This is a genomic window from Niabella pedocola (assembly GCF_021044425.1).
Taxonomy (GTDB): domain Bacteria; phylum Bacteroidota; class Bacteroidia; order Chitinophagales; family Chitinophagaceae; genus Niabella; species Niabella pedocola.
Genome location: NZ_JAJNEC010000007.1, coordinates 807,226 through 864,896, shown reverse-complemented (window position 1 = coordinate 864,896; position 57,671 = coordinate 807,226). Strand labels below are relative to the sequence as shown.

At 45.8% G+C, this 57,671-nt stretch carries 50 protein-coding genes (2 of these 50 only partly in view); 39 read left to right on the top strand and 11 right to left on the bottom strand.

From position 1 onward, the window contains the following. The 3 genes in view from LQ567_RS24455 to LQ567_RS24445 are tightly spaced (at most 25 nt apart) and all read left to right on the top strand, a layout consistent with a single transcriptional unit that may run on beyond the window. Positions 1-505 carry the end of a RagB/SusD family nutrient uptake outer membrane protein gene (locus tag LQ567_RS24455; RefSeq protein ID WP_231008545.1) on the top strand. The gene continues 1,148 nt to the left of window position 1, outside the view, so 505 of the gene's 1,653 nt are visible here — the last part of the coding sequence; the start codon falls outside the window, past its left edge; the stop codon is at positions 503-505. A 25-nt stretch (positions 506-530) separates the two neighbouring features. Further along, positions 531-1,808, top strand: coding sequence for an IPT/TIG domain-containing protein (locus tag LQ567_RS24450; protein WP_231008544.1), 1,278 nt, complete (start codon positions 531-533; stop codon positions 1,806-1,808). 8 nt (positions 1,809-1,816) lie between these two features. After that, the gene (locus tag LQ567_RS24445; protein ID WP_231008543.1) at positions 1,817-2,959 is read left to right on the top strand and encodes a family 20 glycosylhydrolase; all 1,143 of its coding nucleotides are present in this window, start codon (positions 1,817-1,819) and stop codon (positions 2,957-2,959) included. A 61-nt stretch (positions 2,960-3,020) separates the two neighbouring features. Here the strand turns inward: LQ567_RS24445 and LQ567_RS24440 are convergent, their stop codons facing one another. From LQ567_RS24440 to LQ567_RS24425, 4 genes are all read right to left on the bottom strand, one after another. Beyond that, entirely contained in the window at positions 3,021-5,111 is a 2,091-nt protein-coding gene (locus LQ567_RS24440; protein ID WP_231008542.1) for a CehA/McbA family metallohydrolase domain-containing protein, read from the bottom strand. 509 nt (positions 5,112-5,620) lie between these two features. Further along, positions 5,621-6,940 (bottom strand): hypothetical protein, encoded by a 1,320-nt coding sequence (locus LQ567_RS24435; RefSeq protein WP_231008541.1) that lies wholly within the window; start codon positions 6,938-6,940, stop codon positions 5,621-5,623. A 168-nt stretch (positions 6,941-7,108) separates the two neighbouring features. Next, positions 7,109-7,657: a hypothetical protein gene (locus LQ567_RS24430; RefSeq protein ID WP_231008540.1), complete on the bottom strand. Its 549-nt coding sequence runs from the start codon at positions 7,655-7,657 to the stop codon at positions 7,109-7,111. 172 nt (positions 7,658-7,829) lie between these two features. Next, positions 7,830-8,249 carry a nucleoside 2-deoxyribosyltransferase gene (locus LQ567_RS24425; RefSeq protein ID WP_231008539.1) on the bottom strand — a complete coding sequence of 140 codons (420 nt, stop codon included), beginning with the start codon at positions 8,247-8,249 and terminating at the stop codon, positions 7,830-7,832. A gap of 130 nt (positions 8,250-8,379) precedes the next feature. Here LQ567_RS24425 and LQ567_RS24420 point away from each other — a divergent pair, with 130 nt between their 5' ends. Then, the gene (locus tag LQ567_RS24420) at positions 8,380-11,127 is read left to right on the top strand and encodes a hypothetical protein (protein ID WP_231008538.1); all 2,748 of its coding nucleotides are present in this window, start codon (positions 8,380-8,382) and stop codon (positions 11,125-11,127) included. A gap of 155 nt (positions 11,128-11,282) precedes the next feature. Here LQ567_RS24420 and LQ567_RS24415 read toward each other — a convergent pair whose 3' ends face one another. Next, positions 11,283-11,957, bottom strand: a complete 675-nt coding sequence (locus tag LQ567_RS24415; RefSeq protein WP_231008537.1) for a YceH family protein — start codon at positions 11,955-11,957, stop codon at positions 11,283-11,285. A 254-nt stretch (positions 11,958-12,211) separates the two neighbouring features. Between LQ567_RS24415 and LQ567_RS24410 the strand changes: the two genes are divergently transcribed. From LQ567_RS24410 to LQ567_RS24355, 12 genes are all read left to right on the top strand, one after another. After that, positions 12,212-12,607 carry a hypothetical protein gene (locus LQ567_RS24410; RefSeq protein WP_231008536.1) on the top strand — a complete coding sequence of 132 codons (396 nt, stop codon included), beginning with the start codon at positions 12,212-12,214 and terminating at the stop codon, positions 12,605-12,607. Position 12,608: 1 nt separating this feature from the next. Next, positions 12,609-13,286, top strand: a complete 678-nt coding sequence (locus LQ567_RS24405) for a sigma-70 family RNA polymerase sigma factor (RefSeq protein ID WP_231008535.1) — start codon at positions 12,609-12,611, stop codon at positions 13,284-13,286. Further along, the gene (gene folE / locus LQ567_RS24400) at positions 13,255-13,917 is read left to right on the top strand and encodes a GTP cyclohydrolase I FolE (protein ID WP_231008534.1); all 663 of its coding nucleotides are present in this window, start codon (positions 13,255-13,257) and stop codon (positions 13,915-13,917) included. The genes LQ567_RS24405 and folE overlap by 32 nt, the downstream gene beginning before the upstream one ends. 120 nt (positions 13,918-14,037) lie before the next feature. After that, a complete protein-coding gene (locus tag LQ567_RS24395) occupies positions 14,038-14,466 on the top strand; it encodes an SRPBCC family protein (RefSeq protein ID WP_231008533.1) in 429 nt (142 codons plus the stop codon). 522 nt (positions 14,467-14,988) lie between these two features. After that, positions 14,989-15,312 (top strand): ArsR/SmtB family transcription factor, encoded by a 324-nt coding sequence (locus LQ567_RS24390; RefSeq protein WP_231008532.1) that lies wholly within the window; start codon positions 14,989-14,991, stop codon positions 15,310-15,312. A gap of 6 nt (positions 15,313-15,318) precedes the next feature. After that, positions 15,319-15,786, top strand: coding sequence for an SRPBCC family protein (locus LQ567_RS24385; RefSeq protein ID WP_231008531.1), 468 nt, complete (start codon positions 15,319-15,321; stop codon positions 15,784-15,786). A 36-nt stretch (positions 15,787-15,822) separates the two neighbouring features. Continuing rightward, positions 15,823-16,203, top strand: coding sequence for a DoxX family protein (locus LQ567_RS24380; RefSeq protein WP_231008530.1), 381 nt, complete (start codon positions 15,823-15,825; stop codon positions 16,201-16,203). 30 nt (positions 16,204-16,233) lie between these two features. Further along, positions 16,234-16,809, top strand: coding sequence for a YdeI/OmpD-associated family protein (locus LQ567_RS24375; protein ID WP_231008529.1), 576 nt, complete (start codon positions 16,234-16,236; stop codon positions 16,807-16,809). Positions 16,810-16,831: 22 nt separating this feature from the next. Beyond that, entirely contained in the window at positions 16,832-17,389 is a 558-nt protein-coding gene (locus LQ567_RS24370) for a Crp/Fnr family transcriptional regulator (protein ID WP_231008528.1), read from the top strand. 50 nt (positions 17,390-17,439) lie between these two features. Further along, positions 17,440-17,793, top strand: coding sequence for a bleomycin resistance protein (locus LQ567_RS24365; RefSeq protein WP_231008527.1), 354 nt, complete (start codon positions 17,440-17,442; stop codon positions 17,791-17,793). Positions 17,794-17,886: 93 nt separating this feature from the next. Beyond that, positions 17,887-18,294, top strand: a complete 408-nt coding sequence (locus tag LQ567_RS24360) for an SRPBCC family protein (protein ID WP_231008526.1) — start codon at positions 17,887-17,889, stop codon at positions 18,292-18,294. A 25-nt stretch (positions 18,295-18,319) separates the two neighbouring features. Beyond that, positions 18,320-18,886: a DUF4256 domain-containing protein gene (locus LQ567_RS24355; protein WP_231008525.1), complete on the top strand. Its 567-nt coding sequence runs from the start codon at positions 18,320-18,322 to the stop codon at positions 18,884-18,886. Positions 18,887-18,890: 4 nt separating this feature from the next. Here LQ567_RS24355 and LQ567_RS24350 read toward each other — a convergent pair whose 3' ends face one another. Continuing rightward, positions 18,891-20,177, bottom strand: a complete 1,287-nt coding sequence (locus LQ567_RS24350; RefSeq protein WP_231008524.1) for an HAD-IB family phosphatase — start codon at positions 20,175-20,177, stop codon at positions 18,891-18,893. A gap of 266 nt (positions 20,178-20,443) precedes the next feature. Here LQ567_RS24350 and LQ567_RS24345 point away from each other — a divergent pair, with 266 nt between their 5' ends. The 16 genes from LQ567_RS24345 to LQ567_RS24270 all read left to right on the top strand — a co-directional run bounded on the left by LQ567_RS24345 (position 20,444) and on the right by LQ567_RS24270 (position 41,215). After that, on the top strand, positions 20,444-21,199 hold the full coding sequence (locus LQ567_RS24345; protein ID WP_231008523.1) for a heparin lyase I family protein: 756 nt from the start codon (positions 20,444-20,446) through the stop codon (positions 21,197-21,199). 128 nt (positions 21,200-21,327) lie between these two features. Continuing rightward, the gene (locus LQ567_RS24340) at positions 21,328-21,729 is read left to right on the top strand and encodes a VOC family protein (RefSeq protein WP_231008522.1); all 402 of its coding nucleotides are present in this window, start codon (positions 21,328-21,330) and stop codon (positions 21,727-21,729) included. Positions 21,730-21,745: 16 nt separating this feature from the next. Next, a complete protein-coding gene (locus tag LQ567_RS24335; protein ID WP_231008521.1) occupies positions 21,746-22,423 on the top strand; it encodes a hypothetical protein in 678 nt (225 codons plus the stop codon). Positions 22,424-22,555: 132 nt separating this feature from the next. Beyond that, positions 22,556-23,236, top strand: coding sequence for a hypothetical protein (locus tag LQ567_RS24330; RefSeq protein WP_231008520.1), 681 nt, complete (start codon positions 22,556-22,558; stop codon positions 23,234-23,236). A 1,315-nt stretch (positions 23,237-24,551) separates the two neighbouring features. Next, positions 24,552-25,514: a toxin-antitoxin system YwqK family antitoxin gene (locus LQ567_RS24325; protein WP_231008519.1), complete on the top strand. Its 963-nt coding sequence runs from the start codon at positions 24,552-24,554 to the stop codon at positions 25,512-25,514. Between the two features lie 394 nt (positions 25,515-25,908). Then, positions 25,909-26,211 (top strand): hypothetical protein, encoded by a 303-nt coding sequence (locus tag LQ567_RS24320; protein WP_231008518.1) that lies wholly within the window; start codon positions 25,909-25,911, stop codon positions 26,209-26,211. 347 nt (positions 26,212-26,558) lie between these two features. Beyond that, on the top strand, positions 26,559-27,023 hold the full coding sequence (locus LQ567_RS24315) for a hypothetical protein (RefSeq protein WP_231008517.1): 465 nt from the start codon (positions 26,559-26,561) through the stop codon (positions 27,021-27,023). Positions 27,024-27,213: 190 nt separating this feature from the next. Further along, positions 27,214-27,822: a hypothetical protein gene (locus tag LQ567_RS24310; RefSeq protein WP_231008516.1), complete on the top strand. Its 609-nt coding sequence runs from the start codon at positions 27,214-27,216 to the stop codon at positions 27,820-27,822. Positions 27,823-28,142: 320 nt separating this feature from the next. Next, entirely contained in the window at positions 28,143-28,649 is a 507-nt protein-coding gene (locus LQ567_RS24305; RefSeq protein WP_231008515.1) for a pentapeptide repeat-containing protein, read from the top strand. A gap of 309 nt (positions 28,650-28,958) precedes the next feature. Continuing rightward, positions 28,959-29,558: an Imm26 family immunity protein gene (locus LQ567_RS24300; RefSeq protein WP_231008514.1), complete on the top strand. Its 600-nt coding sequence runs from the start codon at positions 28,959-28,961 to the stop codon at positions 29,556-29,558. A gap of 61 nt (positions 29,559-29,619) precedes the next feature. Next, positions 29,620-30,042, top strand: a complete 423-nt coding sequence (locus LQ567_RS24295; RefSeq protein ID WP_231008513.1) for a DUF4259 domain-containing protein — start codon at positions 29,620-29,622, stop codon at positions 30,040-30,042. Positions 30,043-30,275: 233 nt separating this feature from the next. Next, positions 30,276-30,752 carry a hypothetical protein gene (locus LQ567_RS24290; protein WP_231008512.1) on the top strand — a complete coding sequence of 159 codons (477 nt, stop codon included), beginning with the start codon at positions 30,276-30,278 and terminating at the stop codon, positions 30,750-30,752. A gap of 1,500 nt (positions 30,753-32,252) precedes the next feature. Next, on the top strand, positions 32,253-36,056 hold the full coding sequence (locus LQ567_RS24285; RefSeq protein ID WP_231008511.1) for a hypothetical protein: 3,804 nt from the start codon (positions 32,253-32,255) through the stop codon (positions 36,054-36,056). A 60-nt stretch (positions 36,057-36,116) separates the two neighbouring features. Then, positions 36,117-39,878: a DUF6443 domain-containing protein gene (locus tag LQ567_RS24280; RefSeq protein WP_231008510.1), complete on the top strand. Its 3,762-nt coding sequence runs from the start codon at positions 36,117-36,119 to the stop codon at positions 39,876-39,878. A gap of 1 nt (position 39,879) precedes the next feature. Further along, the gene (locus LQ567_RS24275) at positions 39,880-40,563 is read left to right on the top strand and encodes a hypothetical protein (RefSeq protein ID WP_231008509.1); all 684 of its coding nucleotides are present in this window, start codon (positions 39,880-39,882) and stop codon (positions 40,561-40,563) included. 1 nt (position 40,564) lies between these two features. After that, entirely contained in the window at positions 40,565-41,215 is a 651-nt protein-coding gene (locus LQ567_RS24270; RefSeq protein WP_231008508.1) for a hypothetical protein, read from the top strand. Positions 41,216-41,653: 438 nt separating this feature from the next. Here the strand turns inward: LQ567_RS24270 and LQ567_RS24265 are convergent, their stop codons facing one another. The 3 genes from LQ567_RS24265 to LQ567_RS24255 form a co-directional block, all read right to left on the bottom strand. After that, entirely contained in the window at positions 41,654-42,286 is a 633-nt protein-coding gene (locus LQ567_RS24265; RefSeq protein ID WP_231008507.1) for a response regulator transcription factor, read from the bottom strand. Positions 42,287-42,798: 512 nt separating this feature from the next. Next, positions 42,799-43,128, bottom strand: a complete 330-nt coding sequence (locus LQ567_RS24260) for a hypothetical protein (RefSeq protein WP_231008506.1) — start codon at positions 43,126-43,128, stop codon at positions 42,799-42,801. Positions 43,129-43,275: 147 nt separating this feature from the next. Next, complete coding sequence (locus LQ567_RS24255) at positions 43,276-43,596, bottom strand: helix-turn-helix domain-containing protein (protein WP_231008505.1); 321 nt, start codon at positions 43,594-43,596, stop codon at positions 43,276-43,278. 1,072 nt (positions 43,597-44,668) lie between these two features. Here LQ567_RS24255 and LQ567_RS24250 point away from each other — a divergent pair. Genes LQ567_RS24250 through LQ567_RS24240 form a run of 3 tightly spaced genes read left to right on the top strand, consistent with a single transcriptional unit; the run spans position 44,669 to position 49,884 of the window. Beyond that, positions 44,669-45,262, top strand: a complete 594-nt coding sequence (locus tag LQ567_RS24250) for a TlpA family protein disulfide reductase (protein WP_231008504.1) — start codon at positions 44,669-44,671, stop codon at positions 45,260-45,262. A 16-nt stretch (positions 45,263-45,278) separates the two neighbouring features. Further along, the gene (locus LQ567_RS24245) at positions 45,279-48,500 is read left to right on the top strand and encodes a SusC/RagA family TonB-linked outer membrane protein (RefSeq protein WP_231008503.1); all 3,222 of its coding nucleotides are present in this window, start codon (positions 45,279-45,281) and stop codon (positions 48,498-48,500) included. 19 nt (positions 48,501-48,519) lie between these two features. Further along, positions 48,520-49,884 (top strand): RagB/SusD family nutrient uptake outer membrane protein, encoded by a 1,365-nt coding sequence (locus LQ567_RS24240; protein WP_231008502.1) that lies wholly within the window; start codon positions 48,520-48,522, stop codon positions 49,882-49,884. Positions 49,885-49,918: 34 nt separating this feature from the next. Here the strand turns inward: LQ567_RS24240 and LQ567_RS24235 are convergent, their stop codons facing one another. Continuing rightward, on the bottom strand, positions 49,919-50,320 hold the full coding sequence (locus LQ567_RS24235; protein WP_231008501.1) for a hypothetical protein: 402 nt from the start codon (positions 50,318-50,320) through the stop codon (positions 49,919-49,921). Between the two features lie 265 nt (positions 50,321-50,585). Beyond that, positions 50,586-51,572, bottom strand: a complete 987-nt coding sequence (locus tag LQ567_RS24230) for a helix-turn-helix domain-containing protein (protein WP_231008500.1) — start codon at positions 51,570-51,572, stop codon at positions 50,586-50,588. A gap of 90 nt (positions 51,573-51,662) precedes the next feature. Between LQ567_RS24230 and LQ567_RS24225 the strand changes: the two genes are divergently transcribed. From LQ567_RS24225 to smc, 4 genes are all read left to right on the top strand, one after another. Further along, entirely contained in the window at positions 51,663-52,283 is a 621-nt protein-coding gene (locus tag LQ567_RS24225) for a GNAT family N-acetyltransferase (RefSeq protein ID WP_231008499.1), read from the top strand. A 37-nt stretch (positions 52,284-52,320) separates the two neighbouring features. Continuing rightward, on the top strand, positions 52,321-53,382 hold the full coding sequence (locus LQ567_RS24220; protein WP_231008498.1) for an acyltransferase family protein: 1,062 nt from the start codon (positions 52,321-52,323) through the stop codon (positions 53,380-53,382). After that, the gene (locus LQ567_RS24215; RefSeq protein WP_231008497.1) at positions 53,369-54,667 is read left to right on the top strand and encodes a lysine N(6)-hydroxylase/L-ornithine N(5)-oxygenase family protein; all 1,299 of its coding nucleotides are present in this window, start codon (positions 53,369-53,371) and stop codon (positions 54,665-54,667) included. Before LQ567_RS24220 ends, LQ567_RS24215 begins: the two co-directional genes overlap by 14 nt. A gap of 339 nt (positions 54,668-55,006) precedes the next feature. Continuing rightward, positions 55,007-57,671: the 5' portion of a chromosome segregation protein SMC gene (gene smc / locus LQ567_RS24210; protein ID WP_231008496.1), read on the top strand. It continues 866 nt past the right edge of the window; the window shows 2,665 of its 3,531 coding nt (coding positions 1-2,665); its start codon is at positions 55,007-55,009; its stop codon lies off the right edge, out of view.

Sequence of the window (57,671 nt, the reverse complement as noted above, 5' to 3'; positions counted from 1 at the left end):
ATCTGCTAACTACTGGCCGCGTAAATTCCTGCTGGAATCGGTGAACCTGTTTACCAATACCGGCGCAGCCGACCGCAAATGGGTATTGATCCGTACGGCAGAGCTGTACCTGAACTATGCCGAAGCGCTCAATGAAGCCGGCGCAGCCACCGTGGAAAGCCGCAATGCACTCAACGCCGTGCGCCGCCGGGTAGGTATGCCCGACTATAACGGCAGTGCGCAGGATGGGCTGCGCGAGGCGATCCGGCACGAGCGCAGGATTGAGCTGGCTTTGGAAGACCACCGGTTCTGGGATGTACGCCGCTGGAAGATTGCAGCAGTAACCGATAATAAAGACGTACATGGAGTGGCGGTAAGCGGTTCCGGTAATACCACTTATACATACCCCGTGCTTGAAAAGCGGGTATTTGATGCCGGTAAAAATTACTGGTTGCCCATACCGCAGGCCGAAATTGATAAGGTAAGCGGACGTAATCCGGAATTTAAGCAGAACCCCGGCTGGTAATTTTATTGAACCAAAAATAATAGATATGAAACCGATTATAAAAGGCCTGGTAGTATGGCTGATCATAATGGCTGCCGCCTGTAAAAAAGAAAAAACATTTGAGCATAACGGTAATACGCCTATTACAGTTGATCAATTTACCCCCGCATCCGGAGGTGCCGGCACGGAAGTATTGCTTTATGGAACCAATTTCAGTAAACGGCTCGATGAGGTAAGTGTAACGGTAAATGGTGTAAAGGCTTATGTGGAGGGCGTTGTGGAAGACCGCATCCTGATCGTGATTCCGCAGAAAGCAGGCAGCGGAAAAATAGAGGTTACCATTAATGGCCGCTCCGTAGCCAGCAAAACAGCGTTTAATTACCTGCCTTCTTCGGTGGTATCTACACTGGCAGGCACCGGTACTGCCGGGTTTGCCGATGGTGTTGGACGGCTGGCTTCCTTCAACTTTAATGCACGCTGCGGACTGGATGTGGATGCCAACGGGAATCTGTTTGTAGCGGATGCCGGTAACCGGCGCGTGCGCAAAATTGCTCCGGATGGAACGGTTACATCCGTTGCTGGTAATGGTAATTATGGATATAAGGAAGGTAAAGGTGAGGAAGCCGAGTTCTACCTGCCGTTTGATGTGGTTGCCGATCCAACCAGCGGTAATATTTATGTATCCGATCCGGAAGCCTGGACGGTACGCCGGATCACACCAGACGGAACCACTACGAGGATTTGCTGGGGTGAGGCCTGGGGGCTGGGTATTGATAAACGCAACGGCATGGTATATTACGCCAATACTTCTTCCGGTGCTATTGTACAGGTAAATCCTGACGGCAGCACAAAAGACATTGCAAAAGGATTTAATTACCCTTCGGATGTAACGGTCGATCAGCAGGGCAACCTCTATGTGGTGGAACATGGAAAATCGGTGATCTGGAAGCTGAATGCGGATACCTGGGAACCCACGCTGATCGCCGGTCAGCCGGGCGTTACAGGCCTGGTGAACGGAGCGGGTACTACTGCAAAATTTGAGCTTCCCTGGGCCATTACGGTAGACAAAGCGAATAACCTTTATATAGCCGGCAACGGTACCTGGGACGGATCGGGCAGCAACAGCAACCAATGTATCCGCCGCATAGCAGCCGGTACCTGGGAGGTAAGCACTTATATCGGCGGAGGTACTGCCGGTTTTGCCGATGGCACGGGCAGTGCCGCATTGTTCTATGCACCCACGGGTGTGGCTGTTGATAAAAATGGGGTGGTGTATGTACTGGATCGCAATAACCAGCGGGTACGGAAAATTATAACCGAGTAAGGATCGTAATGAAAAAAATAAAACGTTTATTAATAGTGGCCTGCATCCTGAATGCAGGCCTGCTTTTAGGATGCAGGGCCATTGCCCAAACGTATAAGGATTTTCCCTGGAAGCAACTGCCTGTAAGAGGACTGATGCTGAATATACCGCAGCGGGCGGATGTGGAACTGCTCTGCCGTTTTATAAGAGAGGCCCTGCCGGCGGAAGGGGTTAACACATTGGCATTGCGGATTGAATGGTGGTACCAGTTTGAATCGCATCCTGAGCTTGCTGCAACAGGTGCGCTGTCAAAAGCCGAAATGCAGCAGATCGTACGGGCCTGTAAGGATGCAGGTATCCGGCTGGTGCCCATGATGAACCTGCTGGGCCATCAGTCGGAACAAACCGAGCTGCTACCGTTGCTGGCAAAATATCCGCAGTTCGACGAATCGCCGGACCTGAATCCACCCGTACCCTGGAAGTATGGGAACTGGTACGACTTTTATCATAAAAGCCTCTGCCCGGCACATCCGGATCTGTTAAAGATTATTTTTCCGCTGATGGATGAACTGATTGACGTGTGTGGTGCTGCCGACTTTCATGTAGGACTGGATGAAGCCTGGATCATTGGCTATGATAAATGCCCCCGCTGCGGCGGACGGGATAAGGCCGAGATCCTGGCGGAATACATCCGGAAATTACATGCCCACCTGGAGGAAAAAAAATGCCGCATGTGGATGTGGAGCGATCGCCTGATCGATGGAAAAACTACCAACCTGCTGGGATGGCAGGCAAGTATGAACAATACACACCGGGCTATAGACATGATCCCGAAGGATATCATGATCACGGATTGGAAATACGAAAATGCCCCGCCCACACCGGCGTATTTTGCCATCAAAGGCTTTGATGTACTGGCCAGCGCCTGCGCAGATACAGCATCGGCCCTGGCACAGCTGGAACAGATCTATGCAGCCCGTAAAGATGGTACCCGGGCGGAATTTGCCCAAACGCTTGCAGGCCGTATGCAGGGGGTACTCGAAACAACATGGATCAGTACCGGAGAGTTTATCCGGGCCTATTATGGCCGCAAGCCCTATTCCGATGGTGCGTCGGCAAACATTACCACGTTTAAAAACCTGTTCCGGGTCATTCGCCAAACGGGCAGGTAGTGCCTCGCTTTTTGTGGGTCCGGCTCATTGTAACGCTGGGGTGATGCACGGGGTCTTTGTTCTATTGCAGCCACACAGGCTGCGTAAAGGCACCGTTGGCCGCAACATCCCATACTTCCACGCGTACCCATTTCCGGTTACCAAGCGCTACCGGCCAGCGGAAGGTTTGTTTGCCAAAGGGCAGGGTATGGTTTAAGGGGACAGGGGTGCGAAAAACCTGTTTCCCATCCCCCGAAACGATTTCCGCGTGCCGGAGCGGGAAGGTCCAGCTAAGCTGGATGGTAATTGTTGCCTTACCCGATGCTGCCGGTGTTAACGTATCACCGGCTTGCTTTCCGTTAATGCTAAAGGCCGGGATGAGTACTTCACCGGTGGATACAAAAAAGCGCCCGTTGCGCAAGGCATCCAGAACAGGTTGCCAACCCTCATCATACCGGGGAAGTTTTTTTAGTTGAAGATAATTAACGTTCAGATGTGCATACATCTCGTTTTGCTGGGTAATGGTAAAAATGTCGGACTCGCCCAATACGTATTTTTTCAATCCCCAGTTGGCCATGTCGTCCATAAGATGAAGGACCCGCTTGCTGAGGGTTACCCATGAAAGGTCGGCGGGTATTGCCTTCCAGGCAGCGCCCAGGTAGGTGCCCGATTTAAAAAAGTCTGCTTCGCGGTATTGATCCGGGTACCCTGTTGATGCTTTGGTGCGGGCATGGGCTACCCAGGCAAGGCCCTGCTCCTGCTCCAGGAGATGAAGCATTTCTTCTTTGCTGCTCACATGATATACATCACCATATAACGGGTCTTTGGAAAGAAACGGCGTGCCTGGTTTTTTTGACATGATCCAGTACACCGGTTTGGGGAACAATGCCAGCCAGTGACCTCCATAAAAATTATTGACCTCTTCACCGGGAAGCAGCAGGAAACCGGTGTCTGAAAGCCGCTTTGTTTGCTCAAACAATGCATGCAGTTCCCTGAGCCGGACGGAATCCGGCCCTTTGGGATGGCCTACACCATGAAATTCGGCCAGCTTTACAATATCGATCCCGGCGCCTTTTAATACTGTTTTGAATTCCGGTTTTTCCGGAACCGGCTTTCCGCTCAACGCCACCTGTGTAATGAATTCGTTGTGAAAATGGCTGGCCATGGTTTTATAACCAGGCAGGGCAACAAAACGATCATTGTTGGTAAACTGCTTTACGGCATCCAACGTGGCTGCGGGCCGGTCTGCGCTTACCAGGCAAAAAAAGTTAAGTCGTTGAAAAGTGCCGGGTGGTGCATTAAACCAGGGTACATAACGGCGGTCACCCATCGGATCCTGCCGGATACCGATTCCGAAACCCGGCACCATGTTTAAATAGTTGCGGCCCTCCCAGGTGAATTTTAAATTAAAGGCTTCATCAAGCGGATAAAAATACTGATGCGGTGCAGGAAATACGGCACAACTGCCGGTAGCGGTGTGACCAATAATCGTCCGGTATTTTACTTCCAGGTTTTGCGCGGTATCCTGCAAGCCGGTTTCCCGGTATTGCATCCGGTCATTTACATCGGTCCAGGCAATGGCCTTCCAGATATCCTTTTTATGAACCAGCCCAGCATCATATAAAATGGCAGTTGAATCCTTTGCCGTGGAAATCACCGCGGCAATATTAAACAGTGCACTTCCATTGTAAATGGTGATCTCTAAATGACCGGAAAAGGAAGCCGCTTTTAGTGTTCCGATCTTTACAATGGTCCGTGATCCATCGCTGGCTACCGAACCATGGCGGTTGGTGAAGGCCATCAAACTCGTGGTATACGGCCGGGTAGGCACTTTGTCAAAAAAAACATCCCAGCCACCGCTCGAAGGGCTCAGGGTTCGCTTGCCTTCCCGCAGGATAAAAACAGGATCGAGGTCCTTCACTACTTCTGTAAATGTATTTGCATTACCTACCTGTATGCTGTTGAAGAGCGGGCGTGTCGGGTCGCGGTTCAGGATCATTTTTGCCATGCCGGATTTCCCCGCCGGCCACTGGATCGTAATATAACTTTTATCGGTGTGCACCCGGGCTCCGTTTTTCTTAAGACCGCTCAGGTCAATGGCCGGCTGTGCTCCCAGTGCCAGCGTAAACAAGAGCAGCACCAGGAACATGGTTTTGTTTAAGGCTTGTTGCATATTTTATCGGCTAGGTTTCAAGATGACAAATCACATCGTTATGAACCTCAAAGTTACCACAAAGGAAGTACCTGGAAAACTGCAATATTGATGTGCCGCAAAAGCCCTGGGGCATAGAATCCCCTGGGTGATGTTACCACAATTCATTGACCGGTGTATTATAAACAGGCGCATATTTTTTTCAATGTGTTGACGATTCGTTTTTAGCAGATGGGCAATGAACAAATATGGGCACCTGTTGGCTGTTGCTGGCAGCATCGGCATTAAAGCCAGCTGCCGTTCGCTAGCGCCTTCATAAACTCGATGCGGATAATAAAGAGGCCGTGGTCAAACATCATACGGCACATTTCCTGAAGGGAAGTTATGATGTTTGAATACGGCCTCTGGTTGATACTCCGGTTGCGGGGAACTGTTACTGTCGGTTATCGCCCGTGCGTTGAAAACGGCCTGCGGGCAATCCATTATAATCCGGTTACCGGCCAGGAGAGCGCACTGGAATTCTGCGTTGCTTACAATGGCGCCACTCGTTTTGTGCGGAAATAGCCTTCTATTTTAACGGGTGTCCAGGTGGCGCTGGTACCTGTTAACACGCGTTTTCCGGCTCTTTCCAGGGTGAAGCTGCCTGCAATTATACCTCCCGGGGTCTCCGTATACCTGCTGAAATCAATGCCTCCTGCGCTGGGTGTAATGACCTTGCCGGCCACAATAAACTGCTGGTAGGCCGTATTGCCCGGTGGCTGGTAAAGGAACCAGGGTATGGAGTCACCCCAGTTGAGATGACCACCAGATGGATACCCCCGCCATTTCAAACTAAAGGCGGCATCCGCCGGACCATTGCTGCCGGAAGATACAACAGCGGCATCCAGGTTGTGTATGCCCTGTGCCAGTACAACACCCAGTGGAATAGTACCATGTAGCCATGGGCCGTTGTCAATCCGGAAAGTTACCCCTTCGGGACCAATATAAATATTGGATACCAATAGGTATTGTGTTGCATCCGGACCCTTCAACGCTACAGAAACGGCCACCGGGTTACGTGCCGGCATGCTTGCGGGGGCTGTATAAACGGCTGCTGAACCGCTCGGTATCAGCGTGCCGGCGCCGCCCAGTTTCCACTCTTTAATATACTGTGCCGTTACATCCTGCTGCGGCCCGATAGGGCGGGGCATACCAGGAACGGGAGGCACCGCGAGTTCATCCGACATGTTATTGTATACATTCAGGTCCAGTGCTTGCGCCAGGTTTACTGCGCCTGATACCGGGTAGAGCGTGAATGCCTCAAACAGGCTCCAGTCGCTGAAATGAGTGGTGCTAACGGATAGTGTTTTTGCGGTTGCATCTTTTACAGCGCCCTGTCCCCACCAGATGCCTTTTTCATCCTGGTAGGCAATACCTACGGCTTCCGGGACTGTGCCTTCAAAAAGAAGCGTGTCATATACAAACGAAAGTGTAACCGGTTTTGAAAATTGAACACCATGCGGTAATAAGCGATACGCCTGGCCGGTACCGGCAATATTGGTATTGGTGATCCGCTGGATGCTGAATGTCCTTTCGGATGCAACCGCTCCCTGAGGTATGATGATGCGCAGCTGGCCGTCTGCAGATTGCAGGGTGCCGCCGGCAGGGCCGATCGTGGCGGTTAGGGCTGTTTCCAGCGCTTCTCCGGTGGGTGTTATTTGCCCGGTGCTGTTGCCTGCTTCAGGGATATAAGGATCCTCATCGGTTCCGGAATTCAGGGACATTTTTTTACAGGATACTGCAATGAGGAGTATAAACCCCAGCAGCAGCAAAAGGATCCGCAGGCGTTCGGAAAAATAAATTCTTTTCATTGATTGTGATTTATAAAAACAGGGATGCGCTCAATAGCGGCGTTTGTTAGTCTTAGTTACGAGATCAGGTTTTGAGCATTTGAAAATGAAACGATCACACCAGGTATGGAACGGGGCGCAACCTGAAACGTTGAACGTTAAACCTGAACCCAACGTAAACGATTATGGTTAAAATTTCAGCAGGAATGAAAGCGGATCGGTAGTACCGTTCATTTTAAGACGGATCACCTTGGTGCCATTGGGCTCTGTTCCCGGATCATACGTGTATTGCGTGGTTTTGGTGATCTCTTTTGCTGCCAGGTCCCTGTCCTCCGTGGTCTTCCCGTTTTTGGTTTGTTTATAATGGGCCGAATAGGCATGGGTGATCAGGGTTTTATTGGCTTCGTTGATTTCTACGGTTCCTTTGGTAAACGACTGGTGATAGGTGGCAATGCCGCCCGCTACCGTTTTAGAAGTAAAGTACTGCTCATAAGTGCCGTTGGCGTTGAATTTAAATGCAATGGCCAATTCGAAACCATTGCCGATATATTCGGAAGGATTCTGATTCCAATACTCTGTGGTGGAAAAGTTCCCATACATCCAGCCACCCTGTAATGCAGCAGGGACGGGTGTTCTGGGGCCATCGCCATAGGCGCCGGAGCTATTGGTTTTGTCTTTTTCACAAGCACCCAGTAAGCTTGAAAAGGTCATCAGGGTAAATAAGATAGTTCGATACATGATGGATTGTTTAGAACACAAAACTATCACCGCTGTAAAATGCAGAAACCTTCATCTGCATTGAATTGATGATTTAACGTGATGAATTGCTATAAGGGCTTTTGCTGTTGCTGTTAATGTATGCTATAGGGATCGTATCTTAACCGCAATACAAACACTGGCAACTGGCGGATTAAGATACCGGCGGCAAGTCGGGAGATATACGGTCCAGCAGTTGTTCGAGCTTTTGCTTCAGGTCTGCGGGGCTTGTATAAATGAGCTGAAAATCACTGATGCCGGCAACTGTGGTTGAGTGCGCTGCATCATCCTGTCTTAGATAAATAACCGGCTTCCCTTTGGCTTTTGCATAGCCGGCTTCCACGCCGATGCCGATAGCCTTGTCTGAAGTTTCCGCAATCAGCAGATCGCAGCGTTCAATATCCTTCATGGCCTGTGCCATCATGGCTCGCTCCTGGGATGTGTTAAAAGTATAATGGTCTACAAATACAAAAGGACTCATCCCTGCATGATACAGTGCTTCGGAAATGGCTGCCAGCACCGGTGTAAGCAGCGGCCTGTTTTGAAAGCTTAAGGAAATATATGCGGTCTTCATTTTTTATGATTGAAAAGATCAGCATCAAATCGTACATCCTGTTACTTTTATGTGCATCTTTGAAGGATACATATCCAGGGAAACGGATAACTAAAATACAAAACTATCGTTGACTTACAACATATAGCAGATGCAAACCAGCAGCAATCCTTACCAGCATTTTATCGTGTGTATGGCTATCTTCATGGTGCTCGCTCCATTTCATATAGCACATGGAATGCAACCAGGAACACAAGCCAAAGAGGCTCCCGGCATTTACCGGTTTGAGGCGGCAACCGCGCAGATCAATTCCAATACAGCAGAAGTAGTGTCGGACAGCCGTTTGACCAGCAAAAAAGCCGTGGCATTGAAACAGGGGGTTGCCGCAGCTATAAAGGGCAACCGTACAACGCCGGATCTTGTGTATGCCGTAAAGCTGCCCAGGGCCAGCCGGTACCGGATGTTCACATTTGCGGTAACCGACGAAAAGGGTGCCGCGTTGCTGAAGAACGCTAAAACCAAATATGAGTCGTTATTCCTGAGATTGCAGATTGGGAACAACCGCGCAACCAACCGGGTGGTATATGTTCCCTGGAACGTGCTGCGGCAGGAAACCGGGAAATTTGATATTGCGGCTACCGATGAAATAAAAATATGGCTTCCGGAGGGCGTGCGCCTGGAGTATATTGAGTTTTCCGCCTATACGCCTCCGGCGGTACCCCTCGGCGCCCGGAACTATCATCCGAAAGTGCTGCCACCTTCCGGGCATCCGCGTCTTTGGGTGAACCGGCAATCGCTTCCCATAATCAAAAAGAACCTGGATGCGGAAGAGCATCGCCTGGCCTGGGAGCAGGTGAAGAAAAAAGCGTTGACTCCTTTCGAATTCCGGTTTGACCCGGAGGCAGAATTGCCGTTCAATACGGCGCTGGAAGCCGCTGCAGAAACAAAAGCCTTCTACAGTTTAATGACGGGCGATGTAAAAACCGGAAGGGCGGCCGTCCGTTTGATGACGGATTATCTTTCGCATGTGGAATTCGGCAACCTGCTGGATGTAACACGCGAAATCGGCCGTGCCATCTATACCGCTTCGCTGGTATATGACTGGTGTTATGATCTGCTGACACCCGAAGAAAGAAATATTCTTTGCAGGCACCTGTTCCGGCTGGCTGATGATATGGAATGTGGCTGGCCTCCGTTTTTGCAGAGTATTGTAAACGGACATGGAAATGAAGCGCAGCTCTGCAGGGACCTGCTTTCTATGAGTATTGCGGTGTATGATGAAGATCCGCTGCCGTACCGGTATTGTGCATACACGGTGCTGGAACAGCTGGTACCCATGCGCGCATTTGAATACCAGTCGCCGCGGCATAACCAGGGTATCCTTTACGGCGATTACCGCTTCCGCTGGGATATGCATGCGGCCTGGCTGCTGTACCGCATGAGCGGGCAGCGGGTTTTTGATGCCAACATTCAGAACGTTCGCCGGTACTGGCAATATATGCGACTGCCGGATGGACAACTATTGCGCGATGGAGACGGAGTGGCTGCCGGAGCGCCGGACCGTCCATATTACTGGAAGGGTACGTTTACGGCCTTGCTGAATTATGCTTACGCTGCAGACCCGGTACTGAAAGATGCTTTTATGCGGGAAGGTGGTTTGCCGGATAACCCTGTACTCTTTTTATTGCTGAATGATCCGGCGTTGAAGCCGGAAAACAATCTGCAATCCCTTCCCCTTACGATCGACTTTGGTCGTGTACTGGGCGGTATGATTGCCCGTACGGGATGGAATATGGGAGCAGATAGCAGGGATGTGATTGCCGAAATAAAAGGCGGCGGATATCACTTTGCCAACCATCAGCATTCAGATGCCGGTGCGCTCCAGCTGTATTACCGGGGATTGCAATTGGGAGACATTGGTGTGTATGCCTTTTATGGTACGCCCTACGATTTTAATTTTAATAAACGTTCGGTGGCGCACAGTATGATGCTGGCCGTGGAGCCCGGTGAAAAGTTTGGCGCAACGGAGGCCAATGACGGGGGAACCCGTTTTAACCAACGGTTTCCTAAAACACCGGTGGAAGTACAAACAGACTCCCTGTTCAGGAACGGTGAAGTGCGCTCGGCAGATTTTGGCCCATCAAAACAAACGCCCGCCTTCAGTTATTTCCAGGCCGATTTAACCAGTGCGTATAGTAAAAAAATGGAACGGTATACCCGGGCGTTCTGCTTCCTGAATATGCAGCGGCCGGATGTACCGGCAGTAGTGATACTGGCGGATGATATGACCACTGCGCAGGCGGGCACAGAAAAGATCTGGCAGGTAAACACGCTGCATCAGCCGGAAGTGGTCCATGGCAACCTGGTACTTCAGAACTGGGCGAATGGTGTTGTAGGAAAAACACTGGTCACGACCTTGTTGCCAAAAGCGGGGGAACGCACACTAAAAGTACTGAGTGGTGAAAATACCCATGAGGTGTTTGATCATACGTATCAACCTCCGCCAACCGTACTGCCCGAGGCCCGGGCACACCGGGTAATGATTTCACCGGTAAATAAGAACCGGCGGCAGCGGTTCCTGAACGTGTTGCAGGTAATGGAGGGCGAGGCCCGCCCGTTGGCTGTGGATTATTATGAAACAGCGGCCAGCTCGGTTATCGTAGTGGGTGACCGCGTGGTAAGCGTAAGCAATACCCCGGAATTGATCGGGAAGGACTTTTCAATCCGTATTCCGCCAGGATCGGCGTACCAGGTGCTGCTCACCGGTCTGGCCGCAGGCCAATGGGAGGTCCGGGATCAAAAAAGGAATAAAACTACCCGGTACACGGTGACGACGGGAAAAAATACACTAAGTTTTCAGTCGGCGGGCGGTGCCTACAGCATCCGCAGGCGGCGTTGATGGCAAGATGTTATTCCATTACACGTAACGTGGTCAGGCGTCCGGATGATTCAACAGGGTGACCGGTATGCTACTTCAACAATGTTACGATGGAATCATAATGCAATTAATAACGATTGCCCTGTTCGTTTCGGTGTATGCAGGAACGTAACCGGTTATCCGGTCCACTCCTTCATCAATTTTTCAAATGCTTCTTTTAATGCAGCCAGTTCCTGTTCCACCACCTGCAACCGTTCTTCAATATGGCTGTTGGAGGGCGTTGCAGAAGGCATTCCGGCAGGCTCCGTAACGTAAGCCTCCAGCACGTCTTCATGGGCAAATAAGTGCATATAGCGGGCCTCTTTTTGTCCCGGTTGCCGGGAAAGCTGCTGCACATAAGGTGTGGCCGAGGTCGATAGTTTTTCCAGTACCACCTGTACTTCCGCCAGGTCGTCAAACTCATACAATCGGCCGGAGCTGCTGTTGATCTCCCCGGGTGTGAGCGGTCCTCTCAGAAAGAGCAGGCACAATACCGCCAGTTCGTCGGGGGTAAACTGATAATTGAGTGCAATGGTATGCCGGTATTTGATCACCCGGCTGCTGCCCCCCGTAACGGTTGCGGCCAGGTTTTTCCGCTTCAACCGGTCCAGGATCAGGTTAACGGTTTGCTCATCGTAATTCACTACTGGGTAACGCGCCGTTTTTTGATTACAGGCGGCAGTCAGGCCGTTTAAGGTCATGGGATAATACTCCGGCGTTGCCTTTGATTTTTCCATCAGGGCACCCAGCACACGGATCTCTTCACTATCCAGTACCGGCAAAGATTTCGATTCAGTTAATTCGTTGCTCATAGGCGTAAAAATACGATAACACCGGCGAGTTTCCGATCAATGCATGCAAAATGTTGTACCGGCATTGCAGCAATGCCGATGCCGGCCGCTTCCCCGGTTTCAAACCCTGGAAAAAATACCTATATTTATAAGAGCGCCGGATGACAGCGTGTGTACGAAGGCAGAACCCTGTCTGCATTTATAAATGACCGTTTCTTTTGTAACCTTTTGATGCGATGTTGACTCTAATAAGGTAAACAACAAAAAATAAGGAAATGGAAACAACAAATGCAGTACAGTCGTTAAAGCATGTCTTCGAACTGTTGCGACTTACATTCGGTATCGTTCCTATTGTTGCAGGATTCGATAAGTTTACCAACGTGCTTACCAACTGGGAGCACTACATCAACCCGTTCCTGGCACAATTACTGCCGCTGCCGGCGCCGGTCTTCATGAAGATCGTAGGCGTTATTGAAATCGTTGCAGGCATTATCGTATTTCGAAAAGCTGCGGTGGGGGGGTATATCGTTGCGGCCTGGCTTACGGCAATAGCGGTAACATTACTGGTGGGATTTTATTACCCGGATGTAGCGGTGCGGGACCTGGTAATGGCAATCGGAGCATTTTCAATGGCCAAAATGGCCGGTATCTTTTCATCGGGCAAACAATAATATGACTTCATTTGAGCGGTTCACGGATATAGAAATCATCAACCGGGTTTTGGAAGGGGAAACGGCGCTTTATGAGATCCTCATCCGGCGGTACAATCCCTGTCTCTATAAAACCGGGCGGTCCTATAACTATCATCATGAAGATACGCAGGACCTGATGCAGGAAACCTTTATTGATGCGTATAAAAACCTGGTGCAGTTTGAAGGCCGGTCGGATTTTAAGACCTGGATCATCCGGATCATGTTGAATAACTGCTACCGGAAGAAAAACAAGGCCGGGTTTAAAAATGAAATTGTAATGAGCATAAATGATCAGTCAACACCCATGTTTACAGGCTCCGATAATGCAACAGGCAACATTGTTCAAAACAGGGAACTGGGGAAGATCATCGAAGAAGCGCTTTCCAACATCCCCTTCGATTACCGTATGGTATTTTCGCTGCGCGAAATAAACGGTTTAACGGTAACAGAAACCGGCCGTTTGCTGGATATCAGCGAAGCCAATGTAAAAGTGCGGCTGAACCGGGCAAAGGCAATGCTTCGGAACGAAATTGAGAAACGGTACGCACCCTCCGAAATTTTTGAGTTTAACCTTGTTTACTGCGATGCCATCGTTGCAGGCGTTATGAAAACAATCAACACATTTAATGGAACCACATATAATGGAAGCGCTTATTAACCGCGATGCAGAAACTTTTTTCCCGGATACACCGCTTCGTCCGGATGCCTTTGAAAAAAATGATGCAGAGAAGATCCGCGATATTGAATACCATTTCGCACAGATCCTGCAAACACTGGGTTTGGATCTTAACGATGACAGCCTGAGCGGAACCCCGGCACGGGTGGCAAAGATGTTTGTGAAGGAACTCTTTAGCGGTTTGAACCCGGTAAGTAAACCCCGCATCAGTCTCTTTGAAAATAAATACGGGTACCACCGGATGCTCATCGAAAAAGATATCACCCTGTATTCCTGCTGTGAGCATCATTTTGTACCGATCATCGGAAAGGCGCATGTAGCCTATATTCCCGCAACGCAGGTGATCGGTCTTTCCAAGATCAACCGCCTGGTACAGTATTACGCCAAACGGCCCCAGGTGCAGGAGCGGCTGACCATCCAGATCGCAAACGGGTTGAAGGCCGCACTGGGGCACAACGATGTGGCCGTTATTGTGGACGCAGATCATTTATGTGTGGCCGCAAGAGGTATTAAGGATGTGCAGAGTAGTACGGTTACTTCCAGCTATTCCGGAAAATTCCAGAATGAAAATACCCGGGCAGAATTCCTGGCATTTGTACGAACCGGAAAATGACCCGGGTGCTACACCGGTAAATATTGGCACTGTCCGGATATCCCGGGAACAAAGTCTGAATTACACCCTGTAGCTGCCGGTTTGGGACAATACCTTTGTGTTTCAACAAAGCCGTCAACAATGAAAAGTATCTATCACCGGCTGTTAATAGCAGCACCGGCAGAAAAGGTTTACGAAGCGCTGACCACACAGGAGGGACTGGCCGGCTGGTGGACGCCGGATACCAGGGCAACACCGGAAACAGGCAGTATAGCGCGGTTTGCCTTTGGCCCCAGCTATTTTAAAGAAATGGAAGTAACAGAATTAACGCCCTTTAGCAGGGTGCAGTGGCGTTGCCTGAAGGGGCATGAAGACTGGATCGGAACAACACTCAGCTTCGGGTTACAGCCCCATGCAAAAGGAACGGTATTGCTCTTTCATCATGATGGGTGGAAGGAATACACACCGGAGTTTGCTTCCTGCAGTTACGACTGGGCGCTTTTTTTCAGAAGCCTGAAATTTCTTTGTGAAACCGGCAAAGGATTTCCTTACCCGGACTTTAATAAATAAAGGGGTACATGGTCCGGCTGTGGGATGCGCCCGTTTTATTGACGGGAGCGGCAGCCGGATCGATATTGATCCGGTTCAAACAACCGCCGGAGATCCGGCTTGTCTTGCAAACCTGTTTAATATCCTGGTAGCAGTTACCTGCCGGCGCGTTATATGATATAAGGCAATTTGCCCCGTGATTTAGCAGCATTGAGATTATAAAAAGCAGGCGGCTTCTCTGCAGAAGCAGCTGCCAGCATAACTATGCTGCACCTGTTAAATACCGCCCTGCCGGTTTACCATACATGCATTACCGGCAGGGCTTCCTTTGCTAACGGTAATACTCTATGCTCCTTTATGCCTCCGCTGCCGCCGCTTTCAGGCGGAAATGCCGTTCCGTTTGTACGAAATAAGCATACCCCTGGTGTTTATTGGGGTACTGAAAACATCTATGTTCTGCGGATAGGGTGATGTAAAATAAAAAATAAAAAAATTTGTGTAGTTAAATAGCTACATGTATATTTGTAGTCAAATAGCTACATAATGAATTTAAGACGTGATGTTTTTCAGGCTATAGCTGATCCTACCAGAAGGGCGATCCTGCTGCTGGTAGCAGCACAATCGATGACGGCCGGCGCTATCGCCGCCAATTTTGATACAGCGCGGCCTACGGTATCCAAGCACCTGCAGATCCTTACGGAGTGCGAGTTGTTGCAACAGGAACAGCAGGGCCGCGAAATTTATTACCACTTTAACCCCAAAAAAATGAAAGAAGTAGCCGATTTTATCGAGCCGTTCCGAAAGATGTGGGACGACCGCTTTAACAAACTGGAAGCAATCATGAAAAAATATAAATCAAAAAAATAAAACGATATGGAACGTAAAACAAAAATCAATGCCGAAGACGGCCGTCAGGACCTGGTGATTACAAGGGAATTTGACTTGCCGGTAGACTTATTGTTCAGGGCCTATACAGAGCCGGAAATAGTAGAACAATGGATGGGAACAAAAGTATTGAAACTGGAAAACCAGCAACACGGCGGCTACCAGTTCGAAACCAGTAATGCAGAAGGAACCGTTGTATTCCGGGCCAATGGCTGTATTCATGAGTTTGTACCGGAAAAACGGATCACCCGCACCTTTGAAATGGAAAATGCGCCGTTGGGTATCCAGCTGGAGTTCCTGGAATTCGAACCCCTGTCGGAAGACACCAGCCGGTTGATCATGCAGGTGGTATACCGGTCTGAAAAACACCGTGCCGAACAATTGAAACTGCCTTTCTCTTACGGGGTCAATATGGCGCACGACCGACTGGAGCAAATCGTAAGTAAGTTAAAATAACCTGCCGTACAGGCTTCTATAATGTAAACCGCAATTATGAAAAAAAGAGACAAAATTATCTACTGGATCGCTACGGCCTGGCTGGCGCTGGGCATGCTGGCTACCGGCATTGTACAACTGATCCAAACAAAGGAAGAAATCGCCCTGATGGCGCACCTGGGGTATCCCGTTTACCTGCTTACCTTGCTGGCCATCTGGAAAATACTGGGTGTAATAGCCGTACTCATTCCAAAGTTCCCGTTGCTGAAGGAATGGGCCTATGCCGGTTTTTTCTTTGCAATGAGCGGCGCTATTGTTTCACACCTGGTGATCGGAGACGGCGGTAAGGATCTTTTCGGCCCTTCATTATTGCTGGTGCTGACCCTTGTTTCCTGGTATTTCCGGCCGGCAAGCCGGAAAACCAATAACCCTTCTTAACTTTATAGCAACGGATCAAAAAAAAGGTATATGAACCCAAAAACCGATTTCTACTTCAGTAAAGGAAAATGGCAGGAGGAAATAAAGCTTTTGAGAACGATCGTACTGGATTGCGGTCTTACAGAAGAGCTGAAATGGGGCTGCCCCTGTTATGTTTTTGAAGGCCGCAATATTGTGCTGATCCATGTATTTAAGGAGTACTGTGCCCTGCTGGTTTTTAAAGGCGCCCTGTTGCAGGACCCGGCCGGTATCCTGATACAGCAAACGGAAAATGTACAGTCGGCCCGCCAGATCCGCTTCACCGGTATCAAAGAAATAAAGGACCGGGCGGCGGTGATCAAATCCTATATTTATGAAGCGATCGAAGTAGAGCGGGCGGGTTTAAAAGTGCCGTTGAAAAAGACAAAGGATTATGCCGTTCCCGAAGAATTTCAACAAAAGCTGGACCGGCAGCCCGCGCTGAAGAAAGCATTTACCGCGCTCACACCCGGCCGGCAAAGGGCCTACCTGTTCTATTTTTCGCAGGCCAAACAATCTAAAACCCGGGCGGCAAGGGTAGAAAAATATATACCGAACATCCTGGCGGGAAAAGGACCGGAGGATTAAGCCTGTACACAACAACCTGCCAATGATAACGTATACGGTTTTAAAGGATCTGGGCCATTTTTGCGAGCGCGATCTGCAGCTTTTTGATCAGGTTGCCGTACAAAGAACGGTGAAGAAGAACGAGTGTTTACTGGAGGCCGGGATGGTTTGTCAATCCGTTTTCTATATTTTGTCCGGCGCTTTTTTTCAATATCAAACCGGGGAGGTGGAGGATATGGTGGTAGACCTGCACCTGGAACAGGAATGGATGTTCAATAACACCAGTCTCACCGGCCAGGTTCCTTCGGCTACGGCTATCAGGGCTTTTATAAAATCGGAGGTGATTGAATTACGGCTGGAGGGCCTGCATGCACTGATTGCAGCATCCAACGCCTTTTTACAATTAGGCAGGATCTTTAACCAGGGGCATGGCAGAATCCATTTGTTTGATCATCATCTGGACCCGGCTCAGAAATATGCGTATGTGCAGGCGGTAAAACCGGGCATATCCAGGGTGTTCCCGGTTAAAATGATCGCATCCTACCTGAAAATAGCCCCCGAAACATTGAGCAGGGTACGGGCGATGCACCGGATTTCCTGATTTGAATCAGGTCCGTTTCCCGTAGAATGCCGCAATTTTGAAGAAAAAATATGCTTACAGCTATTCACCCCAAATTGCCCATGCGCAACAAGGCGCTTACAAAGGCATTCTATATCGATCAGTTGGGTTTTCAACAATCCGGCAACGATTTTGAAGGATACCTGATGATCAAAAAGGATCATATTGAAATTCACTTTTTCGAGTTTAAGGCGCTGGATCCGGCAGAGAACTACGGACAGGTGTATATCCGTACCAATGCGATCGACCAGTTGTACCAATCCTTGCTGGATCGTGCCGTTGCCATACATCCGGCGGGGCATTTACAGGTAAAGCCCTGGGGGCAAAAGGAATTTGCATTACTGGATCCCGACAATAACCTGCTTACGTTCGGGCAATCGGTCTAAATAGCAGGCATGCGCTCCGGCCGGGGTGAACAATGGTGCAACATTTGCGCTAACATACAGAACAGTGCAACGTATTTTTAAAAACACAGCAATATGGAACACACGGTCATCGAGCAAACCATTACGATTCATGCACCCGTACAAAAGGTTTGGCAGGTGTTTACGGATCCTGCCGTTACCCGGGAAATGGGCGGATATTATGAAACGGACTGGAAACCCGGCAGTGCTTTTGCATTCAGAGATGCAGCGGGCAGCAAACGAATAAACGGGTTATTGCTGGCCTGCGAGCCGCAACAGCTGATCCGGCATAATTTGCTGGAACCGGATAACGAAACCGTCCTGTCCGAGATCACCTACACGTTCCGGGAACAGGATGAATATACGGTGCTAACGGGCCGCGAAGTAATGACGCAGCCTCTGGATCCGGTTGCCTTTGAGGATGCCGCCGCCGGCTGGGAGTTTGCCCTGAAGGCCGTAAAGGATCTGGCTGAAAAACGCTAATATTGCAACATTCTAAACACAGGATATGAAAACCAGTAACAAACAATTGCCTGCTTCGCAACGCGAAACATTGCTGGGGATATTAAAGGCCCGCTTTGAGAAAAATAAAGGCCGGCATAACGGCATTGAATGGACCGCCGTGCAGACAAAGCTGGAGGCCCATCCGGAAAAACTCTGGTCGCTGGAAGAAATGGAACGTACCGGGGGCGAACCGGATGTAATCGGGTATGATAAAAAAGCAGCCGCCTATCTTTTTGCGGATTGTGCCGCCGAAAGTCCAAAGGGCCGCAGGAGTCTTTGTTTCGACGGAGATGCACTGGCTTCAAGGAAGGAGCATAAGCCGGCAGACAGTGCCGTGGAAATGGCAAAGGCCATGGGCATTGAGCTGCTTACGGAAGAGCAATACCGCCGGCTGCAGGAACTGGGTGCCTTTGATTTAAAAACCTCCAGCTGGATACAAACACCGGCCGCCATCAGGAAGCGGGGTGGCGCACTTTTTTGCGACCGGCGCTATGATCATGTATTTACCTATCATAACGGGGCCGAGTCGTACTACGCCGCGCGGGGATTCCGGGGACTGTTAACGGTATAAGGTTCTAATAGAGCACTCTTGTTTTGATGGTGTGTTCTATTTTTTTTAATTCCTTCAGTAATTGTTTGTCGTAATTTTTATCGATATCGATAATGGCATAGCCCGCCGTTTCATTGGTCATTAAAAACTGCGCGCTGATATTGATCAGGTGCCGCGCCAGCAGCAGGTTTACCTGGGCAATAACGCCCGGTACATTTTTGTGAATATGAATGATGCGGTGGGTATTGTTTACCGCCGGCAGTTGCAGCCGGGGAAAATTAGCACTGTCGCTGATAGCCCCCTTATTTATAAAGTCAATCATGCGCTGTGCCGGTTGCAGGGTTGCCCGGGCATTACCAAATACCACGATGCCCATTTCGGTGCAAAGCGGCAGCGGAATGCCGGCCTTTATCTTTCCAACCACACCGATCGCTTTTAAGCGGGTGGCTTTTTTTAATTTCCTGGGGTCCAGCACTACATCCGGGGTGGTCAGCAGCATGCTGGCCTGTTGCAGGGCCTTTTCATCGGCATCCTGTTCGTATACCAGGGTAAACCCTTCCTGTACCAGGGGCTGTAAATCTTTTTCCGGTACCGCGCCCATTACCAGGCAATGGATGCGGTTTTTGGGGTAGGAGATGGATCCGGGCAATTTGTTCAGGTATAAAAATTCATCAAAGCTGGGTGTTACGTGGTCGGCCTTGGCTGTTACGCTTTTCCGTGAAATATTTTCGGTATAGGCAAAGAACTTTTTAATCAGCCCGCTTTCCCTTAGCTGGAAATCGGAGTAGCCATCGCCAATGCCATAAAGTTCTCCCTGTAAATTCAGATCCCGGATCAGGATCACTTTTCCGCCTTCCTTGCTCAGCGGGTTCTGGTCGTCGTAACCAATGATCTTCCCGGCAGCATCAAACACAAAGGTGTTGGCGTAAATATTCTCTTTTTTGATATGAAATTTCTTAACTACGGGGGTAATAAACTCTTTAAAGCCGCCGGAAACGATCAATACCTCATCCGCGTGTTTTTTAAAGAACGCCGCGTTCCTTGAAAAAGACCGGGATACCTTTTTTTTCAGGTGCACGACCAGCTTTTTCAGGTGCGATTTATCTGCCTCTAACAATTTTACACGTGCCGCCAGGCTTTCCGAAAAGGACATGGTGCCGTTCATGGCCTGGTTGGTAAAATCTTCGATCTTTTTATAAACCGCCTCCCTTTTTGGGTTATCCTTTAAAGAGATGCGCACCAGTTCATCCAGGGCTTCCACCTGTGTAAAAGTGCTGTCAAAGTCGATGATGTAGTAATTTTTTTGTTTCATTTCCTAGTCAATGTCAATCCCTGCGTATTTGCGGTGCAAAAGTAGGGGCTAATGCCGGAGAAGGTGCTTTAACGGCCGGTTTTTTTCCGCCGGGCGCCGCTTTTGCCCATTGGGCCAGCGGCCCTTTGTGTACCGGCTACCCGAAAACGTTGTAGCAACTTTTTGGGGTAATGGATGCGCTTGTTCATAAATTTATACAAATGTTTGTTTGCTTATCTGTACAAGCTTGTTATTTGAAATTTTATAAACCCTAAAACTAAAAAACGATGAAAAAAAGAACAACGGTTGTCCTCCTGGGCGTTACCTGTGCCCTAACCCTTACCCAATGTAAAAAAGCCGCTGATACAGCACCCGCATCTGCTGTACAGGCCCGTGCCGTTACTTCGTTGCTGTTTGACGGTGCCGCTTCGCAGGGCTCCTCCAACGTGTGGAAAGACATCAACATTGAAGGCTCCGGAACGGTTACCACCATCAATGATGAAACCAGCACCCTTTGCTGGAAATTTTTAAAGCCCTCCGGCAGTCACCGTACGGAAGGGCATGGCGCCAAGAACTACCAGGCCCAGGATGGGGATGAGATCTACATCGGCTGGACGAGCAAGCTTTACATGCCATCTACCCTAAAGACGGATGCGGTGTTCCAGTGGAAATCTTATCCCACCGGTACCACGGCCAACCATCCCATTATGCTGCGCACCAAGAACGGCAACCTGGAGCTGCAGTATTTCGACATTAACCACACGGCCTATGTGCCCTGGTCCGTATCCCTGGCTACCAGCAGCTGGCTGAAGTTTGTGCTGCGTATGAAGTTATCGTACAGCGCGTCCACCGGCTATATTGAGCTGTGGTACAACGGCACCAAGCAAACCTTTTCCAATGGCAGCCAGCGGTATTATTGCCGCACCATGGATGCCGATTACTGCGATCCCAAATGGGGCGTGTATGGCGGCGATGAGTCGCAGGTAACCAATATCGTTAAAGGCATCCGCATTGGTACCAGCTATGCCGATGTGGCACAATAGCTGAACTGCGGTAACCGGCACCGGTTATTGAATCGTATGCAAAAAGTTCCTGCCCGTTCAGGAACTTTTTTTTTGTATTTTGTAGCTGATAAATCAGATCTGTAGGCCAATCAACAAGCCGGTATACCATGAGCGCCGTTAACGATATGCACCGCCCGTTGGGCATCTACATAGAGGGGATACAGGTGATCCTTTCCGTAAAAGATATGAATGCCAGCCGGGCCTTTTACCGGGATGTGCTGGGCTTTACAGAGGCGGACTGGGGCAATGATGATTTTACCAGTATGAACCGGGAAAACGCGGGTATTTATTTATGCCGCGGCGCACAGGGCAGCCCGGGCAGCTGGATATGGATCGGTTTCGGCGGCGATATCTTTCAGCTTTATGAAACCTTAAAAGCAAGGGGCGTTACCATCCGGCAACCACCCGTAAACCATCCCTGGGCCCTGGAGCTGCTGGTAGAAGACCCGGACGGGCATGTGTTGCGGTTTGGTACAGACCCGGATACGGACCGGCCTTTTGAAGCATAAAACGATCTTTAACCCTATGACCTACCTGCAAAAAATACAACGGCTCTACCAGCTGCCACCCAATGAACCTTCCGGTTTTGCCGGAGCGGAGCTCACTGCGCTGGAGCAGCAGCTGGGTACAGCCCTGCCCGCCCGCTTTAAAAATTATTATACGTCCCTGGGCCGGCAGGCGCAGGTGAGCCATAGCTATAACCGGCTTCTAAAACCCGGTAAGGAAATTCATTTTTCAGCGGACGGCTACCTGGTGTTTTACGAGGAAAACCAGTCAGTTTGCTGCTGGGGTATTCAAAAGGAAGACCTGGGGGCGGATAACCCGCCTGTTTGGGGAAACTATGGCACGGATGCGGAGCCGGACTGGCACCGGGAAGCCGCCACCACCGAAGATTTTTTCCTGCTGATGGCGGTATATAACGGTACCATGGGCGGGCTGCGCTACCATGCCAACTGCCTGGGAGCCGTAACGCCGGAAACGGTACGGTTTATAGAAGCGCACTACACATGGGTTCCGGAAATCAGTTGGGAGCGGCAGCGGGTATATACGGATGATTTTTATGAGGTCCTCAGCCTGTGCTTTGATGAAGCCGGCCATTGTAATGCCCTCTTTACCGGCAGCAGCGATGCAGAGCGGTTTAACCGGCTGCTGGATGCCATCGATGTGGAATGGTCGTATATTGCGGATGAGGAGGAGGAATAGTTGATTACTTTCAGATGTGTTGCTATGCCGATTCCGGAGCATTTCGGGCGCATGATAAGGCGCTTAGCCAGCCAATCAACGTATCAGGCAGCCGCAACATGAATGACTACCATAAAAGCTTATGATACCAGTATGAAGTATTATTTATTAAGAACAGTATCAGATCCCCAAATAGTGGGGGTTAGCAATGGAGGCATACAAGTTGACCTGGATTTAGATAATCCAATTACTCAGAGACTCAGTGATTTTTTTAATAGAACTACATACTGGACTGAAAAAAAAGTTGTGCCAGCCTTCATGGTAGAAAATTGTACGGCAACTATACTGCCCAATGCGAAATTGACTGACTTTTTGGGATTTAGCCCCGCTTTAATGACTTGTTCATTTATGATTAGTGAGCGGTTAGCTACGGTATTTGCAAAGTTCAACATAAAATTTTATACCTATCCGGTGACACTTTATAAACGCGGGAAATCGATTCTGGATAAATATTTTCTTTTTTGCTGTCCTTTGTTGGGTTATGAAGTGATTAATTTCCCTGAATCTGTATTTTATACGTCAAAAGATTTGTTCAATAAGGAGAGGCATTATATTCGTTACGAAAGCGAAAGAGACTATTTTGATAACTATAAAGTAGCAGTTAAAACGGAAAAATTAGTGTTAAATTCAAATTTTGACAGATCATTAGATTACTTTGATCTTCGTATTGGGCATAGCTATATATCGGAAGGGTTAAAGGACGCTATTGAGATTTTAGGATTTACCGGGGTGAATATTTTTGATGACAAAGAGCCTTTGATCGTAATATCATAAGTGATGTTTTTTCTTTTAAAAACGATGGAGAAATGGTGGTGGAATCGAAGCAAATGCTGGCGGAACAATTTTATTAGATTGGGAGGGTGAATTTAACTTCGGAGATTTTTCTACGAATCAAAGTGATTTTATATTGTGGAGACAAAATAGAACCAGCGAGGCATTAACTAAAACTGTAGGCTCCTTCTCAATAAGCCCAATTGCGGCTGAATTTACTAATAGCTCCGATGGGTACACGAAATAAGAGCTGAAATTTAATGTTTGGGCGTTGACTTATCTTATTTTGGGGTATAAGCGTGATATCTCTGTTCCGAATAAATAATAAAGAATGTGCGAAATATGTATTAAAATAATAGGGGGTTCTTTTGCAATTTGTTTTGTTGCAAAGTATTTTCTCCATATATATATTGGAAACAGAAATAATAATGTACTGAAGTTTTCAGTTTACAACACGCCTGCTCAAATATTCTGGTTTTATTTGAAACCTGTTTCTGGCAGGTTTAAATTATTGAAGCGGATTTGTAATATTCTATTTTTGGTCTCAATGATATGCTTCGCTATTATCGTCTTTTTTTTAATGACTTTTAAACACTGATTTTTTAGTGAATCAGGTTTGTGATAATAGCTGTACTTGTGAAATGATGATGATAATATATAGCTTATACTTCTGGAAATTCGATTAAGGCAAGTAGGCATAAAATTGAAGGCGAATTGTATGGCAGGTTCATAAGTTCAGTGGCTGAAGGTAGTAAGCGCATTTTAGCTTCTGAAATTCAATAATGATGAACAATTGAGCTATGTTGATGGGAACGGCCAGCTTGTCAGATCTAGGTGGCTTAAGGAGTTAGCTTTATAAAAGCGGTAAATAAAAATGTTGTATAGGTTACAACAAAGGAGCGGATGGGGTGTGTTTCTATACATTTGGACTGTATATAGCCCTTGAATCAAATGGGTATACCTTATCACTGATCTTATGGGCAAATAAATCCATAGAGCTAGATTGTACAGGAAACTTCTTACATATTCTCTTTCTCGATTACATACCTGATATGCCGGTGAGCGAAATTTACAGGATGGGAGCGGCGATTGGGGAAGGAATAAACGAGCTGCATAATGCCTGAGCTACCCATAAGTTCACTTTACCAGTTAGCGGGAGGTGGTGTATAGAATACCGTTCTTGTATTTGAAGTTTCAAATCTTTGGTATATTTACCCAGGCTAAATATTACGCCAGTGATAAGTTCTATAAAAAGAAAAACTAAAAGGCTGGTAAATTAAATGGTGCTATTGGCCGCATTTTTAAAAAAACTGTTATAATGAGAAAACTCCTTTTGGGACTTTTAATGGCACTGCTGGTTAACTTTTCCTTTTCCCAGGAAATCGAATCGCTTGATTATTGTAATTGTAAAGATAAAATAGATCAGGCGGCTCCTGTTCTAAATGGCAAGTTTGAGCGCCGGTGCAATAATGTATTGATTGAGCAAGGGCAATTTATAAACGGGCAAAAGAACGGAGATTGGATCACCTATAGCAAAAAGGGAAAACTGATACGGAAGGTGGGTTATAAGGACGGTCGGCTTCACGGAAAGGTGGAATTGTTTTATGTAAATGGTAAACCCAAAGTTGCCGGTAATTTTGAAGAAGGTCAGAAAACCGGAAAATGGACCTACTATACGGATAAAGGGCTGGTGTTGATGGAGGGTAATTATACCATAAACGAGCCGGTTGGAATTTGGGTGATAAATGATAAGAAAGGAAAAAAGGCGGTTACGCAATATGATTACGATCAAAAGAAATATATAGTGAATACATCGGCCCCCTTATTAAAGGATGGGGCTATTATACAGAATGAGAACACCGAAGAATGGTATATTCTCAGGCTGCCAAACTTAAAATACCCGGCGGCGACAGGTCCTTTAGGCGGGTATGGGTTTGCAAATTATATGTTTGCAGCGCTGATGGAAGTTCCCTTAAATATATGGGATACTTATTTGTACCAGGTTTACAAGATTACTTATAAAATATCTCCGGGCAATAGCGTGACTTTTGAGAGCCAGCCATACAAAACGCCGTTACCGCCAAAGAGTTTGGATTTTACATTGCTGATGCTTACAAACCCGGCGCCCAGGCTTAAGCGAGTTGAGCATTCGGCTTTGCAGCATGAGCTTTTAGAATACAAAATAAAGGAGGCTTTAAGCCTGATGCCTCCGTGGATTTATAATGGAGAGCCGGCAATAGACGTTTACCTGCATTATGGTATTAACGACCACTTGATTTGATTGTTAAAGCAGATTTCCTACAGGTTGTAACTAGAATATAAATTATGGTAGAATATATACAAAGTATTTATTATTATTACGGACCTGATGATTATGATTTAAAAATGCTTTTCAATTTGTTAAGCCGTAAATTATTATTTGACAATGGTACGTTTACATATAAGGATGACAGGTTTAGAGGTGGTTATAGTTGAGTTTGAAATAGTTACATGTAATTCAAGTGAATACAATGAGGTGTTTCAATATATGAATGAAAGCTGAGTGGAAGATATTGATCCTGCCACTTCATAGACAGTCAAAGTCGGCTATTTGGCCACAGATTGTATAAGATGTGCAGCGCTGGTGTTGTAGTATCGCCGAAGATTTTGTTTCAAACAGCTATTTAATGTAAAAAATGAAAGAGATTACTTTAACTTGCGAAATCGTGTTTTTAGAAATAGCGGAAAAATACTTTAATTTCCCAATAACTAATTCTATAAGATCGTCTTTTTGGATCGCTGATGATAAAGTGTCTACATTTTCCCAAATTAAAATCCCGGATAACAATATTGTTTTAGGGAGGACGGAGGTAGTTGAGATGACATTAATAGAAAGAGATTTTTTAATGAACAGAATCAAAAGCGGTACTGAATTTAGAATGGGCGTGTTCCCCAGAGAAATTGCACTGGGAAGGGTTATTAAAGTGCAAAGCCGTTAAAGGATATTTGTTATAGTATATCAGAAACCTACAGCAACTTGGAGGCTTAATATGGAACATTAAACGCTGGAATTTGTTTTGGTATTCAAAATTTAGCTGCAGGTTAACTAAGTGTCGCACCGATATAGATCCTTCACATATTCGGCTGGCCTTGCCGTAAACAGCGCGGCATATGCAACTGTATGTTTTTCTTGAAGGATCATTTAACTAACACAAGGGGATTCATAACGATAGGGGCGGTATAGGGTGGCAATAGCAGAGCTGGGGGACACGGTGGGAGTGGCTGAAACTTAAAGAAAGGCTGGAACAAGAATCGGAACAATTACAAAAGAAGAAAAATCGTTAAGATGGTAAAAGAAAATAAAGTTGAGGAGATTTTTAGCGGAGATCTTGCACCGGATTTGGTATATTCCATTTTCGATAAATGGCTTTCAGAAGAAGAGTGCGCTAAAGAGCTCATGTCATCTTTTGGTGTTAATTCTCTTGAAGACTATAAAGGAATTAAACAAATAGAGGATCACTATTTAAACTTGTTTGCGGATTTAGGTACTATTTCAGCATTGGATTATATTGACATAGATACAGAGCGATGTCGTCGAAGAATAAATTTTAATTTTTTTTTCCGCGAGATATCCAAGCATATATTGTTGGATGAACGAAAGCTTTTTTTTCTTACAGAATGGGATATGTATTGCCTTCTTTCATTCGACTTTACTGTTTATATATATGCAAATGGGTCTATAGCTGAACCAGTTGATCAAAAGTTTAAAGAACATTGTTTTCATTCGCTTCCTGTTTTGAAAGCGGAATGATCTTTTATCCTGATAGCTTTACGATGGAATGACGCGGGACGAGCCGAATCAGTGTGATCATGGAGCTCGATTTTATGAATACGGTGATCGGGAAGTGGCAGGTCGTGGATCCGATGGCAGGTATCAAATCGGGAATAAAAATGTGAAAAAGAATACAAAGATTATCTTGACAATTATTCAACACAGTATAATGAGCAAAGGAAAAGGAAAGCAGGGCTATAAGTATATGTTCTTTTTGGTCATGCTCTTTGGGTATTGCAACGGTAAAGGGCCTCACAATAATGCCGAGACAGTAAGATTGCAGCTATTTTCCTTTGAGGCTGGTGATATTGGGGCTGCGCATATTTTTGAAGATACATTAGGATTTAAGGGCAAAATACTTCTGACAAATTGGAAGGACACGATCTTTTTTAATTTTGGATATGGGGATGTTGATAATCTTGCTGAGAAAGATCCTAAAGTGATATACTATCCCTACAATATTGATACATTAAAATTAAACATCGATAAAGATATTCTAGATACATCTTTAGTCATATATACAAATAAGGCCAATTATGATATTGACGAGTTTAGGCGACGAAATGTGTTTTTTGATAGTATTTCTGGATTTCGTGCCAAGATTGTGCTTCCAAGAGAAGTTAGTAAGGGCGGAACGGCCGGCGTATATTTTGATAGCCTTCGAAATGATGAAGGCGGCAGATTGAAATTTAATTTTTATGCAGATAATTTAGATAGCTTACAAATTAAAAGAATATCGGAGATTATAAAAACTATTCGATTTAATTTGAATTTATGAAATGCACCAAGCTGATGCAACACTAACTAAAGCCCTTTGAAATTTCTATGTTAATTGAATATCCGGCGCTTCGCTGCCAATGATTGAAAGATATGTGAGAATGTTGGAAAGTGGCTCGGTATCGCCTCCAATTAAAGTGGCGGATGAAGTTATTATAGACTGGAATCATAGATACATTGCAGGCAGCCTTTTTGGTGTAGAGCCAGCGGTAGTTCCAGGGATAATATCGCGGAGTCAATTAGCAGAAGTAGTTCCAATCCAGAAAACAAAAGTAAGTATGATAGATTGGGGTGAACATTCATTAACTAACAATAGAGTATATGGAAATTTTTTGTCATGACGATCGCATCATTGAAGTACCTTATGATAGTTTAACGGGGATATCACTTGATAATTTAAATCTGCATCGTGCACAACTCGAGGGTATTGATCTTTCAAACTCTAGCTTTGAAAATGCCAATCTAAGGAGCGCTTTCCTATTTAGAGCGAAGATGAAAGATTGCAATCTATGCGCTGCGAACCTAATTGTTGCAGACTTGAGGGAGACTGATTTGTCGAATGCAAATTTGAAAAAATGTATAGCTTATTCTACACGGTTTGAAAATGCAAATCTTCAGAATGCAACTTTTGAGGGGGCAGATATTGGCGACGCAAATTTTAAGAATGCAAACCTTCAAGGAGCAAATCTAAATTGTATTGGAGTTGAACGGGCTATTTTTGAGAACGCAGTTTTTGATGACAATACAATTTGGCCGAATTATTTTAAAGCGGAAGAGTACGGCGCAATAATTAAAAAAAAAGAGGTTAAGCTAGCGGAGGGATTGTAATACGGCGCTGTCTACTTCTCGGATAATTTAATAGTACTTCTGTCCAGACAGGAGCGCGATTGTTGGCGTGTAAATTATGAAGGTGAATTGTAGAGATAGTTGAAATTGCCTAGCAAGCTGCCGTGGTTATCTTTTGGGAGAGCGTGTTTGCCATCTCCTGTTTAGAGGTGTTTTTCAAAATAGATAAGAAATGTGTCCGGCTTTAGATTTAGGCAACAGTTGCATTATGACCAATTTTGCAAGGAGGATGCTGCTGTATGGTAGTTGGATTAATTTAGTTATCTTTTTACTCCTTAATTTTACATGTATATGAAACGGCCAAAAAGTGGAGATGTAGTAGAAATACCATTGTTACTGGACTTAGGATATGGATATGCAAAGTATTTAGATCCAAGAGTAGTCTGGGAAACTAATGATATGCCGCCTGTGTTGAGGATTTTTTTGTTTAAATCTTTGATTCCAATTGATTCAATAGGCGATATAAAAAGAGATCTTTTGATTGCTCCTATCGGCATCTCAGGGTCAAATGGAATCTATAAGATTGGTTGGAGGAATATTGGGAACGAGCCCGTTGCCGAAGATGAAAAATTCCTGCCACATGTGAAAACCGGGTGGCCGCCTATAATTGACCCTCCGGAACGGTGGGCCTACTATGAGGACTTGGGAGACCCAACGAAAATGCATTTTTCTGAATTTCATAAAATAAGTCATTTAGAAAGCAGCAGAGTCTTGAATATTGAAACTGTTTCGTTCAGAATGACGATGGAGTTTTTAAAATTGGAAGGCAGAGATATAAAAACTTTAATGCCCGAACTAGATTTTTTCAGTGCGGTAGAGTATAGCCGGTCATTTACAATTCCTCCTTATAATATAATTCCTCAACAATACAGAGGAAGAGCAAAGAAATGAGCACTGTAAAATAAATCTGAGCTATTTGGTAAGAGTTATTAAATAAAAAAATAAGTAATTTATGGGAACATGGGGAACCGGATATTTTGAAAATGATACGGCACTTGACTTTATGGGTGATATAGAGGAGGCTGATGATCCGAAAGAGCTGTTTGAAGAGACACTAGCGGAGACAATGGACATGGATTTTTTAGATGCTGATCAGGGAGCTGCTGTTATTGTAATAGGGGCTTATATTGACCGGCAGCGGAACGGGACTCAATATTCGGCGCCGGAACATCCTGGATCTATTGATATTGATACGTTTCCTGATCGTCATCCGGATATCGACTTTTCTGAACTGCGCACCACTGTTATAAAGGCATTAAAAAAAGTGCTTGCCAATGATTCAGAATTAAATGAGCTTTGGGCTGAAAATGAAGGCGCGTATCCTGTATGGAGGCGTAATATTGAGATGCTTATTGAACGACTATCAGAAAAGTAAAAATTTAATACCAGTCTTCGCGTTCTTTGCTGGCCGAATTATCAGGTTGAGTATGTGGCGTTTTAATAGGCTTGCAGTTATGTTGCTGGAGCCTTTTGCGCCCTTTGAGGCAATAATGCTTTTTACCGGGCTGCGGACGCTATTGATGCGACTAATCGCACAAAAGGTTGCGATCGATAGCTATTTTATACAAAAAGGACATCTCTCACCCGCCAATAAAATTTTCAGAGAATATGATGTTTAATATTAGTTTAAGACTTTTTGATATTTCTATTTCCTACACTGCTCGTAAGCATACAGAAAAGATGGTCAGCGAGTTATGGGATAATATAAATGCCAGTTTAGAAAAACAAGATTACGGAAATAGTATTCTTGAATATGAGATTATTCTTTATGTTATAAATATGCCGAAAGGATACGAACATTTATATACAGATTTTAAACCTAAGTATATAGAGCATAAATTATTGACAAATAAACTTACAGGGGAAAAATATGAAATAAATAAATATTTTAACTACAGCATAAAAATTGAAGGCGAATTATATAGCAAATTTATAAGTTCGGTGACTGGAGATAGCAAGCGAATTTTGGCTTCAGAAATCCTAAAATCTTTATTGTATTTAGATGCTTTACCAAAGAAAGTTGATGATTTCGATAAGGAACAATTTAGGGCGGATATGGAGTGCTTCTTAGATGAAGAAATCTGAAGTAACATCATTGTGCTCCTATTCTTTGAAATTAAATAATGATGAACAATGGAAATATGTTGTTGGAAACGGCCAGCTTGTCAGATCAAGTCTTAACTTCTACAGTTAAGGAGTTAGCTTTATAAAAGCGGTAAATAAAAATGTTGTATAGGGTACAATAAAGGACCAGATGGAGTGTGTTTTCTATACATTTGGGCTGCCTATAGCCTTTGAATCAAATGGATAGACCTTATCACTGATCTTATTGGCAAATAAATCCATAGAGCTATACTAATGGAATAAAATTTGGTGCGGAAGCATTTGTCTCTTTCCGAGGCGTCAGTATCATTAATTAAAACAGCGTATACCCAAATAATGAAGAGTAAATTATTGGCATTGCATTTTTTAATACATATTTTTCATGATTATTCAGATACTTTTTGTTTTTGGGTTTGTTATCAAGATTCTTCTTCATACTTATATTGGAAATAGAAATAATAACGCAATTGTAAATGCCGGCATAGCTTCATCTCCGCAGCTTTTCTGGTTTTATACTAAACCAGTTTTAAAAGAATATAAGCGAATGAAACTACTATGTAATTTGATTCATCTGTTTAATTTACTGGCCATACTCATAATGATTATTGTTTATGGCGTGGCGATAAAATAATAAATAACTGGGGCGTAAAAATGCCATTGCCATTCTCTCCCCGGATCGCATACCGGATTAAGTCAATAGCATCTTCCGCATCTTCCTTGTTACTAAATATACTTATGGTCACATTTCCGGAGTCAACCTTATACAGTAAAAAGCCAAGATAGCAGTTACGGCATCAAATACAGAGCCGAATTGAGCCAGCCTGTAGCCCGATGCACCCAGCAGGCGGTGTAGGGTAAAGCCCTTGATATCTGTTTAGCAGTAATGGTGTCAGAAATAGTGCCTTTACGGATGCCGGTACCGCTTGATAGCTTACCATAGCTGTCGTCTGCCCCCGGGGGGCGGCGTATTGCCGGACGCACGGTTTATTTTCTTATTCGCCTGAATAAGTTTTTGCAGCATGACGGTGTATCTGCACTTGCCTGATATCCATCCCTCTTTTATGGTTATAAACGCCTCTTCTGCGCACAGGATGCTTTAACAGCAGGCGCCATTGCTAATGGGATATTGTTTTAAAAAAGACTATGCTTCTGGCATCTGTGTTCATGCGGTTCTTTTATAGCCAGGAAGAAGACAGGCTGAAAATTACGCATTAATACGGATTGTTTGGTTTGTTGCTTGTTTTTAATTTTAACATCACAATAGATAGATGGCCCTGACCAAACAATCTTTTGAAGGCCCAATTGTTTCAAAGAAGTATTTACAGAAAATAGGACTATTGTTAACAGAGTGCTGCCAACGCTTCAGTTGCCTGGGCTGGTACATGCCGGCGCGGCAATTTCGATTGACGAATATTGGATTTGCAAATGGGGAGTAAAAAAGAGTTACTGTTTATTGGAAATAACAACCACAAAAAAAAAGCCATGAGAGCCAAAATTGTATTGTTCCTACAGATTTTTTTGATTGTTAACTATTTTATTGCAGGGGGGCAGCAAAATAATTTTACAGCGGTTACGCCGGAAGCTGCAGCACTGGCAAAGGATGTGAATTACCCTGTAAATTATAATAGCGGCTTGCCGGATATCCGTATTCCGGTTTATGATATAAATGTAGGAGACCTAAAACTGCCGGTAGATTTGGTATACCATGCCGGCGGTTTTCGGATTAACGAACAGGCAACCCGGGCCGGCCTGGGTTGGTCGTTAAGCAGCGATTTACAAATAACACGCACGGTAAACGGGAAAAGCGATTTTGCGCCCGGAGGCTACATGAATAATTCGCTTGTGAAAACATATTATGCCAATCCTTTTACTTGTCCAGGTTGTGCTTATCCCGATAGCTATTTGGAGAATTATTTTCTGGCTACGGGAGAGAGGGATGCAATGCCGGATAAGTTTAACTATAAATTATTGAATAAATCCGGGTCGTTTTATTTTCAAAAGAATGACGCTGGTACGGGGTATAGCATTGTGCCGGTTCCCTATGATAATATATGGATCCAATTTAATAACGGGCAATTTATTATCACAGATTCAGACGGTACAAAGTATTACTTTGGAGAGCCTGGCGCGAGCCCGGATGTGAGTCAGTTTGCATCTATGGGCCTTGAATTTACGGAGAATGAAAGTGGTAGTGAGCGCTCCTCCTGGAAGTGCAAAAAAATAGAGAGTGCGCAAGGCGTTACAGAGTTTACATTCACTTATACCGCCAAGGTGATGGCGATATATAGGAACTATATTGATTATGTGGAGTACTACGATAGCCAAAAACCCTGCCCGGCACCTTTTGCAAAAGCGAATGAATATCCTATGGATCAGACAACAAACTTTGATGCTATACAGGTAGGACTTGGAGATGTAGCTACACCTAAGTACATGGCTGTTTTTGGTAACGGACCTAAGTCCTATTTTCATGCCCTTTACCTGGATGCCAGCGATAACGTAGTGGATGCAGTATATGAAAAAACGGAGACGGCCAATCGTGGTTGGCAATATGTATATGGAATTTCTGTTGATGAAATTAATTTCAGGGGAGGGAAGATCAAATTTAATGGTGCAGACCGGTTAACCAGCATCCAGGTGTTGGGCCCCTCCAATGAGGAGATTAAAACGATACAGCTGTATCAGTCCTATACGGCCCCGGTATATGTTACAGAATCAAAGTTATATAATGGTTTAAATTTTCAGGGTACTGCATACCTGGATTCTTTGCATATCAAAAATACAGTAAATACATATGAACGCTACGCTTTTGATTATGAGTCGAAGTTCTGCTTTGGCAATCATTTAAAAGGACAGGATGCCTGGGGGTATCGTAATGGCTCAACGGTGGAAATTGCATATGCCAATAATACAGGAGGCAATATTTGGACGCTCCCAACTATTAAGGTGAACGAAGAAAAGTTCTTTCGGGATGGTAACGCTTCTTGTACAAATTTTGCGACCAATATTCCGGTAACAGTTTCGGGAAATAATGGGGCCGAACTTCCTAGCGAGGCTATGATGAAAACCGGGGTGTTGAGGCGTATCGTTTATCCCACCGGCGGGTTTACAGATTTTGGCTTTGAGCCCAATCAGTATAATGAGGTATTTAGCTGGAATGCAGGTAGCACTGTAACTGAAACCTTACCCCAGTTTGCAGGTGGCCTGCGTATCCGGAGTATCAATGCCTATGATGAAAACGGAAAGCATCTGGAGCAAAAATACTACCGTTATGGAAGGTTTGAAGAAGGCGTGGGTGTAGCAATTAACAAACCTTCACTCGCTAATGTGAACGGGGCTTTTCGCTATGAGGCTGCCGGCTTTGTACAGGATGTTGCTTATTTACAAAGTAATGGAACTCCACAAAGCAGCAAAACCGGTTTAGATATTCAACATGTTGAACAGAAAACCACCTATCAGCCCGCTTCAGTTCTGGATTATACATATGGTAGAGGCAGGCCAGTTTATTATGAAAAGGTAACGGAATATAAGCAGGACCTGGGTAAAAAGACCGGTAAAACGGTGTATGAGTATTATCCACCCCGTGAGTTTTATGATGGTGTTGAAGTGCGAGAATATTTGGAAGGCGCAGAGAGCCGCATACCTGGTACAAATTTCAATCGGTTAAGGGCGGATTGGATGATTGGGGCACAAAAATCGATAAAACAGTATAAATTTAATCCAGCGGCAAAATCGTATGAATTGGGTGAGCAGTATAAGCTCGTTCATAAGAAAGAATTCAGCTATACCCGGTATACATTGCCACAACAGGTTCGGGTAAATTATTCTTTTTTGCATACATTGTATTCTGTTAGTCCCGGGGAATATACAGGGAATCCATTTGCATTATATAGCACATCCGAGTCTTTTGGTAACGGCTGGGCGTTTAACCTGACTGATTTCATATTTGGGGAATATGGTATACCGGTGGGCCGGCTATTGCCCAGCCAGGTTTCAGAACTTTCCTACACGGATACGGACAGCTCAAAGGCGGTAACCACATTTATATACGACCATCTCCCATTTTTGAACCCGTCAAAAATACAGACCACCGACAGTAAAATGCATACCATTGAGAAGCAGATAAAATATGCATATAACTTTAGTGGTACACCGGTGTATAATGCAATGATAGGGCGCAATATGGTGACTATGCCGGTTGAGGAAATAGAGGTGGATATTTCTGCAGGAGGATTGGAAACCGGCCGACGTAAGACAGAGTATAATAATTTTCCCGTTGGCCTGGGGGTAATTGCCCCGGCAAGTATCAGCAGTTCTGTAAACGGGCAGCCATTACAGGCGGTTACCCGTTTTCAGGAATATGATCAGTACGGAAATGCGCTGGAGCTTATTGGCAAAGACGGACTGCCGGTTTCTTACCTCTGGGGATACCAGCACTTGTACCCGGTGGCGGTATTAAAAGGCCAACGTTATGCATTTATCCCCTCCTCATATAAATCGAATGTGCAGATCATTGACCCTTCAAGTGATGCCAGTTTAAGAGCGCTGTTATCCGGGCTGAATCAGCCCGGCATAATGGCGGATCTCTATACCTATAGACCTATGGTTGGTGTAACCAGCCATACGGCTCCTGACGCAAAGATTACCTATTTTGAATATGATCCGATCGGGCGGTTGGTGCGTAAAAAAGATCATGATGGTAATATATTAAACCAGTATAAGTATAATGTATTAAACCGGAGCTCCATGCAGGCGACCTGGAACTTTTCTGTGAATGTTCCGGTAATGTATTCACACAACGTGGCGGGTTCTGGATTCTGGTACTTTTATACTAAAACGGTGGAGGGGGGTAAGTACGTACAGGATCAGTCAACCGCGGATATTTTTGCCCAGCAGGACGCCGAAACCCCATCAAACACTATAGTTCCCGACGCACCCCCTTCCAATAACACTGCAGATGTAGCGGTTGTTTATTTAGATGACGATAACGACGGTATTGACCCGTCGTATTATGTGGACTTTATTCAGAATGATGCGGTGGTGGCCACAGTCAAGTGCAAATCCCAGATCTGGGATCCTCCTTCGGCATATACCGCCCACATCCCGGCAGGCACCTACAAGATCAGTATCCGCGTTGGTGCATATCAGCGGTACGACAGCGGTGGATTGGATTTCGTTGTTTCGACTCCCAGTACGGTCTATCAAAATTTCCAAAACGGGGATGAAATTAATTTGGTAGCAGGGCAACATTACGAGGTAATGGCAGGGTCTTTTCCTACATACTAACGGGAGCAGGGGTAAAGATTCTACAAACTGTTTTAAGATACAATTTTAAAATAAATCATCATGCGCCAGTTCTGCCAATTATCAGTATTGTTGATCCTGGGTATTCTGTATAGTTTAAACCTGTTTGCTCAGCGTCCTGTAAATCTTCCAACCTACGATGCCGGTGCTCCGCTGAATTATATCAGGAGCTGGACCACCACAGCTCCCACAGCGGATGAGAATGCCTTGCCGGCAAAACCACTGACAGAAGTAAAAGAGGCTACACAGTATGTAGACGGGCTGGGCCGGCCCTTGCAAACGGTGCAGAAACAAGGATCCCTGATTACAACAGATATTAATAATGCGGCCACGGATGCAGCCAATGCCAAGGACCTGGTAGCGCCGGTATTATTCGATGGCTTTGGTCGTGAAGCCTACAAATTTCTGCCCTATGCCTCGCCCACATCTAATGGCTCCTTTAAAATCAGCCCTTTTGCCGAGCAGCAGTCGGCGCTGAGCGGTACATACAGTGCCCAGGGGGAGGATTATTTTTATAGCCAGACAAACTTTGAGGCTTCGCCACTTAACCGGGTGCAGGAGCAGTTTGCACCTGGAAAAAGCTGGGCAGGAAGTGCAGATCCTGTTAATGCGGCTCCGCATCGGAGTAGTAAAAGCCACTTCGGGGTTAATTTGATTACGGAAGGAGTGATGATTTGGGACGTTGTAAATGCAAACCCGGGCAACGGTGCTGGTGGCAACGCCATAAATAGCAGTTATATCGCTAATGGTCCTTATTCAACCGGATCGTTATTCAAAACCATAACCGAAGATGAACAGGGCAAACAGATTATTGAGTATAAGGACAAAAATGGCCGCCTTGTTTTAAAGAAAGTACAGCTGACCGCAGCTGCTGATAATGGTTCGGGCAGCGGCCACGATGGATGGATGTGCACCTATTATATCTACGATGCCCCGGGCAATTTGCGCTGTGTGATCCAGCCGGAGGGGGTTAATGCGATGGCAAGCAGCTTCAGCTGGGTGCTTACTCCCTCATTGTTAAAAGAACAGTGTTTCCGGTATGAATACGATGCGCGCAACCGGATGATCATTAAACAGGTACCGGGTGCAGCCGATGTATTTATGATATATGATATCTGGGACCGGCTGGTAATGACGCAGGATGGCAACCTGCGCAGCCAGTATTTATGGAACTATACCCAATATGACCACCAGAACCGCCCGGTAAAAACAGGACTGTGGAATGTGGGGCCTTCAGCCAATGATCCGCAAACGCATTGGAACGCGGCCATGGCCCTGAGCGGAACGACCAACTATGACGGGCAGTATCCGGCACAAACCACGTTGGATAACCCGGCCGTAACTAGCATTTTAACAGAAACCTTTTATGATAATTATGATTGGCTGGCCGATCCGGCCAAGAACCCCGGTGTAACGGGTTTTGATGCGAATTATAACAACAGCTGGGATGCTGCTTATTTTGCAGCTGTACCCACCGGCAGTTTTCCTTTTGCACAGGCAAACGTAAAAGAAACCCAAACCAAGGGAATGGTTACCGGTACAAAGGTAAATAAGCTCGAAACCAGCGAGTATTTATATACCCTGACGGTTTATGACAATAAGGCCCGGCCCATGCAGGTAAAGAGCACCAACCATAAAAGCGGGTTGGATATTGAAACTACGTTGTACAGCTGGGGCGGGCAGCCATTGGTAATGGTGAACCGGCAGCAAAGCCCGGGGGCGGCAGCAGCCAGTGTAACCACCATTACCCGTAATACCTATGATGCCCTGGGCCGGCTGGTAAAAACCACAAAGGAAATAAACGGTACCGCTAATGGCGCAGGAGTAAACGGTACCGAGAAGGTGATTGCCATCAATAAATACGATGCCCTGGGGCAATTAACCACCAAGAGCCTCCAGCCTACGGATGCCAATGGCACGGCGGGATTGGAGCAGCAGAGTTATGAGTACAATATCCGGGGCTGGATGCTGGGCATGAACCGGGCTTATGCACAGGGCAGCAGCGGCGGCCATTTCGGGTTTGAGCTCAATTATGATCAATATCCGGGGCTGGGAGGCACCACCGGTGCCCGTTATTTTAACGGCAATGTTGCGGGCATGACCTGGCGGGGCCAGCAGGGCGGAGCGCCCATCCGTCGCTATGAGTTTAGCTATGATGCCGCCAACCGGCTGATGAAGGCCGACTTTAAGGAGGCGAGCGGGACGGCCTTTGTCAAAACGGCAACCGACTTTACCAGCCAGATGGGAGATGGGAATCCGCTAAATCCCAATAACGGCGCCTATGATCTAAATGGCAATATCAAAGCGATGAGTCAGTGGGGCCTGGCCGGCGGCAGCACGGTATTGATCGATCAGCTGGCCTATACTTACCAGCCGGGCAGCAATAAGCTGGCCCGGGTAACGGATAATGCCGGTGACATGCGTTCACATGCCCTGGGTGATTTTAATGACGGAACAAACGTGGACGATGATTACAGTTATGATGCAAACGGCAACCTGACGCAGGACAAAAACAAGAACATCCAAAATATTACCTATAATATCTTAAATTTACCCAGGGAGATAACGGTAGCCGGTAAGGGCACGATCAGCTACCAGTATGATGCGGAAGGTAACAAGCTCAGCAAAACCGTAAATGAAACCGGCCAGCCGCAAAAGACCACTACCTACCTGGGTGGTATGATCTTTGAAAATGATGTGCTGCAGCATATAACTACAGAAGAGGGACGTATGCGCCCTAACGGAAGTGGTGGCGTTATACATGATTATTTTTTGAGAGATCATTTAGGTAGTACCCGTATGACGCTGCAGGAGAATGGTACTCCGTTGGAGGAAACCCACTATTATGCATTTGGGTTAACCATAAGGAGCATATCCACTCAACAAGCTACCGCTTCCTTGCAAAACAAAAACCTCTATAATGGCAAGGAATTGCAGCAAGACCTGGGGTTGGATCAATATGATTACGGCGCAAGGTACTATGACGCACAGATAGGAAGGTGGCATGTAATGGATCCGCTGACCGAGCAAATGCGGCGGTTCACTCCCTATAACTATGCTTTTGACAATCCAATCCGGTTTATCGATCCGGACGGAATGTATTCAGTAACCTTCAACAGTGGCGATCCGGGGTTTGCACAAGCCTTTGAATCCTTGAAGCTAAGCCTTCAGTTAACTTCATCTGATGAGGAAAACGAAGAGGAAACCAAGTTCCAGGATAGGGCGTTCCAGGACGAGCCGAAAGAACTTCCGGAGGTAACAGTAAAAGGTAAGCGCAAATCATGGTGGTCTAAAGCGATCAGTAATGTCCTGGATGTTACACAGACTGCATTGGATATAGCAGGGTTGGTGCCAGGCGTTGGTGAAATTGCAGATTTGGTAAATGCGGGAATATATGGCTTACGGGGCGATTATGTAAATGCAGGACTTAGTTTAGCGGCCTCTATACCATTGTTAGGAACGGTGTCTACCGGGGGTAAAATGTTTAGAAGGGCAAAGGCCGTATTTCAAAAACATCATGTAATACCAAATAAAACATATAAAGAATATAAAGAGCTATTGGATGGTGTAGGCTGGGCCCAGGATGCCGGTAGGAATTTGAAAAAATTACCTATACCCTTCCATGGTAACCATCCGGCATATAGCAGGAGAGTAAAAAGAAGTATTGAACAATTAATTGAAAACGGCAATTTAAATAAGAAGAGCCTTATGGAGCTACAACGAGAACTTAGGCAGGAAATAGATGACGTTCTAACTGGAGGTCATCAACGTATGAATGATTACTATAAAAATTTGGGGTATTAGTATGAAATATTATTTATTAAGAACCGTATCAGATCCGGAAATAGTAGGGGTTACTGATGGAGGGGGCCAGGTTGAGCTCGACGCAAATAATCCTGTTACGAAAAAATTAAAAGATTTCTTTTATTTTAAAGACTATTGGAATGAAAAGCGAACTGTACCAGACTTTGAAGTCAGCAATTGTACGGCAACCATATTGCCCAAAGCGAAACTAACTGACTTCCTGAACTTTAGTCCTGCTTTAATGACTTGTCCATTCATGATTAGTAAGCGGCTGGCAGATGTGTTTGCAAGGTTTAAAATACAAAGATATAATACCTATCCTGTAACTCTTTATAAACGTGAAAGGCTTATTTCCGATAAATATTTTCTTTTTTGTTGCCCCCTGTTGGGATATGAGGTGATTGACTTTCCAAAATCAGTATTTTATACAAAAAAGAGCCTATTCGCCAAGGAGAGGAATTATATTCGTTATAAAGATGAAAAGGACTATTCAGAAAATTACATAGTGAGTGCTAAAATCGAAACATTGGTTTTAAACTCCAATTTTGACAGTTCGCTGGATTACTTTAAAACTCGCATTGGTGAGATATATATATCGGAAGGGCTAAAGGACGCTATTGAAATTTTGGGATTTACCGGTGCGAATATTTTTGATGATAAAGAGCCAGAGATCGTAATTGAATAGAATGATAAAGAAAATATTACTATTGTTGCATAGCGGTTTAGTTCTGATGAGTTGTGCTTCGGAACAGAACCCATCGGTAGAGAACAAGAGTATTTTTCGTGCAGATGTAACACCATTACCAGCGCAAGTTGCGCCGGGCAACGTAGAGAGTAAGCCAACATCATTACCTTTGATAAACGAAAGTGCTTCTTTTTATCGTACGGTATCTATTTATGGAGGTAAAATCAAAGTGTCGGTACCCGTATCATTTACTGAGATGTCTGTGGACAGGATTGCAGTAAAGTATCCGAATGCTGGTAATCGCCCGGATCTGGCATATGCAAACCGCAAGGGGAATGTAAATATAGCTTTTACTTACACTGCAATGCCAATGGAACAGAACGATTTAAACCAGGTAAGGGATAGGCTTGCGCTACAGCTACAATCAACTAATCCAACCAATTTTAGAAGCCGAATTGAGGAAATCAACAGTTCCTATTATGTGGTTTTTGAATTTGAAAGTTTAGCAAAAGACGCCCGGATCTATAACCTTATGTTTTTGACCGATGTTGACGGCAAATTGTTGTTGGGCACATTTAACTGCGTGGATGCTTTAAAAAGCGAATGGCAGTTGAGGGCAAAAGAAATATTGTCGTCAATACGAAAGGAATAGCGGTATTTTTTCAATATAGAAGCTCACCCCTATTTTTTTTGCTCATGCTGCTGTATTAGGGTTGCCTTTATGTAACATAGCATCGGTTTATAATTCTCGATTGTTGCTACGAACCGTGGCGATGCCCCGGTTAATTAACCTGAGGATAAATAATCTTTTGAGAAAACTTTTTAGTACATCCTGTTTCATTTGCTCGTGACGCATCTTGCAACGGGTAAAATTCTATGGTCTGTTTGCCCAGGTTTTGTGTTTGCATCAGTGGTAACCGAGTTCCTGAAATAACCTCATGGTAGATGCAAGCAGTGCTTGGATCAGGTGGGGTTTACCAGTGTTGAGTCAACACGCCATAAGCAGTTATAGTACCGGACCTGGCCTGCGGGGAAAAAGCCGTTAGCTGTAGTATGATAAAAAGTAATAAGTGGATATATTGGTCGGATGTTATGGTGCTAGGATTGCCATAAGGGCCAGATAGTTATAGATCAGGTTATTTAGAATGGCAGTTTTTATAAGACCAACGTTGTTTTTTACATTCAGTTTTTTCATCACGTTCTGCCGGTGCGTGTCAACAGTTCTTTTGCTGAGATATAGTTCAGATGCAATTTCCTTGGTAGTTAATTCCTCACCGATTAATTTTATGATCTCCAGCTCCCGCTTTGATAGGGTAAAGATTTCTTCGGTGTAAGGAGCGCTTTTATACAAATTGAGAATGGATTTTGAAATAAACAGGTTGCCCATAGAGCAGGCTTTTAAAGCCGTTTCCAATACGTCGGTTGTTAAATCATTGTAATCGATAAAGCTTGACAGGTTTCGTTTTAGCAGCCGGTTAATCGTTGCCGGCGAAAATTGTTCAGAAATTAAAATGGTTCTGCTGCTCATTGTAGAAGATTGCTCAAAAAGAAATTTTGGCAGGTCGTTGATTGTTTTTGAAATAACCAGTGTTATATCATCGTGATAGCTTAAATGTTTAACTGTAGTCCAGTTTTTAATGGTCATCGTTTTTCCAAATGCTTTAAATAGCATTGCGGAGCATTCGGGTGCCAAATCGTAGTTAGTTAATGTAAGTGTACTCATGATTGATGTGGTTTTGAGCATTGTTATTGACAGAGGAAGATTATTTCTCTCGGAGGAGCTCGTTTTTCAAAATGTTGTTTTAAACAGAAAGTTTTTAATCGTTTTGCGTTGCTGTGGCAAGCTGTTTTTTTAGGGGCCTTTTTTGGTATTGAATTACAATACAATACTATTAAATACTTGCAACAGTGAAAATACGCATTTATACTTATTTTTTTGTTGTTTGTAGTTTAATAGATTTATAATGAAAATGACGTTTGGAATACCTCTCAAAAGCAACCGCACAAGGTAATCCTTTTCTTAGCCCCCAATCTGAGGGCTCACATAATAAGGGCAGAGAACGCCGAAAATGAATATATTGATCGTCGGTAGTAACCCATTAAAATTGTCCGTGGCAGTAATCCAGATATTCTGCTGCCTATAGTGCTCCTAAGCGCTCTCAATAGGCTGGGGTTTTATGTTGCTCAATGCATCTATATCGCCATCTGTTGGAGGCTGCAGCCATATAAACGGTACTATTTACCCTTTGTCAGTAAGGCCATATGCGCATCTATTTCCGCTTCTGTTACGGCATCAAATACAGCGCCGAATTGTGCCAGGCTGTAGCCCAGTGCACCCAGCAGGCGGTAGAGGGTAGAGCCCTTGATATCTGTTTTAGCAGTAATGGTGTCAGAAATAGTCCCTTTACGGATGCCGGTACTGCTTGATAGCTTGCCATAGCTGTCGTCTGCCCCGGGGTGCGGCGTATTGCCAGACGCACGGTTTATTTTCTTATTCGCCTGAATAAGTTTTTGCAGCGCCACCGCATACCTGCACTTGATCCGATACACTCCATCATCAATCATACGGAAAAAAATATCTTTTAAAAATATTTTTTGTTACGGTGTAGCGTAATGGTTTGTTTTTTTATATATTTACATCAAGAAGGTGTCGTGCCTTGTTTTGTATTTGCCGGAATCTTAGGTTTGGCTATAACGTTCCTGATGCCTTCATTAGCTCTTCTTATTATGGGCTTTCAGTGCTTGTTGCTTTTTTTGATATTCAATAAATTTTTTTTCGTCAGCTTTGGTAACACCGTCGAAATAAGCAGCTAACTGGGTATAGGAAATTCCTAAACCAGTGGCTATTGCAATTTGAGAGGATAGAGTAAGGTTCTTTTTGCCGTTAGCAATAAGCTGCATATGTGATTTTTCCATTCCAATTTCTAAGGCTAGTTTTGTAGGATTGAAATTGGCGTCTTCCATCGCTTTATATAGTGCCACAGCAAACTGAAACGTAATCTCTTTTTTTTCTTTCTTTTCGTGCGCTTTCATTAAAAGCAATCTGGAAGAAATTTTAAAAAATTTAGACGTATTATAATACGTCAATATGATTTTTTATTTATATTTGTGTTAAGAAATATAAATTTGCGACTACTTCATAAAAATATTTGAAGCATTCGCTTTGAGTCTTGAATAGAAACCTGAGAAATTTCTAATTGGAACGAGACGATAAGACGAATAGCTCACGACCCGGGCGTGGGCTCTCTTATCCGTTCCAGGGCTTCTCAGGGCCTCTATTCGGTAAGTTGAGCGCCGCGCCTATTTTTTTACGCTCCGGCTTACTGGTAAGGAGGGGAAAAGACTCATCTATGCTTTTATAAGATGAGTGAAATGCTGTTATATTATTTATACTTGCAAAAGCGTGTTCCCCATTCGGGAGGCCTAGATCAAGCCTTATATAACGCGCGGTTTGCCAGTAAGCCCAAGAACCCGGTGTAACGTATTGCCGGGCGGGAGGCGGTATTTTCATGTTAAGCCTCCCTGCACCCGGCTACCGGGCATAAACATACTGCATCATGCTAATCTGCTTATGCCCATTTGATAACCTGAACAATATTGCTTTACTGCTTAAACACTTGTATATGAAAGAAACGACGCTCTTCGGCGTTATGGTACCTTTATGCCAGGCGCTAACCACACAAAAAAACGCTCCGTCTCTGCTAACGGCAGGAGGGCGCCTACCGGATGTCACACTTCACACTACAATCAGCACTCGTTTGTATGCGAGACCTTATTTAAACGCTATGCTGATAAATGTAAAACAATGTGGCTATAAAAAGCTTGAACCGGCGACGATCCCAAACTAAACAGCTTTAAAAAGATTGTAATAGCGGCGACTTTTTGTAAGGATGTGATACGGTATCTGCATACGCGGATGCCGATGGCAGGTGCCTGGGGCAACGAATACGTAAAGGTGCTCACGAAAAAACAATGGTTTTCGTTAATCGGAGACATGGTCTTAAAAACAATTTTTAGAATACAAACACTATATAAAATACAATACCTGATGTTAGGATGCCCATGATGATCTAAACAATATTGCTTTACCTTTTAATGCTTTTGTATGAAGAAAATAACGCTGGCTTGCGTGCTGGCATTGCTATATACTGGCCTTATTGGCCAGGACTACGGTTATGACTTAAGAACTGCGGATGCTCCCTTGTTTATTGGAGATTACGTTAAAAGATCCATGCCGCTGGGTAAATTCATTAACTATAAAAGCAATACGGCTTGTCTTGCTGATTTTGAGGGACGGGTCGTTATCCTTAGCTTCTGGTTTACTACCTGTGCGTCCTGTATTGTTATGTTTCCTAAAGAGGAGGCACTGCAACAACAGTACAATAAAAATATCCAGTTTATAATGGTTACCTATGAGCCGGAGCAAAAAGTGCGTGCCTTTATTAAAGACTGGGAACAAAAGAACAATACCCGTTTCCGGATGCCGATCATTATTGAGGATACCCTGCTGCGAAAAACGATCCGGAATTTTGCGAATCCTAACTATGCGTGGCTGTCGCATAGAGGAAAACTGCTGGCCCAAACTTCAGCGGATTTTATAGATAGTGCGGGCATTCATGCCGTATTACAGCAGCTGCGTGCAGCCGAGGAAAACATACGTCCTAAAATCAGTAAAAAAAATGTGACTCCAATTCGCTAACCATTTAATCGCATATATGAAACAGATACTTACTGCAATTTGCGTATTGCTGCTGGCAGTAGCAGGCGCACAACCAAGGCATCTCCTGAAGGGATTGGTTAAAGATTCGGTTACAGGATTACCGGTTGCGGGAGCTACGCTTATTACCAAAGGAAATGGGGTAGAACGTACGGATTTGAAAGGTGCATTTGCACTTTCGATAGCCGATGGCGATACCCTGGTGATTTCACATATTAATTATACCATTCAAAACGTAAAGGTTCAAAAGGAAGAGGCTTATCTGATCATATCCTTAATGCCCCGGGATCAGCAACTGGAGGAGGTAACCATTAATACCGGCTATCAAAAATTAAAACCCAATGAAGTTAACGGCAGTTTTTCTGTGATTACAAACGAAAGGCTAAATGAGCAAAAAGGGCTTTCTGTATTGGACCGGCTTAACGGTGTAACACCGGGGATGTTGTTTAAAGCCGGTAAAAATACCAGTAATGTCAATAACCCTTCGGTTATTTCCATAAGGGGAGAAAGTACCATTAACGGACCGCTGGATCCGTTGATCATATTGGACAATTTTCCATACGATGGGGATATCCGGAATATAAACCCGAATGACGTAGAGTCGATCACCGTGTTAAAGGACGCCGCGGCCACCTCCATTTATGGTGCAAAAGGTGGGAACGGGGTTATTGTGATTACTACAAAAAGGGGAAAATTCAGTACCCCGACGCGGGTAGATATCAGCAGCAATGCCATTATTACGGAGCGGCCGGACCTGTATCAATACCGGCAATTAAGCGTGGTGGAATATATTGGGGTGGAGGCATACCTGTTTCGTAACGGCTATTTTAACAGCACGATCAGCAATGTTTCGAAACTGGGGATTACACCGGCGGTAGAGGTGTTTTTAAAAAGGCGGAATGGTTCCATAACCGCTGCAGACTCTGCTGCCCAGATCGATTATCTGAAAAAAGGTGATACAAGAGAGGCGTATAACAGTCTGTACAATACCGGAAGTATCATACTTCAAAACAGTGTAACCGTAAGGGGCGGAAGCAGTACTGCCGCCTGGATGCTGGGAGGTAATTACGACAAGACGGCACTTTATGACCGCTCAAAAAACAACCGGGTAAACGTTCGTTTTAACAGCAGTTTTAAACTGGGAAAACGGATGACACTGGATGCAGGAGCCAACTATACCATAACGACCATGTTTGCAGGGAGCCCTGCGTATAACAGCATTAAGTTTTACAGTAACCTGGCGCTGCCATACCTCCGTTTCAGAGACGAGGATGGAAACCCGGTGGTGTTGGCGAAGGACCGGCAGCGGAGTTATACAGATACCGCCGGGATGGGGCGGCTGCTGGATTGGAATTATTACCCGGCAACGGACAATGATTTTATCCGGGACAAAACAACCCGGGAGGATTTGATTGGTTCTGTCGGACTTTCGGTAAACATTCTGGACGGGTTGAATCTTTATGCCAGCTACCAGTATCAGCAACAAACGGGTAATAGCGATAAATTGTATATGGCGGAGAGTTACTATGCCCGTAACCAGGTGAACCTGTTTACCCGCTTAGGCGCCACTGCTGCTGCCGATGTTTTCCGGGTGCCGCGGGGCGGGATCTTATTGAACAATTATTCCCGTCTGCAATCGCAGAATGGCCGGGCACAGCTGGCCTATGACCGGAGGTGGAAGGGAGCGATTACAGCGCTATCTGCATTGGCAGGGATGGAATTGCGCAGTACGCTGACCAGTGGTGGTAGCTATAGTATCTACGGTTACCGGGAAGACCCGCTCTCCAATACGCCTGTGGATTATTATACGGCTTACCCCACATTTATCACTGGGTTTACATCCACCATTCCCTTTGCGCCACAAAAAAGCGGCGTTGTTAGCAATCGCTTTGTATCTGTATATGGGAATATGGCCATTACGCTGTATAACCGTTTTTTTATAAACGGCAGCCTGCGGCGAGATGCGGCAAATATCTTTGGATTACAAACCAATGATAAGTGGAATCCCTTCTGGTCTTCAGGTATCGGCTGGGAAATTTCTAAAGAACGGTTCTTTAATTCCGCCTTGTTTAATTACGTTAAGCTTAGGGCAACCCTGGGTACCAGCGGTATCGTAAATCCTAATAAAACAGCAGATGCGATTGTATACCTCAGCGATGATAACATTTCCCGCTTTTTAAGAGGAAGTATCTCCACCCCGAATAACCCGTCACTTCGCTGGGAAAAATCAAGACAATTGAACATCGGTATCGATTTTGGCTACAGGCAGAACCGGGTTACAGGCTCCATAGATTATTATAATAAAAAAGGAAAAGACCTGTATGGCCCGGCCCCCTTTAACTATACGGCCTGGGGCGGTGCGTCTACAATGGAAATGAATGTGGCCAATATGGAAGGCAATGGTATTGATGCCTCCCTGAATTTTAAGATAACGGATGGCCGGGTTAATTATAACACGGGTGTTATTTTTAATTATACCCTGGCTAAAACCACCAAATACTTTGGCCCCGGTGCAGAGCAGGTATCGTTATTCCTGGGTAATGGTAATACCATCATACCCATTGTTGGGAAGCCGCTGTACGCTATTGCGGCGTATAAATGGGGTGGATTAAATAAGAAGGGCGATCCAATGGGCTATCTGAATGATACCTTAAGCACGGACTATACGGCCATACGTGTTGAGGCAAATAATAAAGGGGAGGAGGGCAACATCCGGTTTATAGGTCCTGCAAATCCGGTCATTTATGGAGCCTGGAATCATGCCATTCGATGGCGGGGGCTGGAGTTTTCATGTAACCTGGTTTACAAGCTGGGCTATTACTTCAGGAAGGAGGCATTGAACTACCAGACTTTGTTCAGTACGGGACTGGGACATCCGGAATATACAAACCGCTGGCAGCAGGAAGGCGATGAAACGGCAACGAATGTTCCGGCACTGGTATACACCAACTATCCGCAGTTTACGCAACGGAATACTTTTTATACGGCGTCCGAAATTCACGTGTTTCGCGGCGATCATGTGCGGCTTCAATACATCAACCTGCTCTATCGCCGTTCCTTTGCGCGCACCGTTATAAAGGATGCCGCCATAAGTTTTAATGTGGCCAACCTGGGCATCCTGTGGCGGCTGAATAAATATGGATTGGACCCTGATTATAATTATACCAACACCATACCTCCCCGGCCGCAATTCACAATCGGATTACAGGCCGGATTTTAACCAATTATAAAACGTAAATATGAAAACCATTATTATTGTTATACTGCTGTTGTTTTGTGTTGCGGGATGCATTTCCTGCAGCAAATTCCTGGATAAAAAAAGCGACACCAGCATCGATATCCCCAATTCCCTGCGGGTGTTGCAGGCGCTGCTGGATAATTCGGATGTATTTAATATTTCAGTTACACCCGCTTTCGGCGAAGCATCTGCCGATGATTATTTTATTGAGGAAAAGACCCTGAAGACAATGGAGGACCGGCTGAGTAGCGTTTATAGCTGGCGATCGCTGCCTTATAAGTTTAGTAACAACTGGTCCGTATGCTATACATCGGTATATTATTCCAACCTGTGCCTTGAATCAGTGGTACGAATTGAAAAGAATGAAACCAATAAGGATCAATGGAATTATATCAAGGGGGCAGCGTTGTTCCACCGTGCTTACGCTTTTTTGAACCTGGCGTGGACCTTTGCAAAAGCCTACGATGCCTCTTCGGCTGCTACCGACCTGGGAATTGATCTTAGGGTGCAATCCGATTTCAAAATTTCCTCAAAGCGGAGCAGCGTGCAGGAAACATATGATCGCATCATTGCCGATGCAAAAGAGGCATTGGGGTATTTGCCCGATACCAGTAATCATGTATTCCGGCCTTCAAAAGCGGCCGCATCGGGATTGCTGGCACGGGCCTATTTGTCTATGCGTAATTATGACAGTGCCTTCCGGTATGCAGACCAGTGTCTTACTATAAAAAACGATCTGCTGGATTATAATACGATTGGAGATAATGATAACCCGTTTTTAAACGCCGGGTATAGCGGGGAAACTGTTTTTTATACGACCATGAGCCTTTGGGGGCGTGAGCTGTTTGACAAAACCTATAAACGTGCGATGGCAGATACCTTGTTGTATGCGCGTTATGATGAGAACGATCTGAGAAAAAAGCTGTTTTTTAACGCAGGCAAACCTTATTCGGAGTTTAAAGGTATGTACGGTGTTGGGGTGGCCCGGTACTTCTCGGGTATTGCAACGGACGAAATTTACCTGATACGGGCGGAGTGTAATGCGCGCCTCGCGCGATTGCAGGCGGCCTTAAAGGACCTCAATGATTTACTAAAAAAACGATGGAATAAAAATGTACCGTACAAGGAACTGGCACAGAATGATGCGGCTGCTGTCTTGGAGCTGATACTTCTGGAGCGGAGAAAAGAATTACTGATGCGGGGGCTGCGGTGGGCAGACATAAAGCGGCTGAATAAAGAGGGTGCGCATATTGTACCGGCTCGTTTTGTTAATGGTGCCTTGATAACGCTGCCGGCAAATGATCCGGCATATGCATTGCCGCTGCCGGACGATATTATTAATTTAACCGGGATGCAACAAAACTAAAGGGCATCGCCCTTTAGTTTTGATCATCTGAACATTATTGTTCCTGGTTAAACGCGGTAGCGTTGTATGTGCCATCCACAGCTTCAGAAACCCTGTAAGTAGAACCATTACCCAGATCATTCAGCGCTGTAATGGAAATACCTGATCCTGCTAAAGTGGCGTTGGTGGCATGAGTAGCATCAACGACAATCGTACAGGCCTTGGGTTGTTCGATATCCGAACAGGGACTCGCTGATTCGATGTACTCCCAGTTTGCAAGATCTCTTACGGCATCAGCATCGGTAGCATCGCCAGTGAATTGATAAACCTTATCGTTGACGAGCGGCCGATTTGGGGTGGTATTGCTTCTGAAGGCAAAAGTGGTTACGGCTACAACAATGAGCGCCAGCAACGGCAAAACGAATTTTAGAGTCCGTGGACTTTTTAAAGTAAACATAAATTTTAGTTTAATAAAGTAGTTAAAAAATAAATGGTAGTTCAAGCTTGTTTTTACTGCGCAGTAGATAAAAGCTGTGGGCTTGCTGCATTCTGTTTATGCAGTAAACCGGTTAAAGGATCTTGCCTACTATTTTCTTCAGGTGTTCGGCTCCGCCTGTTGAACTGTGCAGATGCGGTTGAGGGCCGCTCATCTTAGTTCTTTGATGTTTCTGTTTCAAAGATGCGATGCAGAAGCGCCGATGGTGTTATCCAATCGTGGTTTTTTATTTGCGGAAATGACTGGGAGTAAAATGGTACAGTTTTTTAAAGGCCTTGGAAAAATTGGAAACAGCAGAAAAGCCCATTTCCAGCGCAATATCCGTAAGCGGTTCATTGGTATGTACTACACGGGTAAAGGCTTCATTCATCCGGTGCTCCTGCCAATAACTATAGGGTGGTTGATTGAACCGTTTGGCGAAAAGCTTTTTCAGATAGGTTTCATCCATGCCGGCCTGCCGGGATAGCACCCGGAAGTTGGGTTCTTCCGTGAGGTTTTTGAGCAGGGCGGTGCTGACACGGTTGATCTGGCTGATCCTGCTTAAGGACACAATGCGGCCACCCAATTGGAGATCTGCTTTGCATGCCAATGCAGCATATAATAACAGTTTTACTGCAAGCTCCAGTGTGAGCCCATCAACTACAGGGGCCCGCAGCAGTCGCAAGATCCAGTTGGCGAGGTTTACCATATTCTGTGTAGCAAACATATGGTGTGGAAATATTTGTGCGGGCGTACGGCCTGCGGCGATGGCATCCAGAAACGGTTGCAGTATTTCAGGGTAATAAGGTGCCAGCCGTTGGAGGAAGCCGGTTGTGCAATGTACATCCAGCGTGGTATACTGAAGACCGGGTTCAAATTGTACCTGGTCTTCCACATACGGGAGATAAAAAATGTTGAACTGCGTTTCCTCTACCCAATTATCGTATGGCGTATGTATGCGCTGTACGATGCTGTTGTGGATAAGGAAGCTGAATTCAATAACAGGGATGTCGGCTCTTACCTTAAACCTTCGCCGCTGTTTTACATGGTAGCTGCTGAACCAGATTTCAAATGCTTCCATTCGTTTGTGCTGAAACAGCATATGACCCCAACCTCCGGATAGGGCAAGGCTGCTCATGGAAGGGATAATAAGCGATTGATGCAGGTGTGGTAGCGGATCAGACCAAAAGAAGGCATCATTGTTAGCGGAGGAGATCTCAAACAGGTTACTCATAAAATCAAGGACATTGGTTTAAAGGTCACATCCCGGAAAAGATAATCCGGAGACGAATTATTTAAAATTTATATAAATATAAAAATAAATATGAACAAAGCCAATAAAAAGTCAGTAAGTACCGGCTTTGCGGTGAGGCCGGGGGAATGGTTCCTTTACCGTAAGCGACTCCACGGTGATCAGCACGAGCTGGGTATTCGTAAAATTGATTTGCGCAAAGACCTGGCCCTTATGCACCGGTGGGTGAATCAACCCTATGCATCACGCTTTTGGGGGATGCAGGGAACGCTTAAGGCGCTTTATGTGTTTTACGAGCCCAAACTTGAGGAAGGGCATTTGCAGTTGTTTTTTGCATGTATCGGCGCCACACCGGTTGCCCTGATCGAAGTGTACCCAGTGTTGCATTCGGAGCTGGCAGGGGCATTGGATTTTACAGAAACGGACTATGGCATTCATTTACTGATGGCCCCGTACCGGGAGGTAAAAGCGGCGGTTCCGGTAAATATCGATGGGCTGTCTGTATGGGTGCTAAAAGCGACGCAGCAAATGCTGTTCGGTTTTTCTGCTGTGAAACGTATCGTTGCTGAGCCAGATGAACAAAATACCCATGCCTGCCGTCTGGCAGAGAAAGCAGGCTTCCAGTATATTAAGACATTGCAGTTGGAAGATAAAATGGCAAGATTGTATACGATCGTCCGTCATGAAATATAACATTCCGTTTTTACCTAATTCTTTAAATCAATTCTATATGCTAACGCCATACCAACGACAAGGCTTTTCGCTGGCCCGAGGATTTGTAGTACTCGTAATGCCGGTCATACACACCGTACTGTTGTATAGCCTGCCTGCCGTGAAACAAGGGCCGGTAGGATTTGTACTGGGTTTTCTGGCAGAAACTTCCGGGGCACCTTTATTCATGCTTTTGATGGGGCTGTTTATGGCCCTGGGACGTGAAAAAACAACCGGGTATATTTTAAAGCGCATGTTGATCTTGCTTTTCGCGGGTTATTTGCTCAATGTATTAAAATTGCTCCTGCCGTACTATTGGGGATGGATCCCACAGCAGTTCCTGAAAGATAACGGGGTAACAGACCGGGTGCCGATGCATTTGTTCTTTACCGGCGATATTCTTCAGTTTGCAGCCATCGCCTATGCCTGCTGCGCATTTTTGAAAAAGCTTACCTCCAATATTGCTGGGTATACCATTGTATTCCTGGTGGTGTTATTACTGATGCCGTTGACCTGGACCTTGAATGATGCCGGGTTGTTTACAATACCGTTGGCACTGGTAAACGGAAAACCGCCCTATACCTTCTTTCCATTATTTCCCTGGTTGTTATACCCGCTGGCAGGTTTACTCACGGGGGCCTTATTGCTAAAAGTAAAGACCATGCGTTTTAACCGGTTACTGGGAGTGCTGACACTGATATTTATGTTAACCGGTTACCTGTTATCATTAACAGAGCCGGCCGAATGGCAGGCCGAGTTTTATCGGCTGGGCAGGGGCGCCACGTTGTTCCACATTGGATTGGCCCTGGGATGGGTATTGTTGTTTGTAGGGTTGGCAGAGAAAGTTCCGGGTAATTACCTGTTCCGCTTACTTCAATGGCTGAGCGATCATATTATGCCCGCATACATACTGCAATGGATCGTTATTTTCTGGTGTTTTCCGCTGTTTGGTTATAATCACCTGGAAACGGTTCCTTCGCTGCTGGCATTATGTGTTACCACCAGTGTAAGCTTCCTGGTATTGGCAGCGGTGTTGAAAGGCATTAAAAACATAAAAGCGATCCGTCATGGAGGAGCATAATATTTACGATATTGCCGGCATCGGTATCGGACCGTTCAACCTGGGGCTGGCGGCATTGTGCGCGCCGATACAATCCCTAAAGACCATTTTCCTGGAGGCGCAGCCGGAGTTTAACTGGCATTCGGGAATGCTTTTGCCCGGCAGTACATTGCAGGTGTCTTATCTGGCAGACCTGGTAACACTGGCCGATCCCTGCAGTCCATTTACATATCTCAATTTTTTAAGAAAACAGGGGCGTTTATTACAGTTTGGCATTCATGAAAACAATGTCATTACCCGTCGTGAATACAACCGGTATTGCCGGTGGGTATGCGATCAATTATCCAGTCTGCAATTTAACTGGCGTGTTATGGATGTCGGGTATGAGGAAGATGGGCAATATTATCTCATAACCGGTGTGCATCCGCTTACTGGTGCTTTCAGAAGCATCCGAGCCCGGCACGTGGTAATTGGAGTAGGTACGCAACCCTGCGTTCCTGGTTTTGCAGAACCCTTGCTGGGCGATCAGATCCTGCATTCGTCGCAATACCTGAAGCATCAGGCTGCCTTGTCTCATTCAAAAAAAATAGCAGTAATCGGGTCAGGACAAAGCGCTGCCGAAATTTTTTATGATCTGTTACAGAATGGCGGAGCTGCGGATCAGCATTTGTGCTGGATGACACGATCCCCACGGTTTTATGCGATGGAGCATACAAAGCTGAGTTTTGAAATGGCCACACCGGCCTATATCAATCATTTCTACCGGTTATCCGAAACGCGAAAACCTGTTACCATACAGCAGCAGGATACGTTATACAAGGGGATCAATTATCAATTGATCAATGCTATCTATGACCGGCTATATGAATTGATGACCGAGGGCATAACGGTTCCTGTAACCTTAATGACCAATGTAGCGTTGACAGAAATGCATCCTTCAAAAACCAAGGGGTGGATGTTGCGGTTTTATCATGAAGAGCAGGAGCAGTCGTTTGAGTTGGAAGCAGAACATATCATATTGGCAACCGGGTATAAAACAACAATGCCTTCATTTCTGAAATCAATCCAACACCTGATCCGCTATGATGTGCAGGGTGATTTTGGTATTACCCGCAAGTATGCTATTGACGAAAAGCATACCGTGTTTGTTCAGAATGCAGAAATGCATACACATGGTTTTACAGCTCCCGAATTGGGATTAGGGCCTTACCGCAATGCGGTGATCATTAATACCATATTGGGCACCACGCGTTACCCGGTAGATGAACAGACCGTTTTTCAGCAATTTGGTGTGCCCTTGCAATGATCGTCAGCGGGCGATGGCAAAGATGGAGGACTGCCGTTGGTCCCCGGAGGCTAGCTGATAACAAAAAAATAACCCGCCGTTCCAGCCCCAACAATCCGTAAAACAGGTTGTTATACCCTGTAAACCGGCGGTTTAGGGCCCTTTGCAGGGGAATTATCCCCCGTTATCAGCAGAGCCCTGCGGTGCAGGCGGGGCGGGAGCGGGCCCCTCCGGATGTGGGGTTATCCACAGCTTTTCCACGTTTTTGCCCTGTTTTCCACCCATTGGTGTGCAAAAACAGGCTTTAGCTTTGGGGCCGGAACCGTTATTTTCGCCTATACAATAAAACGGAAAAATACTGTGCGTTTAAAAAGTCTTGAAATAAAGGGGTTTAAGAGTTTTGCCGATAAAACGGTCGTTAATTTCGACGACAATATTACCGGCATTGTAGGGCCGAACGGGTGTGGAAAATCCAATATTGTGGACAGCATCCGCTGGGTAATTGGCGAACAAAAGATCAGCGCCCTCCGGAGCGAGAACCTGGATGCGCTGGTGTTTAACGGGTCAAAAACCCGGTCCGCAAGCGGACTGGCGGAGGTAAGTCTTACCTTTGAAAATACCAAGAACCTCCTGCCCACAGAGTTTAGCACCGTGCGCATTACCCGTAAGTTTTATAAAAGCGGGGAAAGCGAATACCGCCTCAACGATGTGCAGTGCCGCCTGAAGGATATCCAGAACCTGTTTATGGATACGGGGATCAGTACAGACTCCTATGCCATTATTGCGCTGGATATGGTGGATGACCTCATTAAGGATAAGGACAACAGCCGCCGCCGGATGCTGGAGCAGGCCGCCGGTATTTCCATTTATAAAACCCGAAAAAAGGAAGCCAAACAAAAACTGGATGCCACTGAGCAGGACCTAAACCGGATCGAGGACCTGCTGTTTGAAATAAACAACCAGTTGAAGGCCCTGGAAAGCCAGGCCAAAAAGGCGGAAAAATACCACGAGATAAAAAAAGAATACCGCGAGGTGAGCATTGAGCTGGCCAAAGCGGCCCTGGAAGGGTTTAACCTTACCTATAAAGAACTGAACGAACAGCAGCAGGCCGAAACCGATAAGTCCATAAAACTGGAAGCGGAAATTGCTACGGCCGAAGCGCATATTGAGCAGGAAAAGCTGGTGTTTATTGAAAAAGAACGGGCCCTGCAAAGCAAGCAGGCGGCCTATAACGAGCTGGTACAGCAGGTGCGCACCAAAGAGGGCGATAAAAACCTGGCGGTACAGCGCCTGCAATACCTGAAGGAGCGGGAAACCGGCCTGCAGGAATTTTTATCCAAATCCGATGCCCAGCTAAAAGGCATTGAAGAAAGCATTGCCTTTACCCAGCAGCAGGTGGGTGATGAGGAAAAAGCACATGAAGGATTGACCGAACAGCTGGAAAATTTCAGAGATGAAGTAACCCGCCGGCGCAACATCCTGGATGAGCAGCGCCACGGGGTAGATACCCTGCGGATGGAATACCAGCAGGTACAGCGGGAGCAGTTTGAGGCGGAGAAAAAAGTGGCCGTAGCCGATACCTCCGTACAAAACCTGCAGCGTGCCGTGCAGCAGATTGAAGATGAATCGGCCCAGCGGGAAGAACACCTGCAGAAAGTACAGGCAGACCACCAGCTGAAGGTGCGGGAACTGGAAGAAAAGAACGCCTCGCTGGAGCAATTGCAGGCACACCATGATCATACCAAGGAACAGATCCTGCAAACACAGGGCATTGTAGAGGAACTGCGCAACCGCCTGGCGGATGAAAACCGGGTGCTGGATGCCAAGCGCAACGAGCACGACCTGCTGAAGAGCATGATCGACTCCATGGAAGGGTACCCGGAAAGCGTGAAATTCCTGCACAACAATAAAGACTGGAATACGCAGGCGCCCATCCTTTCCGATATCCTGTATGTAAAAGAAGAGTACCGGACCGCGCTGGAAAACGTGCTGGAACCCTACCTGAACTACTATGTGGTGGAAGACCTGCAGCAGGGCTTACAGGCCGTGCATTTGCTGAGCGACCAGAAGAAAGGGAAGGCCAATTTCTTTTTACTCAATAAAATTGAAGCCGCAGCGGATAACGGCAGCCATCGCTTAGAGGGCGCACTGCCGGCACTGGAAGTAATAGAGGTGGAAGCCAAATACCGCAAACTGGCGGAACACCTGCTGGGCAATGTATTTATTGCAGAAGGGGAAGCGGCGCTGGAAAACAGCAACGGCTCCGTGGTGATTGAAAAGCAGGGCAAGTTTGTAAAAGGCCGGTTTACGCTTACCGGTGGTAGTGTGGGGCTGATTGAAGGCAAGAAGATTGGCCGGGTAAAGAACCTGGAAAAACTGCAGGAGGATATTGCGGCACAGGATGAAGTGGTGCAACAGCTGCGGGCACAGATACAGGCCCGGCACAATGAAGTAATTGCCTTTAATGAAGACCTGCGCGAAAACGCCATTAAAGAAACTCAAAAAGAAATACAGGAGCTGACCAATGCCGTTTTTGCCCTGCAGAACCGATCCGAGAACCTGCAAAGCCAGCAAAGCGCGGCAAGGAACCGGCTGGAAGAACTGACCGAACAATTACAGCATACACAAAGCTCCATATCCGGTGTACGCCAGTCGCTGGGGGAGTTTACCGAAATATTGCAGCAAAACGCCAACAAACTGGCAGAGGCGGAAGATACCTTTAAACAGGCCGAGGGCAGCTACCAGGAGGCCACGGCGCAGTTTAACGAATTTAACCTGAACGTAACCCGCCAGCAGAGCAAGGTAACGGCCTTAAAACAGGAACTGAATTTTAAGACCAACCAGCTGGGTGAATTAAAACGCCAGATAGAGCAAAGCACGGTACAGTTGTCCGATACCGGCGGGGAAATTGTAAGCTCGGACGCCGCCCTGAAAGAAATTGAAGAAACCCTGCTGAACCTGGTACGCAACCGGGAGCAGGACCAGCAGATCCTGAACGAGGCAGACCAGTCGTATTACAATATGC

Coding starts and splice junctions, on each gene's coding strand:
- LQ567_RS24450 (WP_231008544.1), top strand. CDS start 531: ATGAAACCGATTATAAAAGGCCTGGTAGTATGGCTGATCATAATGGCT.
- LQ567_RS24445 (WP_231008543.1), top strand. CDS start 1,817: ATGAAAAAAATAAAACGTTTATTAATAGTGGCCTGCATCCTGAATGCA.
- LQ567_RS24440 (WP_231008542.1), bottom strand. CDS start 5,111: ATGCAACAAGCCTTAAACAAAACCATGTTCCTGGTGCTGCTCTTGTTT.
- LQ567_RS24435 (WP_231008541.1), bottom strand. CDS start 6,940: ATGAAAAGAATTTATTTTTCCGAACGCCTGCGGATCCTTTTGCTGCTG.
- LQ567_RS24430 (WP_231008540.1), bottom strand. CDS start 7,657: ATGTATCGAACTATCTTATTTACCCTGATGACCTTTTCAAGCTTACTG.
- LQ567_RS24425 (WP_231008539.1), bottom strand. CDS start 8,249: ATGAAGACCGCATATATTTCCTTAAGCTTTCAAAACAGGCCGCTGCTT.
- LQ567_RS24420 (WP_231008538.1), top strand. CDS start 8,380: ATGCAAACCAGCAGCAATCCTTACCAGCATTTTATCGTGTGTATGGCT.
- LQ567_RS24415 (WP_231008537.1), bottom strand. CDS start 11,957: ATGAGCAACGAATTAACTGAATCGAAATCTTTGCCGGTACTGGATAGT.
- LQ567_RS24410 (WP_231008536.1), top strand. CDS start 12,212: ATGGAAACAACAAATGCAGTACAGTCGTTAAAGCATGTCTTCGAACTG.
- LQ567_RS24405 (WP_231008535.1), top strand. CDS start 12,609: ATGACTTCATTTGAGCGGTTCACGGATATAGAAATCATCAACCGGGTT.
- folE (WP_231008534.1), top strand. CDS start 13,255: ATGGAACCACATATAATGGAAGCGCTTATTAACCGCGATGCAGAAACT.
- LQ567_RS24395 (WP_231008533.1), top strand. CDS start 14,038: ATGAAAAGTATCTATCACCGGCTGTTAATAGCAGCACCGGCAGAAAAG.
- LQ567_RS24390 (WP_231008532.1), top strand. CDS start 14,989: ATGAATTTAAGACGTGATGTTTTTCAGGCTATAGCTGATCCTACCAGA.
- LQ567_RS24385 (WP_231008531.1), top strand. CDS start 15,319: ATGGAACGTAAAACAAAAATCAATGCCGAAGACGGCCGTCAGGACCTG.
- LQ567_RS24380 (WP_231008530.1), top strand. CDS start 15,823: ATGAAAAAAAGAGACAAAATTATCTACTGGATCGCTACGGCCTGGCTG.
- LQ567_RS24375 (WP_231008529.1), top strand. CDS start 16,234: ATGAACCCAAAAACCGATTTCTACTTCAGTAAAGGAAAATGGCAGGAG.
- LQ567_RS24370 (WP_231008528.1), top strand. CDS start 16,832: ATGATAACGTATACGGTTTTAAAGGATCTGGGCCATTTTTGCGAGCGC.
- LQ567_RS24365 (WP_231008527.1), top strand. CDS start 17,440: ATGCTTACAGCTATTCACCCCAAATTGCCCATGCGCAACAAGGCGCTT.
- LQ567_RS24360 (WP_231008526.1), top strand. CDS start 17,887: ATGGAACACACGGTCATCGAGCAAACCATTACGATTCATGCACCCGTA.
- LQ567_RS24355 (WP_231008525.1), top strand. CDS start 18,320: ATGAAAACCAGTAACAAACAATTGCCTGCTTCGCAACGCGAAACATTG.
- LQ567_RS24350 (WP_231008524.1), bottom strand. CDS start 20,177: ATGAAACAAAAAAATTACTACATCATCGACTTTGACAGCACTTTTACA.
- LQ567_RS24345 (WP_231008523.1), top strand. CDS start 20,444: ATGAAAAAAAGAACAACGGTTGTCCTCCTGGGCGTTACCTGTGCCCTA.
- LQ567_RS24340 (WP_231008522.1), top strand. CDS start 21,328: ATGAGCGCCGTTAACGATATGCACCGCCCGTTGGGCATCTACATAGAG.
- LQ567_RS24335 (WP_231008521.1), top strand. CDS start 21,746: ATGACCTACCTGCAAAAAATACAACGGCTCTACCAGCTGCCACCCAAT.
- LQ567_RS24330 (WP_231008520.1), top strand. CDS start 22,556: ATGAAGTATTATTTATTAAGAACAGTATCAGATCCCCAAATAGTGGGG.
- LQ567_RS24325 (WP_231008519.1), top strand. CDS start 24,552: ATGAGAAAACTCCTTTTGGGACTTTTAATGGCACTGCTGGTTAACTTT.
- LQ567_RS24320 (WP_231008518.1), top strand. CDS start 25,909: ATGAAAGAGATTACTTTAACTTGCGAAATCGTGTTTTTAGAAATAGCG.
- LQ567_RS24315 (WP_231008517.1), top strand. CDS start 26,559: ATGGTAAAAGAAAATAAAGTTGAGGAGATTTTTAGCGGAGATCTTGCA.
- LQ567_RS24310 (WP_231008516.1), top strand. CDS start 27,214: ATGAGCAAAGGAAAAGGAAAGCAGGGCTATAAGTATATGTTCTTTTTG.
- LQ567_RS24305 (WP_231008515.1), top strand. CDS start 28,143: ATGGAAATTTTTTGTCATGACGATCGCATCATTGAAGTACCTTATGAT.
- LQ567_RS24300 (WP_231008514.1), top strand. CDS start 28,959: ATGAAACGGCCAAAAAGTGGAGATGTAGTAGAAATACCATTGTTACTG.
- LQ567_RS24295 (WP_231008513.1), top strand. CDS start 29,620: ATGGGAACATGGGGAACCGGATATTTTGAAAATGATACGGCACTTGAC.
- LQ567_RS24290 (WP_231008512.1), top strand. CDS start 30,276: ATGATGTTTAATATTAGTTTAAGACTTTTTGATATTTCTATTTCCTAC.
- LQ567_RS24285 (WP_231008511.1), top strand. CDS start 32,253: ATGAGAGCCAAAATTGTATTGTTCCTACAGATTTTTTTGATTGTTAAC.
- LQ567_RS24280 (WP_231008510.1), top strand. CDS start 36,117: ATGCGCCAGTTCTGCCAATTATCAGTATTGTTGATCCTGGGTATTCTG.
- LQ567_RS24275 (WP_231008509.1), top strand. CDS start 39,880: ATGAAATATTATTTATTAAGAACCGTATCAGATCCGGAAATAGTAGGG.
- LQ567_RS24270 (WP_231008508.1), top strand. CDS start 40,565: ATGATAAAGAAAATATTACTATTGTTGCATAGCGGTTTAGTTCTGATG.
- LQ567_RS24265 (WP_231008507.1), bottom strand. CDS start 42,286: ATGAGTACACTTACATTAACTAACTACGATTTGGCACCCGAATGCTCC.
- LQ567_RS24260 (WP_231008506.1), bottom strand. CDS start 43,128: ATGATTGATGATGGAGTGTATCGGATCAAGTGCAGGTATGCGGTGGCG.
- LQ567_RS24255 (WP_231008505.1), bottom strand. CDS start 43,596: ATGAAAGCGCACGAAAAGAAAGAAAAAAAAGAGATTACGTTTCAGTTT.
- LQ567_RS24250 (WP_231008504.1), top strand. CDS start 44,669: ATGAAGAAAATAACGCTGGCTTGCGTGCTGGCATTGCTATATACTGGC.
- LQ567_RS24245 (WP_231008503.1), top strand. CDS start 45,279: ATGAAACAGATACTTACTGCAATTTGCGTATTGCTGCTGGCAGTAGCA.
- LQ567_RS24240 (WP_231008502.1), top strand. CDS start 48,520: ATGAAAACCATTATTATTGTTATACTGCTGTTGTTTTGTGTTGCGGGA.
- LQ567_RS24235 (WP_231008501.1), bottom strand. CDS start 50,320: ATGTTTACTTTAAAAAGTCCACGGACTCTAAAATTCGTTTTGCCGTTG.
- LQ567_RS24230 (WP_231008500.1), bottom strand. CDS start 51,572: ATGAGTAACCTGTTTGAGATCTCCTCCGCTAACAATGATGCCTTCTTT.
- LQ567_RS24225 (WP_231008499.1), top strand. CDS start 51,663: ATGAACAAAGCCAATAAAAAGTCAGTAAGTACCGGCTTTGCGGTGAGG.
- LQ567_RS24220 (WP_231008498.1), top strand. CDS start 52,321: ATGCTAACGCCATACCAACGACAAGGCTTTTCGCTGGCCCGAGGATTT.
- LQ567_RS24215 (WP_231008497.1), top strand. CDS start 53,369: ATGGAGGAGCATAATATTTACGATATTGCCGGCATCGGTATCGGACCG.